Below are 57,671 nucleotides of genomic sequence, written 5' to 3'. Positions count from 1 at the left end.
CTGGCCCGTGACGAGCGGCCAGCCCTCACCGGCGGCGTAGCCGCTGCCCTCGAGCGCCTGCTGGATGCCGAGCGCGAGCGAGTCGTTGGGCGAGAGGACGACGTTCACCTTCTTGTCCGTGTAGAACGAGTTGAGGCGGTTCTCCATCTCTGACTGGGCCTTGGCGGACTCCCAGCCCTGGATGCCGATGGTGGTCCAGTCGTCGACCGTGGCGGGCGCCTTGCCCGAGGGCACGACGAGCTGGCCCGACTCGACGTAGGGGGTCAGGACGTCCCAGGCGCCCTTGAAGAAGAAGCGGGCGTTGTTGTCGTCGGGCGACCCGGCGAAGGGTTCGAGGTTGAACGGTCCGGCGCCGCCCTCGAGGCCGAGCTGCTCGGCGATGAACTCGCCCTGGAGCGTGCCGACCTTCTCGTTGTCGAACGTCGCGTAGTAGTCGACGTGCTCCGAGTCGTTGATGAGGCGGTCGTACGCGATGACCGGGATCTCCTCCTTGGCGGCCGCGTCGAGCACCGGGCCGAGGGCCGTGCCGTCGATCGAGGCGATGACGAGCACGTCGGCGCCCTGGTTGATCATGTTCTGGAGCTGGGTGATCTGCTGGTCGACCTTGTTGTCCGCGTACTGGAGCGTGGTCTCGTAGCCGGCGTCGCCGAGGAGCTCCTCGAGGTGGGCGCCGTCGTTGTTCCAGCGCTCGAGGCTGCGGGTCGGCATCGCGATGCCGATCAGGGGCGTGTCGCCTCCGCCGGTCTCGCCGCCGCCCGACTCGCCGCCCGCACGCTCGGAGCTGCATGCCGTGAGGGCACCGATCAGGAGAGTCATCCCAGCAGCGGCCGCGACCGCCTTGCGCATTGACGTCATCGTCATTCCCTTTCGTCGTCGAACCAGGGGCGAGCCTCGGCTGTGAGGCTCGCGTCGCCTCCGAGCCGCGGAGGGGGATCCGCGTTGCCTCGGTCGGCACTGCAGCGAAACTAGCCAGGCTTGAGTTAGAGCGTCAAGCGCAGTAACCAGTTCGTGACCTAATTGTGTTCGAGACTCAAACTCAGAGTGGAAGCGGTACCACCGCCGCGACCCCGGGAAACCCCCGTGTCGCCTCACTTCTCCGGCCCTCACCAGCGTGTACGCTGCTGCCTGTGAACAACGACCGGTCCACACCCGGCTCGCAGACCTCACTCCGAGAAGCGAACCGAACGCGCATCGTGGATGCGGTGAAGCGCTACGGCGGCCTCACCCAGGTCGAGCTCGCCGAGGCCACGGGGCTGTCCACGGCGACGGTCTCGACCATCGTCAAGGAGCTGACCCAGGCAGGGGTCGTCGACACCCGACCCACCTCGCGCTCGGGCCGCCGCGCGCTCAAGGTCACCCTCGCGCGCCAGCTCGGCCTCGTCGCGGGCATCCAGTTCGGCCACCGCCACCTCAAGGTCGCGCTCGGCGACTTCGGCCGCACGATCGTCGCCGAGCAGCAGATGCCCCTGCCCGTGGACCACCGCGTCGACACGGGGCTGGACCGCGCAGCCCTGCTCGTCATGGACCTCCTGGAGCGCGTCGGCGCCTCGACCGACGAGCTCCTGACGGTCGGCATGGCACTGCCCGCCCCGGTCGACATCTCGACGGGGATGATCTCGGTGCGAGGCATCATGCGCGGCTGGGACGACCTGCACGTCGGCCAGGTCATGTCCAAGCGCCTCGCACGCCCCGTGGTCGTCGACAACGACGCGAACCTCGCCGCGCTCGCCGAGGCCGAGCTCGGGGCCGCGCGCGCCTACCGCGACTCGGTGTTCGTCCGTGTCTCGTACGGGACCGGGGCGGGCGTCGTCATCGGCGGGCACGTCCACCGCGGCTACGCGGGGACGGCCGGGGAGATCGGTCACGTCCAGGTGGACCCGGCCGGCCCCATCTGCCGCTGCGGCAACCGCGGCTGCCTCGAGACCGTCGTGGGGTCGGGCGCGCTGCTCGACCTGCTCCGCTCGAGCCACGGCGACCTGACCCTGCGCGACGTCATCTCCCGGGCGCTCGAAGGCGACCCGGGGTGCCGTCGTGTCGTGGCCGACGCGGGCGACCGCATCGGCATCGCGGTCGCGACGCTCGCGAGCGCCATGAACCCGCAGGTCATCGTCGTCGGGGGCGAGCTCGCCGAGACCGGCGAGATCCTCGCCGGGCCCCTGCGCGACGCGGTCCGCAGGCACCTCGTGCCCAACACGATCGCCCCGGTCGAGGTCGTGCTAGGCGAGCTCGGTGCCCGCGCCGAGGTCATGGGCGCGCTCGCGCTCGCCCTCCAGTCGACCGACGTCACGAGCGACGTGCGCCTCGCCCCGGGGGCGCCCGGCCCCGTGGGGCTCGTCGCCGCAGGCGACTCCGGTCCCCCGACTCCGGGAGACCGACCATGACCGCGACCGCACGACCGTCTCGCCACGACGACGTGGCGGGCACGACGGCGCCCCAGGGCGCCCGAGCACGAACAGGTGACAGAACGTGAGCAGCTCCGCCCTCCCCGCACTGTCGTTGCACGGCATCGACAAGTCCTTCGGCGCGGTCCGCGCGCTCGAGGGCATCGACCTCGAGGTGCACCGCGGCGAGGTCGTCGCGCTCGTCGGCGACAACGCCGCGGGCAAGTCGACGCTCGCCAAGGTCGTCGCGGGCGTCCTCGTCCCGGACGCGGGCATCATCGAGTCCGACGGCGTCCCGGTCACCATCCCGAACCCGGCGGCAGCGCACGCGCTCGGGATCGCGACGGTCTTCCAGGACCTCGCACTGTGCGACAACCTCGACGTCGTGTCCAACCTCTACCTCGGGCGCGAGCTGCGCCACGGCCCGCGGCTCGACGAGGCCGCGATGGAGGACAACGCGCGCCGGATCCTGCGCGACCTCACGTCCCGCATCCCGTCGGTCCGCACGCTCGTCTCCGACCTGTCGGGCGGCCAGCGTCAGAGCGTGGCGATCGCGCGCACGCTGCTGGGCGACCCGCGCGTCGTCGTGCTCGACGAACCGACGGCCTCGCTGTCCGTGTCGCAGACCGCCGAGGTCCTGACCCACATCGAGCGCCTGCGCGACCTGGGGCACGCGGTCATCCTCATCAGCCACAACATGACCGACGTGCGCGCGGTCGCGGACCGGATCGAGGTCCTGCGCCACGGCCGCAACAACGGCTCGTTCTCCGGGCCCGGCACGAGCTACGAGGAGATCATCGCGGCGATCACGGGCGCCGTCGCCGCTCCGCGCCGGACGGCACGCCTGGCCTGACGCAGGGTCCGACCTGCCGGCCTCGCCGTCGGCGCCCCGACGTGTCGTCGCGGTGAACAGGACGGGCGCCCGCACGACCCGGCGTTACCGCCGGGTTGCCGGCCTGTGGAGATGTGGACACAGACCGGACGAACCTCGCAGACCGCCCCGCGCACCGCTTTCCCTGCGAACTTCACCCGCTCTACATTCGAGGCACGACACCACCGGGGGTCCCGCTCGACCGGACCGCCCGTCGTCGTGACCGGCACGCAGGGGTGTCGCTGCCCGTCCCGACGTCATCGCCGCCGCCGCTCTCGAGCCGCCGCGCGCCGACCTTCTCGCCGCTCGACGTCCCGGTCCCGACGTGCCGTCTCTCGTCGTCCGACGGAGGAGAACGCATGGGTAGCAGCAGACTGGCCGTGGTACGGCTCCTGGCCGTGGTCGCGGTGGCTTTCGGCCTCGTGTACATCGGGTGGCGATGGACGGGGACAGTCGCGTGGGACGCCTGGTGGATCGCGGTCCCCCTGGTCCTGGCCGAGACGTACAGCCTGGGCGAGACCGTCCTGTACTCGCTGACCATGTGGAACGCGAGGCGCCGGCCCCCGGCTCCCCCGGCCCCGGAGGGGCTGAGCGTCGACGTGTTCGTCACGACGTACAACGAGCCCGTGGACCTGGTCCTGCGGACCGCGATCGCGGCGCGCGACATGACCTACCCGCACGCGACGTGGATCCTCGACGACGGCGACCGGCCCGAGCTCGAGGTCGCGGCGTCCCGCGTGGGCGTCGGGTACATCACGCGCGGTCCGGAGTGGGAGGGGCGGCCCCGGTTCGCGAAGGCGGGCAACGTCAACAACGCGCTGTTCCGCACGAGCGGCGACCTCGTCGCGATCCTCGACGCCGACCAGGTCCCGGAGCCGCGCTTCCTGGACCGGGTCCTGGGCTACTTCGAGGACGAGGAGGTCGCGTTCGTCCAGACGCCGCAGCACTTCTGGAACGTGCCGCCGAGCGACCCGCTGGGCACGCAGGCCGAGCTGTTCTACGGCCCGATCCAGCAGGGCAAGGACGGCTGGGGCGCGGCGTTCTTCTGCGGGTCGAACGCGGTGCTGCGGCGCGAGGCGCTCATGGCGCTCGGGCTGACCCGGTTCTCCCGGGACGCGCGCGGGGCGATGCGCGCCGCGCTCCGGGCCGGCCGGTCACGGCTCCAGGACCTCCTGAGCCAGCTCGCGGTGCGCGAGCCCGCGGCGATGCCCGTGGCCGAGCAGGCGCTGGCAGCCGTCCGCCGGGCCGAGGGGCAGTTCCGGCGCGGCGACGTGCTCGCCGAGATCACCTCGGAGCTGCGGTCGGCCTTCGCCGCGGCGCTCGTCCGGGCGCCCGCGGGTCCTGGGCCTGCGCTGGCCCAGGCGTCCCCGGAGGCCCACGTGCCCCACGAGACCACGCCCCTGCCCGAGGACGTCGCGGGCGAGCTGCTCGCCGAGCTCGACGGGGTCCTCGAGCGGGTCGACGTGGCCCGCACGGACCAGGCCCTGACGATCAACCCGCTCGACACGACCACGATCACCGAGGACATGGCCACGGCGATGCACCTGCACGCGATGGGGTGGACGAGCGTCTACCACCGCGAGGTCCTGGTGCACGGGCTCGCGCCCGAGGACGTCGGCACGGCGCTCTCGCAGCGCCTGCGCTGGGCCACGGGGTCGATGCAGGTCTTCTTCCGGGACAACCCGCTCCTGGTCCGCGGGCTCTCGCTCGCCCAGCGGCTCATGTACCTGGGCACCATGACGAGCTACCTGAGCGGGTTCGCCGCCCTGGTCTACCTCGCCGCGCCCGTGCTCTTCCTGACGCTCGGCGTCTTCCCGCTGCACGCGGACCCGGCGCTGTTCTTCCTGCACTTCCTGCCGTTCTTCGTGGCCTGCCAGCTCCTCTTCCAGGTGTCCGGCACGGGCAGCCGCGGGCTGTGGCGCGGGCAGCAGATGTCGTTCGCGCTGTTCCCCACGTGGATCGCGGCCACGCTCTCGGGGGCGTCGGCGGTGTTCCTCGGCCGGCACGTCGCGTTCTCGGTCACGTCCAAGACCAAGCAGGCCACGGGCGCGGGCTACCGGCACGTGCTGCCGCAGGTCGTCGTGACCGTGGTCCTGCTCGTGGCCTCGGCGGTCGGGGTGGCCCGCATGCTCGCGGGCGAGGCCTCGGCGCCGGCCACGTTCCTGACCCTGGGCTGGGTCGCGGTCGACCTGGCCCTCCTGTCCGCCGCGCTGCGCGCAGCGCGGTACACGGGCCCCGGTGACTCGGTCACGGATCCCACTCCCCCGTCCGTCGCACTCCTCGCGGCCCAGGCCGTGGGCGACGTGCTCGACGGTGACGACGCTCTCCCGACCACGTTCGACCCGACGGAAGTCCCGCTCGACCTCACCGTCCGCCACGTCCCCAGGAGCTCGCCATGGCCGCCTTCGTCAGTGCACCCGACCTCACCCTGACCCACCCCGTCACGAGCATCGACCTCCCGGCCGGGGGGCGGCTCGACGCCGCTGCCGTCCTGTCCCTCCGCGAGCCCGTGTCGTCGGCCGTGTCCGACGGTCCTGTCCTCGTCCTGCTCGACGTCTCGGGGGTCGACGGCGTGTCGCCGTCGGGCGTCGCGGGTCTGCTCGACCTGTTGCGCGTGGCCCGTTCGCGCGGCGGGGACCTGCGGATCTTCGGCGCCTCGGCTGCGCTGCAGCACGCGTTCACGGCGCTGCGGCTCGACGCGGTCACCCGCATCTACGGCGGCCACGACGAGGCGCGCGGTCTCCCCGCGTCCCGGGCCTCCTGATGGCGTTCTACCTCCCGGGCGGCCGGCGCCGCCGGCCCGGCCTCGTGACGCCGCTCGTGGTCATGATGCTGGGGGTCGGCGCGGTGGGCGCGGGGTTCGCCGTGGCCGGTCCGCCCGCGACCCCGGAGGCGCCCGTGGTCGCGGCGTGCACCGCGGACGCGGCGAGCATCGTGCCCGACGACGGCACGCTGCTCGGCGTCAACCTCGACTGGGCGTCGGAGACCCTCGAGGAGCACCGGACCTACCTCGATCACGCCCCGGCGGTCGCGGTCCAGTTCTCGGACGTCCCCTACGACCGCGAGACCTGGGAGCACACGGTCAGCGCGGTCACGCAGATGAAGGCCAACGGGGGCGTGCTGCTCCTGACGCTCGAACCGCACGCGGGCCTCGCGGCCATGTCGGACGAGGTGGTCGCGACGCTCGCCGACGACCTGCGGGACGTCAACGAGCAGGGCGTCGCGGTCGTGCTGCGGTTCGCGCACGAGATGAACGGGTCCTGGTACGCGTGGGGCCAGCAGCCGACGGCCTACGTCGAGACGTTCCGTCGGGTCGCGGCCGCGGTCCACGCCGAGGCCCCGGGCACGGCCATGATGTGGGCGCCCAACTACGGCGGCGGGTACCCGTTCACGGGAGGCCAGTTCGCGGCGCTGCCGGGGTCCGCCGACTACGCGGCTCTCGACACCGACGGCGACGGCACGCTCACCATGACCGACGACAGCTACCTGCCGTACTTCCCGGGGGACGACGCCGTGGACTGGGTCGGGGTCTCGCTGTACCACTGGGGCAACCAGCGCCCGTGGGGCAACAACGAGGTCCCCGAGGACGGCAAGTTCCTCGCGATGCTCACGGGCACGTACGTGGGCACGGCCGGGGACGACGCCGCGGTGCCGGACTTCTACACGGTGTACGGCGTCGAGCACGGGCACCCGGTCGCCGTCCCGGAGACCGCCGCGATCTACACACCCGCGCGTGGCGGGGCCGCCGAGCTCGACATCAAGCGGGCCTGGTGGCGGCAGGTGTTCTCGTCCGAGACCCACGAGCGGTTCCCGCAGCTCAAGATGGTCAACTGGTTCGAGTGGGACAAGTACGAGATCGAGATCGACGACGACGTCGACTGGCGGGCCGCGGGCGCGTCCGACGTCCGCGACGCGTTCGTCGCCGACCTCCCGTCGTGGCTGCGCTACGCCGAGGACGTCTCGACCTGCGAGGAGTGACATGCGATCGACCCTGCGCAGGTCCCGGCGCGCACCTCGCCCGGGTGTCCTCGCCGCCGCCGTGATCGTCGTGGTGAGCCTGTGCACTCTGGCGGCCGCCGCCGTCGGGCCGCCTGCGTCCGGGCCCGGGGCGCCCCGCATAGGGCCCCCGCCCGGGCCGCTGACCTGGGCCGACGAGTTCGACGGCGCGGCCGGCGCCCCGCCCGACCCCTCGCACTGGCGCGTCGAGACGGGCGGCAGCGGGTGGGGCAACGGCGAGCTGCAGTACTACACCGACAGCCCGAGCAACGCCTCGACGGACGGCGAGGGCCACCTCGTCATCACGGCCCGCCGCGAGAACCCCGGCGACCTGTGGTGCCACTACGGGCGCTGCGAGTACACCTCCGCGCGGCTCATCACCGCGGACCGTTTCGCCCAGCAGCACGGACGCTTCGAGGCGCGCATCAAGGTCCCGGGCGGGCAGGGCACCTGGCCCGCGTTCTGGATGCTCGGTCAGGACATCTTCACCACCGAGCCGTGGCCCGCGAGCGGCGAGATCGACGTCATGGAGAACGTCGGCCAGGAGCCGGGCACGGTGTGGGGCAGCCTGCACGGCCCCGGGTACTCGGGCGCGGACGCGGTCCACGCGTCCTTCACGCTCCCCGGCGGGGAGGAGGTCGCCGACGACTTCCACACCTTCACGGTCGACTGGGCCCCGGACGCGATCACCTGGTACGTCGACGGCGTCGAGTACTCGCGCAGGACGCCCGCCGACACCGGCGGTGACCCGTGGGTCTTCGACGACCCGTTCTTCCTGCTGCTCAACCTCGCGGTGGGCGGCGACTGGCCCGGACCGCCCGACGAGAGCACGCCCCTGCCCGCGCGCATGCTCGTCGACCACGTCCGGGCGTACGCGTGGGACGAGCCGTAGACGCGAGCGAGGCGCGTCCCCGTGCGGGGGACGCGCCTCGCTCTCACGCGGAAGGACTCAGTCCTGCCCGACGGCGTCGCTCGCGTTGCGTGCCTCGGCCTCGCCCAGGATGCGGCGCAGGTACGTGTAGGTGAGATCGCCCGCGGCCTTGTCGTACTGCTCCTCGTAGCCGTGACGCGTGTACAGCTCGAGGTTCTGCTTGGAGTCCTTGCCCGTGAAGACCCAGATCTCCGTGGTCTCCTCAGGAAGGTGCGGCAGGACCGCGAACAGCATCTGCGTGCCGATCCCGCGGCCCTGGAGGTCCGGGGCCACCGCGAGCCGACCGAGCGTGGCCTTGCCGCCCTCGATCTCCACGCGCACCGACCCCACCAGGCGCGGCCCCTGCCACGCACCGAGCGTGATGACGCCCGGGGTCGCGAGGTCCGTCTTGAGCTCCGCGAGCGTCTGGGTCAGCGGGGGGATGTTGGGGTCCCCGTAGAGCTGCGCCTCGGTGACGAACGCTGCCCGGCGGAGCGTGAGGAGCTCCCCCGCGTGCTCGTCCGTGACGAGGTCCATGGTCATCGGCGTGTCGGTCATGGTCCCATCGTGTCAGAAACGGACCGCCCCGCGGTGCGCGTCCGCGGGTGGAACGGTGACCGTCTCACCTAGCCCTTCACCACCACCCCTGACGGACGGAGCCCCTGGACGCGTGGCGGCGCGGCTACCCTGGGACCGTGTCCAGCACCTCTCTCCCGAACGTTCCCGCCTCCGGCGCGCCCGACGCGTCCACGCCGACCCACTGGGTCCTCACGCTGTCCTGCCCGGACGGTCCGGGGATCGTGCACGCCGTCACGGGGACGCTCGCCGAGCACGGCGGCAACATCACCGAGTCGCAGCAGTTCGGCGACCCGCTGTCCGGGCTGTTCTTCATGCGAGTCCAGGTCGAGTCGGCTGCGTCGCGCGACGAGCTCGAGGACGCCCTGGCCCCTGTGATCGAGGCGTTCGACATGACGTGGAACCTCGACGTGGTCGGGCGGCGCGTGCGCACGCTCGTCATGGTCTCCAAGGCCGCGCACTGCCTCGTCGACCTGCTCTACCGCGAGCGCTCGCAGGGCATGCCGATCGAGGTCGTGGGCGTCGTTGGCAACCACCGCGACCTCGAGGACATCGCCACGTTCTACGGCAAGCCGTTCCACCACGTGCCCGTCACCCGCGACACCAAGGCCACCGCCGAGGACCGCCTGCGCGGGCTCGTGGCCGAGCTCGACGTCGAGCTCGTCGTCCTCGCGCGCTACATGCAGATCCTCTCGGACGACCTGTGCCGGGACCTGTCGGGTCAGGTCATCAACATCCACCACTCGTTCCTGCCGAGCTTCAAGGGTGCCCGCCCCTACGCGCAGGCGCACGACCGCGGCGTCAAGCTCATCGGCGCCACGTCGCACTACGTCACGGGCGACCTGGACGAAGGACCGATCATCGAGCAGGACGTCGAGCGCGTCGACCACTCGCGCGCCGTCGAGGACCTGGTCGCGCTGGGCGAGGACGTCGAGCGCCGCACGCTCGCGCGGGCCGTGCGCTGGCACGCCGAGCACCGCGTGCTGCTCGACGGTCACCGGACGATCGTCTTCCGCTGACCCCTCCTGCGCTGAGTGCGGACCACGCGCGGGTCTTGCCGGGCGTTCCCCGCAAGAGCCCCGCACTCAGTGAGGAGTGGACCGCACCGCCGCCGCGAGCCGCGCCACGGCTTCCTCGACGCGCGCGTCGGCGAGGTTGCCGTAGCCGACGACCAGCCGGTCGCGCTCGCCCTCGCGTGCGGGCGCGGCCGTCGCCCGGTATCGCTCGATCGCCGCGACGTTGACCTCGCGCAGCGCCGCCTCGCGCACCACGTCCGTGGCCGCGACGCCGGGCGGGAGCGCGACCACGGCGTGCATGCCTGCGGCGATCCCCGTGACGACCGTCCCGGGCAGCTCCGACTCGAGCGCCTCGACGAGCACCTCCCGGCGCCGTCGGAACCGCCCCCGCGCCGCGCGCAGGTGCCGTTCGTACGCTCCTGACGTCACGAACCGCGCGAGCGCGAGCTGGTCGAGCGTCGACGGTCCCGCCCCGCCCCGGTCGACCACGGTGTCCCGCCATCCGGGCGGCAGCACCGCCCAGCCGAGCCCGAACGCGGGCGACAGCGTCTTGCTCAGCGAGCCCAGCAGCACCACGCGGTCGGGCGCGAGTCCCTGCATCGCGGCCACGGGCCGGCGGTCGTAGCGGAACTCGGCGTCGTAGTCGTCCTCGACGACCAGCCCGTCGACGTCGCGCGCCCACCGGACGAGTGCCTCACGCCGCGCGGGCGAGAGGGCCGCGCCTGTGGGGAACTGGTGGGCAGGGGTCACGAGCACGGCGCGCGCACCGGTCCGGCCTGCCGTGGCGAGGAGCGCGTCGACGTCGATCCCGTCGCCGTCGACCGGGACCGGGACGGGCGTGAGCCCGGCGGCCGCTGCGGTCTCGCGCAGGCGCGGCCAGCTCGGGTCCTCGACGAGCAGGGCCCGGTGCCCGGCCCGGTGGAGCGCCGCCGCGACGCGCCGCATGGCGTCGTCGGCGCCGTGCGTCACGACGACGTCGCTCCCGCCCGCACGCACGTGCCGGGCGCGGGCGAGGTAGTCCGCGAGCGCCGCCCGCGTCGCGGGATGGCCGGTGGGGTCGGGGGCCGCGAGGTCCGCGTCGGGCGCCTCGGCGAGGGCTTCGCGCAGCGCGCGGACCCAGGCGGCGCGCGGTACGTGCCGCAGGTCGGGCACGCCGGGCCCCAGGTCGTAGCGCGCCCGCGGGGCGGGCGGTCCTCCCCTGCCCGACGGCGTCGCTCCCGTCCGGGTGCGGGTCGCCCGGGCGCCGGTCCGGGCCGTGAGCGGCACCCGGGTCCCCGACCCTGTCCGGGACTCGAGGAACCCCTCGGCGACGAGCTGCCCGTAGGCCTCGGTCACGACCCAGCGCGAGACGCCCAGGGTGTCGGCGAGCACGCGGCTCGGGGGCAACGCGGCCCCCGGTGGCACCCGGCCCGCGAGGACGGCCTCGCGCACCGCGTCCTCGAGCCGCCTGTGGAGCGGTCCGGGCCCCGCGCCCAGGTCGAGGACCGTCTCCCAGGCGAGTGCCGCCGTCGGGCCCGGGGCGGGCAGCGCGCGCCCGCGCGACGAATTGGTCTGGTCAGGTGCCATGTCAATGGACCGTACACCCAGGCCGCTCGACTCCTAGCGTGGAGACCGTCAACCAGCAGCACTCTTCGCAGGAGACCACCATGCGCTACCGCACCCTCGGCGACGGCCGGACGTCGTTCGACGTCAGCACGCTGTGCCTCGGCACCATGAACATGGGCACGCTGACGGACGAGGAGACGTCGTTCGCGATCCTCGACCGCTACGTCGAGGCCGGAGGGACGTTCCTCGACACGGCCAACAACTACAGCTACTGGGCGGGCGGCCACGGCCGCGACAGCGAGGACCTGATCAACCGCTGGCTCACGAGCCGCGGCGCGCGCGGGGACGTGCGCATCGCGACCAAGCTCGGCGCGGCCAAGAAGGACCCCGCCCTGCCGCTGTCCAACACTCCCCCGACCAACTTCCAGGGTCTGGGCGCGGAGACCGTCGCGTGGGAGGCGTACGAGAGCCTGCGGCACCTGGGCGTCGACCGGCTCGACGTCCTCTACGGGCACGTCGACGACCTCGACACCCCGCTCGCGGAGACCGTCGGGGCGTTCGGCAAGCTCCAGGCCGAGGGCGCCGTCGGGATCTCGGGGATCTCGAACGTCGCGCTGTGGCGCGTGGTCGAGGCGCGCGAGGAGGCGCTGCGCCAGGGGGTCGCGCCCTACGGGCTGGTTCAGGAGCAGCTCAGCTACCTCTACCCGACCCCCGACCCGGACCGGCACAACTGGGCGTCGCCCGAGCTGCTCGACTATGCGCGCTCGACGGGGACCGACGAGCGCCCGCCCCTCGCGGTCACGGCCTACTCCCCGCTGCTGCAGGGTGCCATGGTGCGTGACGACAAGGAGCTGTGGGACGGCTACGGGCACCCGACGTCGCTCGAGCGACGACGCGTGCTGCACGACGTCGCGCGGCAGATCGGCGCGACGCCCAACCAGGTCGCGCTCGCGTGGCTGCTCGGCGGGCCCGTGCCGGTCGTCCCGGTGATCGGGCCGAGCAGCGTCGCGCAGCTCGACGAGCTGCTCGGGGCGGCGGACCTGGACCTCGACGAGGAGGTACGGACCCGTCTGGACGCAGCCTGACCTGAGCGACACCGCTGAGTGCGGAGTCCTTGCGAGACACGCCCGGCGTGTCTCGCAAGAACTCCGCACTCAGCGGATCTGTGGGGAGGCTAGGAGCAGTCGCGGGCCGCGTACTCGGCGGCGTACGGCGTCCGGACCTCCTTGCCGTCGATCGTCGCCGTGCCCGTGACCGTGGCCGTCGCGGCGGGGACCTGCGCCTGGCGGGTCGCGAACGTCTGCTGGGCGGACCTGCCCGGCAGCACCCCGGTGAAGGTCTTGGCGCCGAACGGCGTCTCGACCCTGACCGTCGCGGGGACCGCGCCCGCGTTGACGGCGACGACCGTGACGGTCGCCCGGCCCGCGGCACACTGGGTGCGCGCCGTGGCGGTGAGCTCGACCTTCGCGGCGCGGGGCTCGACGAGCACCGCGACCGTGCGTGCCGGGACCGTGACGGTACCGGTCGCGGCGTCCCACGTCGTCGCCTTGACCACGTCGTCGTGACCGTCGGCCTGGACCGGCGAGAGCGCGAACTCGCGGCCCACCAGGCCCGCGACCGTCTGCGTGACCGGCTCGGGCGAGGCGTTGAAGACGACGAGCGCGCCGTCGAGCTCCTCGTCCACGTCCGTGCCGACCGTGTCGTCGATGCTCATGACGATCACCCCGGGCGCCTGGCCGGTCCCCGCGTCGGGGAACGTGACCTTCTTGTTGATGAGCTCGGCGCTGCCCAGGCGGAACAGGTCCGTCGAGGAGCGCAGCCGCAGCAGGTCGGTCGCGTTGCCGGACGCCGTCTCGATGTCCTGCGCGGTCGGCTTGAGCGCAGGGTTCGCGAGCAGCGGCGCCATGAGCGGCCACTTGTCCTCGTTGTCGGCGGCCAGCGGCAGGCCCTTGCCGAACCCGTTGTCGGTCCCGGTCCAGTCGATCGCGTTGAACCAGTCGCCCGAGTCGTAGCTGTTGCGGTCGAGCGACTTGGAACGGAGCAGGTCGGTGCCCGCGTGCCACAGCGACGGTGTCTGCGACAGGGCCGTCGTAGCGAGCGAGACGTTGTTCATGCGCACCCGGTCGGCCATCGACGTGTCCGCCGGCAGCTTGAGGGTCAGCAGGTCGAACAGCGTCTCGTTGTCGTGCGCGTCGACATAGCTGATGATCTCCTCGGGCGAGTCCGCGTAGCCCGCGGGCGCACCCCGGTAGTCGATCTCGTCGCCCCGCCGGGTCTCGCCCGTCGAGGTCGTGAACGTGAAGCTGCGCAGGTTGCCCGCGAGGCCCAGGCGGACCAGGTCCGTCTCGTGGCCCAGCGCTGCGAGCTCGTCGGGAGACCCGTCGTTCACGCTCCCCGGCTCCCCCGCTCGGGCGGGCTGCCCGTTCGGGTCGGTCGCGAGGCCCGTGCCGAAGCCCTGCGTGAACGTCGAGGCGCCGTCGACGGGAGACCCGCCGTGGACCGCGTCGCGCAGGCGGTCGGAGAACGTCCCGATGCCCGTGCCGCCGAGCTGACCCTGCGTGGCCTGCTCGAACAGGGCGTTGTCCGCGACCTCGCCGAAGTTCCAGCCCTCGCCGTACAGGTACACGGCCTTGCCGTCCACGCCGTCCTTCGTCAGCGTGAGCTCGTCGAGCGCGGCCCGGACGTCGAGCATGTTCTGCTTCGAGTGGTGCCCCATGAGGTCGAAGCGGAAGCCGTCGACCTTGTAGTCGCGGGCCCATGTGACGACCGAGTCGACCATGAGCTTGCCCGTCATGGCGTGCTCGGTCGCGAGGTTCTGGCAGCATGTGCTGGTCTCGACCGCGCCGGTGGTCGTGTTCTGGCGGTGGTAGTAGCCGGGCACGACCTTGTCGAGCACGCTCTGGGGGTCCTGGCCGCTGGCTGCGGTGTGGTTGAACACCTGGTCGAGGACGACCTGGAGACCGGTCTGGTGCAGCGCCCCGACCATGGTGCGGAACTCCGCGACCCGCGCGGCCCCCTCGGCGTCGACGGCGTAGGAACCCTCGGGCGTGGAGAAGTGCAGCGGGTCGTAGCCCCAGTTGAAGCCGTCCGTGCCCTGGATCGCGGACACGGCCGCCTGCTGCTCTGTGCCGTCGGGCGCGAAGCCGCTCAGGTCTCCTGTTGTGGCCCGGTCCGCAGGGTCTTCAGGGATCGTCGCGATGTCGAACGTCGGCAGCAGGTGCACCGTCGTCAGGCCCGCGTCGGCGAGCTCTCCGAGGTGCTTCATGCCGGCCGAGGCCTTCTCACCGAACGCGAGGTAGGTGCCGCGCTTGGCGGCCGGCACCGTGGTGTCGGCGATCGAGAAGTCCCGGACGTGCAGCTCGTAGATCGTCTGGTCGACGGCCCGCTCCACGACGGGAGCCTTGGTCTCCTTCCACACCTTCGGTTGCGTGCTCTTCGCGCCGAGGTCCACCACGACCGAGTGCGTCGAGTTGAGCGTGAGCCCCAGCGAGTACGGGTCGGTCACGACGTTGGTCTCGACCGTGCCCGTCGACGGGACGAAGACCTCGACCTCGTAGAGGTACCGGGCACCGACCCAGCCGAACTTCTTGTCGGCGTCCTTGCCGTCGACCGTCCACGTCCCGTCCGACTGACGCTCGGCGGGGAACCGCCGGGCGTCCTCGTTCTTCAGGTCCGCGGCGTCCCCCGTGCCGGGCCACGCGAGGAGCGTGACGCTCTTCGCCGTGGGGGCCCACAGCGCGAACGACGCCCACTTGCCGTTGGTGTAGATGCTCGCGCCGAGCGTGCGGTCCGCGGCGTCCTGCGCGAACAGGTCGTCCAGGACGCCGGGGAGCTGGACGCCGGTCGCCGCGGTGAGCGGAGCGTCCGCCGCGGTGCCGCCCCGCTGGGCGACGAGGAGCTGACCCGTGAGCGCAGTGGTCGCCGCGTCGACGGAGATCGGCGCACCGTCGGCGCCCGTGACCCGCAGGGCCACCGCGTCGGCGAGGGCCGGGAAGTCGGCCGCGACGTCGTCGGGCAGGCCTGCCGGGTCCAGGACCAGGGAGTACGACGACGCCCCCTCCGGAGCGACGACCGCGCCGTCGGCGACGCTCAGGCCGCCCGTCGGCGCCGCGTGGAGCGTCCAGCCCGGCGTCGCCGGGTCCGCCCCGGCGAGGAGCTCGCGCGGCCACGCGACCAGGTCCTTGCTCACCCAGTGCGCGGCCTGCTGGCCTGTGCCGGGCAGCGGCGGGTCCGCGACCTCGATCGTCAGGACGTGCGTCGCCAGGACGTAGGAGAACGTCACGGCCTTGCCCTCGGACGCGCTGAACGAGTAGTTCTGGCCGTCCTTGACGCCACCGACGCCGTAGTTCTCGGCCCAGCTCATGCCGTGCGTGACCTTGCCCTCGTAGGCGCCCGTGGCGAGCGCGGACGTCGTGAACGTGTAGACGCCGTCACCGTCCGGGTCGCGCAGCCACGAGCCCAGGCAGTCCGGGGACCACGCGGCCGAGCAGCCGAGCTGGTCCTGGAACGATCCCGCGACCGTGACGATCGGTCCCTGCGCGGTGCTCGAGAAGTCGTGCGAGACCGGGTCCCAGTAGAAGGTCACGGGGCCGCCCGCCGTCGTGTAGGTCGCGTTGGAGCCGTCCTTCGCACCGCCCACGCCGTAGTTGAGGTCCCACGAACCGTTGATCGCGACCTTGTACTCGTACGTCCCGGCCGGGACGTCGAACGTGCCCGCGTAGACGCCGTCGGCGCGCTGGGTGAGCTTGGCGGCCTCGCAGCCGGGAGCCCAGTCGCCCGCGCAGCCCATCTCGGAGTTGTGGCTGCCGGGGACGGTCACGAGGTCGATGTCCGTCGGGGGCTCGACCTCCTCGTTCCCGCTGACCGAGTTCCCCACGCTCGCGAACGTCGAGGCCGCGGCGCGGTCGCCGTCGGCGTCGACCGTCACGGCGCGGTACTCGACGAGCGTGCCCTTCGCCAGGTCGCTCACGTCGTGGAAGACGCGCGGCGAGGTGTCCTCGGCCGTGCCGAGACCTTGCCACTCGTCCGACCCGACGACGCGCCACGCGAAGCTGGTCTCGGACCACGCGGCGTCGTCGACGTCGGCGCTGACCGGGGCGACCCCGGTGAGGCCCGCCCCCGCGGACGGGACCGTGACCGACACGTCACCCGAGGACTCGACGCCGACCGTGCGGTCGGCCTTCAGGACGACCGAGCCCAGGGCCGGGACCGTGAGCGAGACCGTGCCGTCGGCTCCCGCCGTGACGGGCTCGCCGCCACGGAGCGGCGCGTAGGTCGCGCCCGGCGTGAGCGTCGTGAGGCTGACCGTCCTGGCCGCGGTCGAGTTGTTGAGCCCCACGAGGTGCTCGACCTTCTCGGACCGGTCCACGCGCGAGAACGCGTAGACGCCCGCGCCCGAGTCGGTGTAGCGCTCGATCTGGGCGCCCGTGGCGAGGGCCGGGTTCTCGGCGCGCAGCGCGGCGAGCTCGGCGATGTGCGTGTAGAGCGGCGACGTCGTGTCGTAGCGGTCCTGGCTGCCCGCGGTCTCGCCCGTGACGAGCTGCTGGTCCGCGTACTCGCCGACCTGGGTCGCGAACAGCGACTGCCGTGCGTTCTTGTCCTTGCCGTCGCCCACGCCCGCGAAGCCCTGCTCGTCGCCGTAGTAGACGACCGGCTGGCCGCGCGTGAGGTACATGAGGTCGTGCGCGAGCTCGTCACGACGCTGCGCGTCGCCCGTGGTCTGGAGCAGGTACCCGATGCGGCCCATGTCGTGGTTGCCGAGGAAGGTCGGCAGCGCCGAGGCCGAGGAGTCGGGCGTCGTGTACATGTCGTCGCTCGCGAAGAGCTGGGACAGTCCCTTGGCGCTGTTGCCGCTCGCGAAGCTCGCGGCCGAGGACTGGAACGCGAAGTCCAGGACCGAGCTCATGTCGGTCCTGCGGACGTACGGCGAGAGCTTGGCGGCGTCGGCGTCGTAGATCTCGCCGAACATGAAGAAGTCGTCCTTGCCCTTCGAGTGGGCGTAGTCGAGGACCTCGGTGGTCCAGGTCTCCCAGAACTCGAAGTTCACGTGCTTGACCGTATCGATGCGGAAGCCGTCGATGCCGAGGTCGACCCAGCCCTGGTAGACGTCGACGAACCCGTCGACGACGCGCGGGTTCTCGGTCATGAGGTCGTCCAGGCCGTCGAAGTCGCCGTAGGTCACGGACTCGCCGGACCACGTCGAGTTCCCGCGATTGTGGTAGAGCGTCGTGTCGTTGAGCCACGCGGGGACCTTGGCGTCCTTCGCGTCCTCGGCGACCACGGGCGTGTAGGGGAACGACGTCGCGGCGTCCGTCGCGGGGAAGGTGTCCTTGCCCGCGTGGTCGGCCGGGTCGAACGGGTTGCCCGCCGCATCCTTGTAGGGCGTGGTCGCCTGGTCGACGTACGAGTACTGCTTCTGCTCGTTGTCGATGATGTCGGCCGTGTGGTTGGTGATGATGTCGAAGTAGACCTTGATGCCCTTGGCGTGCGCCTCGTCGATGAGCGCCTCGAGCTCGGCGTTGGTCCCCAGGTGCGGGTCGATCTGCGTGAAGTCCGTGACCCAGTAGCCGTGATAGCCCGCCGAGGCGTTCTCGCCCTCGCCCTGGACCGGGTTGTTCTTGAACGACGGCGTGAGCCAGATCGCGGTGGTCCCGAGCCCCTCGATGTAGTCGAGCTGGTCGCGCAGGCCCTGGATGTCGCCACCCTGGTAGAAGCCCTTGTTCGTGGGGTCGTAGCCCGAGTGCAGCGCACCGCCCTCGATGCCGGCCTCGTTGTTGGTCGGGTCCCCGTCCGCGAAGCGGTCCGTCATGACGAAGTAGAACTGCTCGTCCGAGCCCGGCTGGCGCACGGGCGGGGTCACGATCGGCGCGTCGATCGCCTCGTAGGCTCCCCCGAGCCCGACGGGCGCGAGCGAGACGTGCTTGGCGACGTCGTCGAACGTGAAGCGCAGGGTCGTGGGGCCGCCGACGACGAGCGGGATGTCGTCCGCGCCACCGTTCAGGCCGTACGCCTCGTCCCACGAGTCGTTCACGGCGACCTTGTACTCGTAGGTGCCCGCGGGCACCGTGAGGTCGGCCGCGTAGACGCCGTCGGCACCGGTCGGGGCGAGCTCGGTCGCGGCGCAGGCCGGGTCCCAGTCGGCCGCGCAGCCGGCCTCGTCCTGGAGGCTGCCGACGAGCGCGAACGTGCGTGCCGCAGCGGCGGTCGCCGCCGTTCCTGTCGCCGCGTTGGCGACGGCCGTGAATCCGGTCAGCCCGGTCAGTGCGACCGATATCGCCGCGACGGAGGCTGTGGTGCGGCGCGGTCCGGAGGACCGCCTGGGGGCAGGTGCTGGCATGAGGACTCCCTTGTCGCCGGGGAGTCGGACGTGCGAAGGCACCGCCGGGTGACCGAGCCTCTGTGCTCCGCGTGGTCTCCCGAGCCGGGCGCTCCCCGCCGCCGGCTGACCCAGACTGTAGCCCTTGCAGAAAGTTGCAGCAAGAGTTTGTTGCCTGGAGGCGCGGAACGAGGCCGGTCGGACAGCGCGTCTGGCTGCCTGACCGGCCTCGGGTGCGGTGTGCGACGTATCGACGCTGCGGGTCAGCCCGCGAGGTGCCCCCACCGCGGCGCCAGGTCGCTCCAGGGGCCGACCTCCGCGATCGCGCCGTCGTGGAGCACGACGACCCGGTCCGCCCGAGCGAGGGCCGCACGCTTCGACGTCGAACCGATCACCGTGGTCCCCCGCTCGCGCAACGACGACCACAGCTCGATCTCCGTCGCGGCGTCGAGAGCGCTCGACACGTCGTCGGCCAGGAGGAGCTCGGCGTCGGTCGCGAGCGCCCGGGCCAGCGCGAGCCGCTGCACCTGACCGCCCGAGAGCCGGACACCGCGGTGTCCCACGAGCGCCTCGTGCCCACCCGCCTCGACCACGTCCCGCTCCATGCGCGCAGCCGCGACCGGACCCGTGACCTCACGCTCGTGCCCGAGCCGCACGTTGTCCGCGAACGTCCCGGACAGCACGCGCGGGACCTGCGCGACGTGCGCGACCTGCCCCGGACGCAGGAAGGTCTGCGCGTCCTCGACGTCGGTCCCGTTCCAGCGGATGTGGCCCGTGTGCTCCATGAGTCCCGCAAGAGCTGCGAGCAGGCTCGACTTGCCCGCCCCCACCTGACCGAGGAGGAGCACGAGCTCGCCGCGCTCGACCGTCAGGTCGACCCCCTGCACGCCGATCGTGCCGTCGTCGTGCAGCGCGCTCATGCCCGCCAGCTCCAGGAGCTCGAGCGCCTGCCGTGCGCCCGGGACGGGCGTGGGAGCCTCGCCCGAGAGGAGGTCGACGCCCGGAGGCAGGTCCATGAGGTCCGCCCCGGCGGCGAGCCGACTCGTCGCACGCTGCCACGACCGCGTGCCCGGCGCCTCGGTCACGACCGCCCCCGCGACCACGCCGAACCACCCGAACCCGTTGACCGCGTTCGCGACCAGGAGCGCCGTCGCGAGGTCCCACGTGCCCGTCAGGAGCCCGGCCCACGCGGCGACGACGCCGAGCTGGATCATGACGAGCGGCACCCCGTCGAGCGCGGCCTGCACCCGGTGCTCGAAGATCGCGGCCCGCACGCGGCCTGCGTCGACCTCGTGCAGGTGCGCGTGCACCTGCGGGGTCCGGGCCGCGAGCTTGACCGAGCGCGCCGAGTCGAGCGCCGACACCAGGGCACGCCCGAACCGGGCGCGGGCGGCCGAGGACCGCGTGGCCGACCGGCCCGCGATCGGGCGGCCGAGCGCCGACGCGGCCGCCGAGACGACCATGACCGCGAGCAGCACGGCCCCCGCCAGCCACGACCTGCTGAGCAGGGCCGTGACCCCCGCGATGACGAGCCCGTTGACGAAGTCGACCCAGCGGTCCGCGTACCGCACGAAGCGGTCGGCGTCCATGGCCCGGGCCACGACCTCGCCCGGCGGCGTGGACGTGAGCCGGTGCTGGCGCGTCTGGCCCGCCATGACGGACATGCGTACGCGCAGCAGGACCTCGATCCACCACCGCGGGTAGACGTACAGGGCGCGCGCGAGGCACAGGGGCGCGACCACGAGGAGCACGACGAACGGGACGAGCAGCGCGACCGGGAAGCCCTCGTCGAGCCCCTGGACGGCGTGCCCCCACAGGAAGCCCGTGACGGCACCCTGCGCCGAGACCAGGCTCGCCACGAGGAACAGCCCGGCGCCCACGACACCCCACGCGGGACGCACGAACAGCGCGTGCAGCACGCCGCGCGCGAGGCTGGGCCCGTCGCCCGGGTCGGCGAGGGACGGCGGTTCACCGAGCCTGCGTCGGCCGCCGACCGCCTCCGTCGACGGGTCGCCGTCGGTGACGGCCACTGGCGCCGCGGTTCCCACAGAGAGCACCGATGCGCCCTCGGCCGGGCGCGCGCCGTCCAGGACCTGCTCGTTCCGCCTCCCGTCGACCAGCGCCGACGACGGCTCCCCGTCCTGCGCGACGCTCGCGTCGAGCAGGTCGCGGTAGGGACCGGCGACGCGAGCGAGCGCGGCCCGATCGCCCTGCTGGACGACGCTTCCCCGGTCGAGCACAGCGATCAGACCGGCGCGCTCGATCGTCGTGAGCCGGTGAGCGACGAGCACACCCGTGCGTCCCGTGAGCAGCCGCTCCGAGGCGGCCACGACCCGGGCCTCGGTCAGCGGGTCCATGCGTGCTGTGGCCTCGTCGAGGACGACGACCTGGACGTCGCGCACCAGGAGGCGCGCGAACGCGACGAGCTGCTCCTCCCCCGCCGACAGGGACGTCCCGCCCGGACCGAGCAGGGTGTCGAGCCCGTCGGGCAGGCCCGCCACCCAGTCGTCGAGGCGCAGCTCGCGCACCGCGTCCTCGATCGACGAGCGCGGGACGTCGGCGAACAGCGCGACGTTCTCCGCGAGCGTGCCGGCGAGGATCTCGGTCCGCTGGGTCACGACGCCGACCGCGGCGCGCAACGCCTGCAGGTCGAGGTCGCGCACGTCGACGCCGCCGAGGAACACCGCACCGTGCGGCGGCTCGACCGCCCGGGACAGCAGCGACGCGAGCGTCGACTTGCCCGAGCCGGTGCGCCCCACGAGCGCGACCGTCGCACCGGCGGGCACGTGCAGGCTCACGCCGTCGAGGGCGAACGTGCCCTCGGCGTAGGAGAAGTGGACGTCCCGGAGCTCGATGCCGACCGGCCCGGCGGGCACGTCGCGCCCACCGACCGGCTCGGGGGCGACCGAGAGCATCTGCCGGATGCGTGTGAGCGCCCCGAGCCCCTCCTGGATGTCGGGCAGGTGGTGCACGAGGTTGTCGGTCTGCCCCACGAACATCGAGGTGACGAGGAACAGCGTGACGAGGCGGTCGACGCCCAGCTGGCCGTCGGCGGCGAGCGCGGCTCCCGAGACCGCGACGCCCGCGAGGAGCGACGCGAGCACGAGCCCGGCCCGCCGGAGCATGCGCGACTCGACCGACAGCACTGCCTCGAAGCGCCGGTGGACCTGCGCCGACCGTTCGGCGAGCCGCCGCACCGCGAACGACTGGCCCAGGCTCGTGCGCAGGTCGTCGCGCGCCGCCACGGCCTCCTCGAAGACGGCCGCGTGGTCCGTCCAGGCCGCTTCCTCGATCACCTTCCGGCGAGCGATCTCACCGAGCATGGGGCGCACGACGAGCCCGGCGACCAGGCCGAGCACGGGGAACAGGATCCACGCGGGCCACCACGTCAGCCCGGCCACGACCCACATGGGGATCACTCCGACGAGCGTGCGCCCCGCACCCCAGGCCTGGCGGCGCACGAGCGTGCCGACGGCGTGGGTGTCGTCGTCGACGCGGTCCAGCACCTCGCCGACGGCCTGCTCGGTGAGCGTGGCCAGGGGCTGGTGCAGGGCTGCGGAGAGCAGGTCGCCGCGCAGGCGCCCCTCGGCCCGGTCGACGACCCCGGCCCAGACGACCTGCCCGACCGTGTCGAGCAGCGCCGCGCCCACGATGCACGCGGCGAGGAGCTGGAGCGTCGCCGTCGTCGGGTCGGCCGCGAGCCAGCCCGCGACGACCGTGCCGTACGCGGCGCCGACGGCACCGATCGTGAGCGCGACGAGCGCGACGACGGCCTGCGGTCCGCGCAGCCGCCGCCAGTCGAGGCGGCGTGCCGGGTCCGTCGAGGTGGCGGTCAAGGAGGAGGGGGCATGGTCTGGGCCGGTCGGAGAGCCGGTGGGTGCATCGGTCATGGCCCGTCGATCCTATGGCGGTGCTCCGGCGCGCACGCAGGGATTTTCCGCGCCCGAGACCACCCGGTCCGCGCCGGGCGCCGGACCTGAGGACGGTCGGGCGACCACGTCGAGCCGCCTGACGAGCCTCGGGTCCGACGCCCGGGACGAGGTCAGATCAGACCGAGTCCCCGCACCGCGTCGCGCTCCTCGACGAGCTCGGCGACCGAGGCGTCGATGCGCTCGCGCGAGAAGTCCGAGATCTCGAGCCCCTGGACGATCTCCCACGCCCCGCCGCGCGAGACCACGGGGAACGAGGCCATGAGGCCCTCGGGGACGCCGTACGACCCGTCGGACACGATGCCCGCGCTCGTCCAGTCGCCCTCGGGCGTGCCGTTGACCCAGTCGAACACGTGGTCGATCGCGGCGTTCGCGGCCGAGGCGGCCGACGAGGCGCCGCGCGCGTCGATGATCGCCGCGCCGCGCTTCGCGACGGTCGGGATGAACTCGCCCGTGAGCCAGGCCTGGTCCGCGGCGAGCTCGGCACCCGGGCGGCCGGCGACGTCGGCGTGGAAGACGTCCGGGTACTGGGTGGCCGAGTGGTTGCCCCAGATGCTGACCTTGCGGACCTCGGACACGGGCACGCCCGCTCGCTTGGCGACCTGCGTGAGCGCACGGTTGTGGTCGAGGCGTGTCATGGCGGTGAAGCGGTCCTTGGGCACGTCGGGCGCGTTCGACGCCGCGATGAGCGCGTTCGTGTTCGCCGGGTTCCCGACGACGAGCACGCGGATGTCGTCGGCCGCTCCGGCGTTGATCGCCTCGCCCTGCGGCTTGAAGATGCCGCCGTTGGCCTCGAGGAGGTCGCCGCGCTCCATGCCCGGGCCGCGGGGGCGCGCCCCGACGAGCAGGCCGACGTTGGCCCCCTCGAACCCGGCGCGCGGGTCGTCGAAGATGTCGATGCCCGCCAGCAGCGGGAAGGCGCAGTCGTCGAGCTCCATCGCGGTGCCTTCCGCCGCCTTCACCCCCTGGGGGATCTCGAGCAGTCGCAGGCGGACGGGCACGTCCGGTCCGAGGAGCTGACCTGCGGCGATGCGGAACAGCAGGGCGTAACCGATCTGACCGGCGGCTCCGGTCACGGTCACGTTCACGGGAGTTGTCATGGCCACACTCTGTCACAACGGCCCCGTTCCCCACCCCACGGAACGCCCGACGGCGCCGCCCACCTCGGGAGGTGAGCGGCGCCGTCGGGCGTGCGGAGGCGAGGGTCAGGCGGCCAGGCGGGCGGCCAGGTTCTCGTCGAGCGCCGCGAGGAAGTCCTCGGTCGTCAGCCACTCCTGCTCCGGGCCGACCAGGAGCGCGAGGTCCTTGGTCATCTTGCCGGACTCGACCGTCGTGATGACGACGTCCTCGAGCGTCTCGGCGAACGCCGTGACCTCGGGGGTGCCGTCGATCTTGCCGCGGTGCATGAGGCCACGGGTCCAGGCGAAGATCGACGCGATCGGGTTGGTCGACGTCGGCTTGCCCTGCTGGTGCTGGCGGTAGTGACGCGTCACGGTGCCGTGCGCGGCCTCGGCCTCGACGGTCTTGCCGTCCGGGGTCATGAGGACCGACGTCATGAGGCCGAGCGAGCCGAAGCCCTGCGCGACGGTGTCGGACTGGACGTCGCCGTCGTAGTTCTTGCAGGCCCAGACGTAGCCGCCCTCCCACTTCATGGCCGAGGCGACCATGTCGTCGATGAGGCGGTGCTCGTAGGTGAGGCCCTTCTCAGCGAACGCCGCCGCGAACTCCTGATCGAAGATCTCCTGGAACAGGTCCTTGAACTGGCCGTCGTAGGCCTTGAGGATCGTGTTCTTGGTCGACAGGTACACCGGGTAGTTCCGCTGCAGGCCGTAAGCGAACGAGGCGCGCGCGAAGTCCTTGATGGACTCGTTGAAGTTGTACATGCCCATCGCGACGCCGCCCTCCTCGGGCATGGTCACGACGTCGAACTGCATGGGCTCGCCACCGTCGGACGGCTCGAACGTCATGGTGACCTTGCCGGGGCCGGGCACCTTGAAGTTCGTCGACTTGTACTGGTCGCCGTGCGCGTGACGGCCGATGATGATCGGCTTGTTCCAGCCCGGCACCAGGCGCGGGATGTTGGAGATGATGATGGGCTCGCGGAAGACGACGCCGCCGAGGATGTTGCGGATGGTCCCGTTCGGGGAGACCCACATCTTCTTCAGGCCGAACTCCTCGACGCGTGCCTCGTCGGGGGTGATGGTCGCGCACTTGACGCCCACGTTGTACTGCTTGATCGCGTTCGCCGCGTCGATCGTCACCTGGTCGTCGGTGGCGTCGCGGTTCTCGATCGACAGGTCGTAGTACTTGAGGTCGATGTCGAGGTAGGGGTGGATGAGGCGGTCCTTGATGAACTGCCAGATGATGCGCGTCATCTCGTCACCGTCGAGCTCGACGACCGGGTTGACGACCTTGATCTTGCCCATGCGGGGGTAACTCCAACTCTGCGAGGGGAACCTGCGGCCGCCCGGGGGCTACCGGCGGGTGCCGGAACTCGCGCGCGCGAACCGTTGATGCTGACCGCCGCCCAGGGTACTCGACTTCTCGACATCAAGATACTTTCTGTCCGGTCCGCACCGCGGACGCCCCCGCCCGACGGCGCCGCCCGCCCCCGCGGGCCTGGTCGCCCCCTGGCGCGGGCGCCCGCAGAGAGTGAGACTGGTCACGAACCGATCAGCGAACTCCCAGACATCGGTGGCAGGATGCCTCCGAGATGCCGGTTCTGCACCGACCTCGCATGTTCATCCCGAACGTCCGGCCTTCCCGGACCCCACACAGACACCAGACAGGAACACCATGTCCCAGGACACTTCAGCACCTGACGCAGTCGTCGTCGAAGAGACGACCGTCGTGGTCGGGCCCAGCCTGCTCGCCCGGCTCGGCGCCGAAGCCTTCGGCACGTTCTTCCTCGTGCTCGCGATCCTCGGCGTGGCGCTCTACAGCGTCGGCGGCCTCGGCGCCGGCACGGTCGGCGTGGCCCTCGCGGGCGGTATCGCGCTGCTCGGTGGGATCGCCGCGGTCGGCCACGTCTCCGGCGGGCACTTCAACCCGGCGGTGACGCTCGGCGCAGCCATCGGCGGGCGCACCGCCTGGGCCGACGTCCTGCCCTACTGGCTCGCACAGCTCGTCGGTGGCGTCGTCGCCTCGGCCGTGCTGTTCGCGACCATCCCGGCCTCCGCACTGCCCGTCCTGCAGCAGAGCGGGCTGATCTCGGACGCGACGCAGCAGGCCTTCCTGTCCGCGACCGCCAACGGCTTCGAGGAGCACTCGCCGCTCGCCGTCGCCACCAACGGGGCGTTCTCGTTCAGCATCTGGTCGGCGCTCATCATCGAGATCGTCGCGGCCGCCATCCTCGTCGGCGTGATCCTCGGGGTCACCGACAAGCGCTCGAACTCGAAGCTCGCACCCGTCGCGATCGGCCTGACGCTCACGGTCCTGCTGCTCGTCGCCACGCCGTTCACGAACGCGGGCCTCAATCCCGCCCGCTCGTTCGCCGCCGCGGTCTTCGCCGGCGGATGGACCTGGAGCCAGCTCTGGCTCTTCGTCGTCGCCCCGCTCGCGGGTGCCGCGATCGCCGCGCTGTTCTACCGCGCGTTCGCGTTCGCTCCCGTCCAGGACGACCTCCTGGCCGAGGACGAGGTCTTCGTGGTCGACGAGGCCGCGGTCGTGTCCGAGGGCACGGGGGCCGCGCCCGCTTCGGCCGCTGCCGGCGCCGCGACGGCCGCCACGGTCGCCGAGGAGGCGGCGACCCCCGCCGCCGAGGTCCCGGCGGCCGTCGAGACGGTCGAGGTGACCGAGACCATGGAGACGGTCGAGGTCGTCGAGGCCGCCGAGCCCGACGCCCCCGGTGCCAACGGACCCGACGTGTCGGACGCCGAGCCGACGGACGGCACCGCCCCCAAGGCCTGACGCCACCGCTGCACAGGACGACGAGGCCCGGTCCGCCGCCGCGGACCGGGCCTCGTGCTGTCCGTGGCCGTGGTGTCAGATGTTGGGGACCGTGACGGCGAGCGTGCCCATGGCACCGGCCATCGCGAGGTACATGACGACGTCGGTCCACCGCGTGCGGACCGTGAGCCCGACGGGTCCCGGCCCCGGCAGGAAGGCACGGACGCCCGCCCCGGCGACGAGGATCCCGACGAGGACCAGCACTCCGGCGCGCGCCCCGACGACCAGCGTCACCGCGACCGCGAGCAGCACCCCAGCGAAGACGAGCCACATCGCGAGGTTGCTCTGCGGGGCGGGCACGACCACCGTGGCCCGTCGGTCGAGCGGCTCGGTCCCCCCGTCACCGCCGGAGACCCGGGGGATCCCGGACGGCGGGGCGACGGGCGCGAGCGGACCCCCGGTCGCCGCCTGTCCGTCGGCGGTCCCCTGAGTCTCCGACGCGCCGTCGAGCCGGTGCCACGAGGGCGCCGCCGGCGGTCGGTGCTGCGTCGGGGTGCCGTTGTGCGGGCCGCGCCCGGGCGCGGTGACGTCGCTCACGCTTCCCACCAGTTCACGAGTCCGAGCCTACCGCCGACTACCGTAGGGATCGTGCCCTCACCAGTCACCACAGCTGTCCTACCGCACTCGCGGCGCCCTGCGGCCGGGTCGGTCGTCGTCGTGGGCGCGGGGCTCGCCGGCGCCCAGACCGTGGCGGCCCTGCGGGCGCACGGCTTCACGGGTCGCGTGACGATCCTCGGGGCGGAGGGCGTGCCGCCCTACGACCGCCCGCCGCTCTCCAAGGAGCTCTTCACGCGCACGGGCCCGGCCTGGCTGACCGACGAGATCGGGGTCGACGTCACCGTCCTGGCCGACGAGGCGCTGCTCGACGACCCCGCGGTCGACCTGGAGCCCGGCACCGGTTCCGTCACGGTCACGACCCGCTCGGGCCGACGCGTCACGGCCGACGTCGCGGTCCTCGCACTGGGCTCCGAGCCGGTGCGCCCACCCGGCTGGGAGGCCGCGCTCACCCTGCACACCGCCGACGACGCCTCTCACCTGCGCGCGCGGCTCACCCCCGGGACGCGCCTCGTCTCGATCGGCGCCGGCTGGATCGGTGCGGAGGTCGCCGGGGTCGCCTCGCAGGCAGGGTGCGACGTCACGGTGCTCGAGGCGGCCCGGACACCGCTCGAGCGTCAGCTCGGCGCCGAGGTCGGCGCCCACCTGGTCCGCTGGTACGCCGACGCGGGTGTGCGCCTGCTCACCGGGGCGCAGGTCACCGAGGTGGGCGACCGGTACGCGGTGCTCTCGGACGGGCGCACGATCGAGGGCGACCTGGTCCTGGCCGCGGTCGGCGCACGGCCCGCGACCGCGTGGCTCAAGGGCACTCTCCCCCTCGACCCGCGGGGCTCGATCCGGGTCAACAGCGCAGGGCGAGTGGCTCCCCCAACCGTCGCGGCGCCGTCGGGCACCTCGGGGCACCTGCCCCTCAAGGCGCTGCGCCGCCTGTACGCCGTGGGTGACTGCGCGACGCGCGACAGCGCGGTGTTCGGGCCCGTGCCCGGCGGGCACTGGTCCGCGGCGCTGCACGACCCCGAGCCGACCGTGCGGGCCGTCCTCGGCATCGACGAGATGTCCGCCGAGCCGCAGCCCGTGCGCGCGCTGCTCGGGCTCGCGCCCGTCCCCCAGCACGCGCCCTACGTGTTCTCGCAGCAGCTCGGGCACGACATCGCGCTGTTCGGCACGCCCTCGCCGTTCCACGAGGTCGTCTACCGCGGCGACCCGAGCGGCGGGGCCACCGGCCACGAGGGCTGGACCGCGCTGTACCTCGAGACCGTCGCGGGGGCGCACCGCACCAACGCCGAGGGGCACCGGCTCGCGACCGTGCGCGCGATCCTCGTGGTCGACGCGCCGCGCGAGGTCGGTCAGGTGCGCAAGCTCATGAACCGCGACGTGGCGCTGCACGTGGACGTCGAGGTCGCGACCGACCCGGGACGCAGGCTGCGCGAAGCGGTCGTCTGAGGCCCCCGCCGCCGGGCAGTCCTGCTGCCGAGCATGCGGTTGTCGTCCGCATCCGGGTGAATCCGGACGACAACCGCATGCTCGACCGACGGCAACCGCATGGTCGGCACCCGGTCCGGTGCCGACAGCCGGCCCTGCGGACGGTTCAGTGCGCGAAGTGGCGCGTGCCCGTCAGGTACAGCGTGACGCCGGCGGCCTGCGCGGCCGCGACGACCTCGTCGTCGCGGACCGACCCACCGGGCTGCACGACGGCCTTGACGCCCGCGTCGAGCAGGACCTGCAGGCCGTCGGCGAAGGGGAAGAACGCGTCGGACGCGGCGACCGAGCCGCGTGCGCGCTCCTCGCCCTCGGCGCCGAGGGTGTTGGCGCGCTCGACCGACAGGCGGCACGAGTCGACGCGGTTGACCTGGCCCATGCCGATGCCGACCGCGGCCCCGCCCTTGGCGAGCAGGATCGCGTTCGACTTCGCGGCGCGCACGGCCCGCCACGCGAACTCGAGGTCCGCGAGCGTCTCGGCGTCGGCGGCCTCGCCCGTCGCGAGCGTCCAGGACGCGGGGCTGTCGCCGCCGGTCTCGGACGCGGCGTCGAGCCGGTCGACCTGCTGCATGAGCAGGCCACCCGAGATGGGGCGGATCTCGACGCCCGCGCTCGGGGCGCCGTCGACCTGGAGCAGGCGGATGTTCTTCTTGCGCGAAAGGACCTCAAGCGCTTCCGGCTCGTAGCCCGGGGCCACGACGACCTCGGTGAAGACGCCTGCGATCTGCTCGGCCGCGGCCGCGGTCACCACGGCGTTGGTCGCGATGACGCCGCCGAACGCGGAGACGGGGTCGGTCGCGTGGGCCTTGGCGTGCGCGTCGGCCACGTCGGCGCCGACCGCGACGCCGCACGGGTTGGCGTGCTTGATGATCGCGACCGTCGGGGCGTCGCCGTGGTCGTGCGCGGCGCGCCACGCGGCGTCGGCGTCGACGTAGTTGTTGTAGCTCATGGCCTTGCCGTGGAGCTGGGTCGCCTGCGCGAGGCCCGTGGCGCCGTGGCCGGTGGTGTAGAGCGCGGCGCGCTGGTGCGGGTTCTCGCCGTAGCGCAGCACGTCGGAGCGGTCCCAGGTGGCACCGACCCAGGCGGGGAAGCCGGTGGAGACCGGGCCGTCCTCGCCCTGCACCTCGTCGGTGGGAGCGACGACGCTGCTCATCCACGAGGCCACGGCGACGTCGTAGGTCGCGGTGTGCACGAACGCCTGCGCGGCGAGCGCCTTGCGCTGCGCGTACGTGAAGCCGCCCGCCTGCACCGCGGCGACCACGTCGCCGTAGGCGGCCGGGTCGACGACGACGGCCACGCTCGGGTGGTTCTTCGCCGCGGCGCGGACCATCGACGGGCCGCCGATGTCGATCTGCTCGATCACCGCGTCCGGACCGGCGCCCGACGCGACGGTGTCCGCGAACGGGTAGAGGTTGACGACGACGAGCTCGAACGGCGCGATCTCGAGCTGCGCCAGCTGGTCGAGGTGGTCCTGCTTGCGCGTGTCCGCGAGGATCCCGGCGTGCACGCGCGGGTGCAGCGTCTTGACGCGCCCCTCGAGGCACTCGGGGAAGCCCGTGAGGTCCTCGACCTTGGTCACGGGGACACCGGCCGCAGCGATCGTGGACGCGGTCGAGCCCGTCGAGACGAGCTCGACGCCCGCGGCGTGCAGGGCCGTGGCGAGCTCGACGAGGCCGGTCTTGTCGTAGACGCTCAGCAGGGCGCGGCGCACGGGGCGCTGGGCGTCGTCGGCGATCTGGGTCTCGGGAGTGGTGGGGGCTGCGGACACGAGGGGCTCCTGTGGGTCGGCGGGTCGCGGAATTCCGGTCACCAGGCGCCCAGGCGGACGACGCACCAACAGGTCGATCGGACGCTCCCCGGTGGTCGTTCCCACCCTCGCCAGTCGCGGCCGCCTCCGATCCTACCGCGCCGGGTTCGCAGCGGACCTCGCCAGGTTCCGCTCCCTGCCCGACGGCGCCTCGCACCCGGGGTGAGCGGCTCCCCCGGGGCGCGTGGCGCCGTCGGGCCGCATGCACGTCGTGCGAGCAGCCGGGCGCGAGCGCTCCCGGGCCTCGCCCACGCTGCGCCGCTGCACGCGAGATGCGGCTGTCCGGGGTCGGGGGGACGCACCGGCCCCAGATGGCCGCATCTCGGCGGAGGGCGCCGCGGACCTCGGCGGCGCGCCGCCGTCAGGCGACGACGTCCGAGGCCAGCAGCTCGTCGAGGCGGTCGTAGCCCTCGCTCATGCCGTCGGCCATGCCCGAGCCGACCATGGCGTCCCGTGCCTCGACCGACTGATGGACCGAGCGCGTGAGGATCCTGGTCCTGCCGCCCGGCAGGTCCTCGAACGTGACCTCGTCGAGGTTCACGTGCCCGGGGGCACCTGCGAACTCGAAGGTCTGGACGGCCCGGGTGTCCGGCACGACCGAGTGGAAGGTGCCGAAGAACCCGTACTCCTCCTCGCCCGCGCGGTGCGCGTAGGCCCACGAGCCAGGAGCCTGGCCGCGTCGATGTCCACGGTCGCGCCGTCGTAGCAGCCCTCGAGGCGTGGCCCGAAGAGCCGAGCGAGGACGCTCCCCGGGTCGGCTTCTGGGGCGTCCGCAATGTTGCGCCGCGTGTCCACGACCTCGATGTCGCGCGGCGAGTTGTCAGAACGAGCGTGACCTCGAGCTCACGCTCGTTCTGACAACTTCGCTCGCGGGTGGTTCCGCGCAGGCTCAGCCCAGCAGCGCCCGGCGACCCTCGACCCTCAGGCCCTCGCGCGCAGCCCGACCGACCGTCTCGACCAGCAGGGCCCGCTCCGCGACCTTGATGCGCTCGTGCAGCACCCGCTCGTCGTCGGAGTCCTCGACGGCCACGGCCGCCTGGGCGATGATCGGTCCCGTGTCCACGCCGTTGTCGACCACGTGGACCGTGCACCCCGTGACCTTGACGCCGTACGCGAGCGCGTCGCGGACCCCGTGCGCGCCCGGGAAGGACGGCAGCAGCGCAGGGTGCGTGTTGATCGTCCGGCCCGCGAACCGGTCGACGAACGCGGGGCTCAGGATGCGCATGAACCCCGCGAGGACCACCAGGTCCGGCGAGAAGACCGCCACGGCCTCCGCGACGCCGTCGTTCCACGCGTCGCGGTCCGCGAAGTCGCCCGGTGCGACGACGACCGACGCGACCCCCGCCTCACGCGCCAGGTCGAGAGCCCCCGCACCCGGCTTGTCCGTCACGACGCCCACGACCCGTGCCCCGTAGGCGGGATCCTCGTGCGCCGCGAGCAGCGCGGCGAGGTTGCTGCCCGCCCCCGAGACCAGGACGACGACCCGCGCCGCGCTCGTCGTGTCGATGGGCTGACCGGAAGGTGTGCGCACGGTGCTCCTCGGAGGCGTCGGCAGTGGTGGAGAATGGGGGAGAAAAGCCAGGTACCACCCTAGTCCGCGCCGGACAGGTGCCGGTCTGCTCCCCACCCCCTGGGCGGAGGGCTCCCGCCGGTCCGCCCGGTGCCACCCGCGAAGCACCGAGGAGCTGCCGATGGGCAACCCGTACGCGCCCCCACGTCCCGGCGCCCAGAAGCCGACCGACGAGGCGCGCAGGCCCAGCCCTCCCCCGGTGCAGGGGCCGCCCGCTCCCCCCGCCCACGACGTCCCGCCCGGTCAGGTCGGCCCGGGCCGCCCCGGCGGCGGTCCTCCCGCGCCGGGCGAGCCGCCCGTGCCCGTCGACCCCGACACGCTGCGCGCGACCACGCGACAGGTGCTGCACTTCGGGTTGCTCATGCTCGTCACGCTCGTCACGAGCTCGCTCGCGTTCCCGTGGCGGGTCTCGAGCCTCTTCTTCGCGGTCGTGACCATCGTGTTCGGGGTCCGGGCGATGCGGGCGGTGTGGCGTGCCCGCCTGGGCGGGGCGCTGCTGCCCGCGGTGGCCGTCGGCCTGGGCCTGACCGCGACCATGTCGCTGTCGATGCTCGGAGGGCTCGCGATGTGGGACGTCGAGCTCGACAACCAGCAGTGCCTCGACGGCGCCATCACGGTCGCCGCGCAGCAGGAGTGCGCGGTGCAGTACGAGCAGGCGCGCGAGCAGTGGACCAAGGACCGGCTGGGGCAGTAGGTCCGTCCAGCCCCGGGACCGGTCCCCCACCCCCGGCGAGGTCAGTCGACGGGGGCGGCCTCGTCGTCGGGCGCGGCAGCGTCAGGCGCGGTGTCGTCGTGACGGTGACGCACCCGCTCGGTGACGGCGGCCTTGCCCCACGCCAGCGCGAGCGCCGCGCCTCCCGCGATCTCCGCGGCCACGACGCCGCCGGCGAGCAGCGGCGGCGCGCCCACCTGGGCCATGCGTCCCGGTCCGACGGCGCCGCCCGCCAGGACCTGCAGCACCACCACGAGCAGGCCCACCGTCAGGGCGACGCCCACGAGCGCGAGGCCCAGGTCCACCCAGCGGGCGTCGTGCCGCCCGCACCGGCGCCACACGAACACCCCGGCCACGATGCCCATGACCACGACGAGCACGGGGGCGAACGAGGCCAGGACGGTCGTCCACTCGGGCCCGGGCAGGGCGCCGAGGATCGGGACGGCGGGCAGCGCGCCGGGCTCGGAGGCGCTCGTCGTGAAGCTGCTCCCCTCGCCCACCACGAAGCCGGGCCCCGCGATCCAGGAGCCCACCCAGAGCACCAGGTTCGGGACGACCGCGAGCTGCGAGACCGCGAGGATCAGGCCCCCGAGCGCACCAGGGGCGAGACCGACGACGATGTCGCCCGACGTCGCCCGACCGGCGACGACCCAGGCGCCGACCACGACGCTCGACAGCCCGACCAGCAGCGCCAGGCCCAGCAGGCCCGCGCGGGCACCGAGCCGCACGACGGGCGGGACGTACGGGTCGAGGACCGCGGTCAGGTCGGCGACCCTCGGCGCGTCGGGACGCGTCAGGATCCCGGCCCCGAGGCCGATCCCCGCGACGGCCGCGCCACCCAGGAGCGCGAGCAGGACGTCCCACCCCGGCGCCGACCCCGCGAGCAGCGCGATGACGAGCGTGGCGAGCGCGTAGACCCCGACACCGACGGCCCACGACGACGTCGCGGTGTGCGCGGAGCGGCGGGCCGACGCGAAGCACGTGAAGACCATCAGCACCGTGAGCCCGAGCGGCACCATCGTGATCGAGGTGCCTGCGGCCGCGAGCGGGACCCCGTGCGCCAGGAGCCAGAACCCGGCGGCGACCGACACCGACTGGCCCCAGCCCCCGGTGTCACCGTCGCCCGGCCCCGCGGAGGACGCGAGGAACGCTGCGACGGCCGGCAGGATCACCACGGCCAGCGAGAGGGCGAGCGCCTGGAGCGCGGCGACCACGCCGGAGATCCAGCGCCGTGGGGCTTCGAGGGGGCGGCGAGGACCGCGGGCGGGCTCCTCGACCGTGCGGGGTGCCCGTCGCCCGGCGACGGACTGGGTGGGCGTGGTCATGGTCTCCATCGTCGTCGATCGGTCGGCCCTGGCGGTGCAGGTCGGGCGGCGCGCCCGCGATCGGCGCACGTCCCGGGCACCTGCCCGACGCCTGCCCGGGAAGAACAGGGTACGCCGACGGCGCCCGGCCGTTGGATGGCCGGGCGCCGTCGGACGCTGCTGAGCGTTGCTCAGCGGGGCGTGATCAGGAGAGGATCTCGCGCATGAGAGCGGCGGTCTCGGACGGCGTCTTGCCGACCTTGACGCCCGCGGCCTCGAGGGCCTCCTTCTTGGCCTGCGCGGTGCCCGACGAGCCGGAGACGATGGCGCCGGCGTGGCCCATGGTCTTGCCCTCGGGAGCCGTGAAGCCCGCGACGTAGCCGACGACCGGCTTGGTCACGTGCGCCTGGATGTACGCCGCGGCACGCTCCTCGGCGTCGCCACCGATCTCGCCGATCATGACGATCGCCTCGGTGTCGGGGTCTGCCTCGAACGCCGCGAGGGCGTCGATGTGCGTGGTGCCGATGATCGGGTCGCCGCCGATGCCGATCGCGGTCGAGAAGCCGAAGTCACGCAGCTCGTACATCATCTGGTAGGTCAGCGTGCCGGACTTCGAGACGAGCCCGATCTTGCCGGGGCCCGTGATGTCGGCCGGGATGATCCCGACGTTCGACTTCCCGGGGCTGATGATGCCCGGGCAGTTGGGGCCGATGAGGCGGACGCCCTTGGCCTCGGCCAGGGTGAAGAACTCCGCGGAGTCCGCGACGGGGACGCCCTCGGTGATGATGACGGTCAGCGGCATGCCGGCCTCGATGGACTCGACGACCGCGGACTTGGTGAACGCCGGGGGCACGAAGATCACGGAGACGTCGGCGCCCGTGGCGGCCATCGCGTCGGCGACGGACCCGAACACGGGGACGTCGACCGTTCCGTCACCCTTCGGGAAGGAGACCGAGGTGCCGGCCTTGCGCGGGTTCACGCCGCCCACGATGTTGGTGCCGGAGGCCAGCATGCGCGTGGTGTGCTTCTGGCCCTCCGAACCCGTCATGCCCTGGACGATGACCTTGGAGTCCTCGTTGATGAAGATTGCCATGTCTGTCTGTTTTCTCTCTCGGGTCTCGGGTCAGGAAGCGGCGTTGGCCAGCTCGGCAGCCTTGCTGGCGCCGCCGTCCATCGTCTCGGCCAGGGTGACGAGCGGGTGGTTCGCCTGGGCGAGGATCGCGCGCCCCTCTTCGACGTTGTTGCCGTCGAGGCGGACGACGAGCGGCTTGTTCGCCTCGTCGCCGAGGATCGCGAGCGCCTGGACGATGCCGTTGGCGACCTCGTCGCACGCGGTGATGCCGCCGAAGACGTTCACGAACACGCTCTTGACCTGCTCGTCGCCCAGGATGACGTCCAGGCCCGCGGCCATGACGGCTGCGGACGCGCCGCCGCCGATGTCGAGGAAGTTGGCGGGCTTGACGCCGCCGTGCTGCTCACCGGCGTAGGCGACGACGTCGAGCGTGCTCATGACGAGCCCCGCGCCGTTGCCGATGATGCCGACCTGGCCGTCGAGCTTGACGTAGTTGAGGTCGTTCTCCTTGGCCTTGGCCTCGAGAGGGTCGGCCGCGTCCTTGTCCTCGAGCTCGGCGTGGTCCGCGTGGCGGAAGCCGGCGTTCTCGTCGAGGGTCACCTTGCCGTCGAGCGCGACGATCGAGCCGTCCTCGGTGCGGACCAGGGGGTTGACCTCGACCAGTGTCGCGTCCTCCTCCTTGTAGACGGTCCACAGCTTCTGGATGACGTCGGCGACCTGCGTCTTGATGTCGTCGGCGAACCCGGCGGCGGCGACGATCTCGTCGGCCTTCGCCTGGTCGATGCCGACGGTCGGGTCCACGGCGACCTTGGCGAGGGCCTCGGGGCGCTCGACCGCGAGGACCTCGATCTCCATGCCGCCCTCGACGCTCGCCATGGCGAGGTACGAGCGGTTGGCCCGGTCGAGGAGCACGGAGAAGTAGAACTCCTCGGCGATCTTCGCGCCGGCCGCGATCATGACGCGGTGGACCGTGTGGCCCTTGATGTCCATGCCGAGGATCTCGGACGCCTTCTCGGCGGCCTCCTCGGGCGAGTGGGCGAGCTTGACGCCGCCCGCCTTGCCACGTCCTCCGGTCTTGACCTGGGCCTTGACGACCACGGTCCCGCCACCGAGCTTCTCAGCGCCCTCGCGAGCCTCTTCGGGGGTCGTGGCGACCACGCCGCCCAGCACGGGAACCCCGTGCTTCTCGAAGATGTCGCGCGCCTGGTATTCGAACAGGTCCACCCTGTGTCGTCCTTCCATCTGACTGCCTGACCGGCCTACCGATGTCTCGACATCGAGACATCCCGTCACAGGGTAGCCCGGCAGCACGCCGAGACCTACCCGGAGCGGCCCGCCGCCCGGGCCCGGCGCTGTCTCGTTGGCCACACCCCGGGGGCGTCCGTGGGCGGCACGGCACCCGTCGCGGCACGCGCGGTGAGGGTCGGGTCGCGGCCGGGAGAGGGGCCCTGGCCCGCCCGACGGCGCCGCTCGCCACGGGCGGGCGGGTGCCGTCGGGCAGGCCGGAGGACCTACGCCCCGCCGGTCCCGGCAGCGAGGAGCGCGGCGTCCTCCTGCGCGTTGCGCTCGGACTGCTCGTGCGCGCTCGGCATGAGCTCACGACGGGCGGCCTCGGGGTCCTCGGCCCGCAGGCGCCGGATGTACCGCTCGTACCAGGCGAGGGCCGCCCCGAGGAAGACCACCACACCGCCCACGTTGTAGACGAGCGTGAGCCACAGCGCCTGGTCCTCGGGGAACGTCGCTGCCACGAAGCACACCGTGAACAGCAGGACGAGGAACGTGGCGACGCCCAGCCCGAGGCCGCGACGACCCATCATGAAGCTGCGGCTCGCGGAGTCGTAGGACTTCCGCAGCTTCCAGTAGGCGACCAGGATGAGCGCCGGAGGGAGCAGCGCGGTCGCGGCCGTCATGTTGATGACGATCTTGAGCAGCGCGTCGATCGACGAGCCGGCTCCCAGCGTCGGGATGACGAGCAGCGGGACCACGATCGCGAACTGGATCCATGCCCCCCGCACGGGCACCCCCTGCTCGTTGAGGGCTACGACCTTGGGGCCGAAGATCCCCTGCGGGATCTCGGAGAAGAAGATCTTGACGGGCGCCGAGGTCCAGATCATCAGCCCGCCCAGCGTCGCGGCGAGCATGATGACCCCGACGATGCGGATCGTGACGTCACCGGACATCCCGAAGTGCTCCGCGGCAGCCGCCATCGTCACGAAGACGCCGTTCTCGTAGCCGACCTCGCTCTTGTCGACGAACACGGCCATGAGCCACGTCCCGACCGTGTAGACGAGACCGATCGTGAGCCCGGCGATCACGATCGTGCGGACGAACGCCTTGGCGCCACCCCGCAGGTCGTTGAGGTAGACCCCGATGGACTCGGCCCCACCGACCCCCTGGATGATCCAGGCCAGGGTGCCGAGGAACGCCCACGTCGTCAGGCCCGACCCGGGGTCGAGCTTCATCCCGGCGATCGACAGGTCGTTCGCGGGCGTGATCCCGCCGAGCAGCGCGACGACGGCTCCCACGATGAAGATCAGCGCCATCCCCAGCATGAGGGTCGCACCGAACGAGGTGACCTTGCCGATCCACTTCGCCCCTCGCGTGGAGACCCACGTGGCGAGGAAGAAGACGGTGATCGAGAAGACGGCGATCGCCCAGGCCTCCACCTGGACGCCTCGTCCCAGGATCATGTAGACCGCGTAGACGAGCACCAGCGGCAGCAGCGAGATGAAGTAGAACAGGTTGACGAACCAGTAGCAGAAGGCGGTGAAGAACGCCCAGCGCCCGCCGAGCGAGGAGCGCACCCACTGGTAGACGCCGGACTCCGAGTTGCGGTTGAGGCTGACGAACTCGGCGATGATCAGCGTGAACGGGATGAAGTACACGATCGTGGCGACGAAGAAGGCCGGGGCCGCGAGCGTGCCGATCGAGACGTAGTTGTTGATGACGTTGCGGAAGTTGAACACTGCCGCGATGACCATGGTGAACAGGATGAATCCACCGATGTTCTTGCGATCGTTCATGGCTCGTGCTTTCTCTCGAGAGGAAGACAGGGGAAGGCGACGGTCGCCTACTTGTTGTGGAAGGTCGCGCCCTCGACGGTGAGGCGGACGACCAGGAGGTCGGCGGTCGTGGTCGGCTCGTGCCGCCACGCGTGATCGATCGGCACCGCGAGGATCTGCCCGGCAGACACGGTCACGACGTCCCCGCCACCGGCGACCGGTGCGAACGTCTCGCGGTCCGACACGTCGCTGTAGGGCGTGAGAGGGGTGAGCCCTGCGCGGGGCACGAGCTCGACCCGGACCTCGCCGTCGAGCACGGCCAGCACGGTCTGGTACCGCCGGTGCGCCACGAGCGCGCCGTCACCGAGGGCGGTGGCGCTCTCGCGCCAGTAGGTCAGCGAGTCGCCGACCGAGTGCGCGACGCCGGGCCGGACGGAGTGCGCGTTGTCCAGCGCCGAGAGCAGCCGTACCCACTTGGTCACGCCCGAGTGCCCTGCGGCGAGGTCCTCCTTCGAGGCGAAGAGCGTCATGACCGGGACTCCCTCGTCGTGGTGCCGAGGGGCGAGACCTCGGGCACGGGATGGGCGGTCTCGGGCGCCGGGTGGGCGGCCCGCAGACCGCGGGTGGCGAGCCCCGGGTCGACGTCACCCGCGTTGAGCGGAGACATCAGCAGGGAGTAGGTGAAGGGCTCGAACCGCACGCGGTACCCGTCCAGGACCTCCGAACCCCACGAGTTGGACCCGAGGCCGAGCACGGCATGGTCGAGGTTGACCGTGACGACGTCGGGGTCCGGGACGAGGTCGGTCACGTGCCGGGCGGCGTCGATCTGCTCGCCCGAGTACGGCCACGACGACCAGCTCAGCGGAGACCGTTCGGCACCGACCAGCAGACCGCGGCCGTGCCGGTCGCGGTGCATGACCCAGCGCACGTCCTCGTGGTTCGCGCAGTCCTGCGGGACGACGTAGGGCGTGAACATGTCTGCGACGGTCGTGGCGTACCGACCCACCACCTGGGACGTGCGCGAGTCCGGGTAGTTCTCGCCCGGGCCGCGTCCGTAGAACTCGACCTGGTCGCAGTCCGACGGGACCCCGAGCTCGAGGCCGATCCTGGGGACGACGTCGGTGTAGTCGCCGTAGGGGTCCCCGGACAGGGTGAGCCGTGCTGCGCCGTCGTCGAACAGCTCCCAGCGGTACGTCACCCGCATGCCGAGGTCGAGCGCGGGGGGCGCGAGCGTCGTCCGGATCACGACGGTGACACGGTCGTCGCCGCGCTCGACCTGGACGCCTCGGGTCGACTCCTGCATGATCTGCAGGTGCCGCGGGTGCCACAGCGCGTCGTTCTCCTGCTGGTGGTTGTCGATGAGCGGCTTCCACAGCATGAGCCGGGGGGATCGCACCACGAGGTCACGGCCTGCGCCCTGCCACCGCAGGAGCCGCCCCGTGAGCGTGTCGAAGGTCCAGGCGGACGAGCCCGCGCGGACCTCGACCGTGTGCGCGTCCTCGGTCACCGTGAGCGGACGACGCCGCAGGAGCGGGGACGCCGACCCTCCGGGCGTGGTGGGTGCGGCCAGCGCCCCCAGCCCGTCCCCGGACACCGGGAGCTGGAACACGCCGAGGCGGGCGTGCGGTTCGGACCACGCCGTAGCGGCCCGGCGCAGCACGGACACCGTCCGCAGCACCTCCTGGCCGTGTCCGTCGACCGGGGAGGGGAGCTCGACGACAGCGCTCTCGCGCGGCGCGACCGGGCCGGCAGGGACCGTCAGCGAGCGCCGCACGACGCCGTCCACCCGGTCCTCGACGACGAGGTCGATGTCCTCGAGCGAGCTGAAGTAGAACCCGTTGCGGACCAGCAGGCCGCGGTCGGCGGCCTCGACCTTCACGGGGCACACGACCTGTGCGTACTCGGTCAGGCCGGGGCTCGGCTGCTGCCAGGGGAGCACGAGACCGTCGATGCAGAAGGTCCCGTTGTTCGGGTAGTCGCCGTGGTCGCCCCCGTAGGTGTGCCGGACACCGCCGTCGGCGGTGACGTCCCGCAGGCCGTGGTCGCACCACTCCCAGACGAAGTGGCCCTGGATCGAGTCCCAGCGGTCGAAGACCTGCTGGTACTCCGAGAGGCCGCCGGGCCCGTTGCCCATCGCGTGCCCGTACTCGCACAGGATGCGGGGCTTGGGGTGCGGATGCTCACCGAAGTCGTTCATCTGGGAGACGCGTGAGTACATGGTCGAGATGACGTCGACGTCCCGGCCGTCGCGGTCCTCCTCGTAGTGCACGGGGCGCGTGGGGTCGAGCTCCTTGCACCGGTGGTACATCGCGGTGATGTTGCACCCGTCGCCGGACTCGTTGCCGAGCGACCACAGGACGATGCTCGGGTGGTTGCGCTGCGCCAGCACGTGCCGTTCGATGCGGTCGACGTACGTGGCCCGCCACCCAGGGTCGTCGGTGAGTCTGCCGATGTCGCCGACGTTGGCGAAGCCGTGCGACTCGAGGTCCGTCTCGGCGACCACCAGCAGGCCGATCTCGTCGCACAGGCCGTAGAAGCGCGGGTCGTTCGGGTAGTGCGCGGTGCGGACGGCGTTGATGTTGTGCCGCTTCATCATCTCCAGGTCGCGACGTACTCGGTCCATCCCGACGGCGCGTCCGGTCCGGTCGTCGTGGTCGTGCCGGTTGACGCCGTGCATCGCGACGTACGAGCCGTTGAGCAGGAGCAGGCCGTCGCGGATCGTCAGGTCGCGGAACCCGAACCGGACGCTGACGTGCTGGGTCGTGCGTCCAGCGCCGTCTCGGACGTCGAGGTCGAGCCGGTACAGGACGGGCTGCTCGGGGTTCCACCACGCGACGTCGTCGAGGAGGGCGTCGATGTCGGCGTCGCCGCGTGGTGCCTCGGACCGGCCCGACGCCAGGACGCGCTCACCGTCGAGGGTGCGCACCGCCCAGGCGACGCTCCCCGCTCCCGCGCCGGGCGCGGTCACGAGATCGAGGCCGACCGTCAGGTGCGCGGCGCCGTCGGGCAGCAGGTCGGTCCGGACGACGTAGTCACCGAGGTGCGTCGCCGGGCGGGTATAGACGTAGAGGTCGCGGAAGATGCCGGAGGCCCACCACATGTCCTGGTCCTCGACGTAGGTCGAGTCGGCGAACTGCAGCACCGTCAGCGTCACGAGGTTGCGACCGTCGTGCGCGGCGTCGGTGATGTCGAACTCGGCACACAGGCGCGATCCTTTGGACCACCCGATCTCGATGCCGTTGACGTGCACCTCGACGTAGGCCTCGACGCCGTCGAGGCGCAGGATGCGCCGTGCACCGTCGGGCTGGGGGTCGAGGTCGACGTCGAACTGGTAGACACCGGTCGGATTGTCCGCCGGGACGTGCGGGACGTCGATCGGGAACGGGTATCCCTCGTCGGTGTACTGGAGCTGCCCGAACCCGTCGATCTGCCACAGGTGCGGTACCGACAGGACGGTCCATCCGTCCAGGGTCTCGCCCTGAGGGGTCCGCGCCGGTTCTGCGCGGTCGGCGGGCGTCACGCGCCCCGGGTGGTCGTGGTAGCGGAAGCGGCACGTCCCCGACAGGGACGTGAAGCCCTGGGAGAGACCCCGTTGCCCGGTGGCCGCGGCCGCCGAGGAGTCGTAGCCGAAGAAGTAGGCATGGCCGGGAAGCCGACCGGAGCCCGTCGTGGTGGGGTCCTCCCACCGGAGCGTCGTCATGCGTGACTCCTCGTTCTCGTCGTCGAGAGCGTGCCGGTCATCTGCCGGCACGGCCGGCACGTCTGGTGGTCCGACGTCGGGCCATCAGGTGGTGTTACCGGTAACGCGACGTTGACGTTACCGGTAACACGTCGTGTCCGCAAACGGCTCCACCGGCCGCCCCGGCGGTAGACTCACGGCCAGACAGGCCCGGGGTCACCCGACTCGGCGGCCGTGATCGAGGAGGTGTCGATGGCGGTCGCCCGCCCCAGGAAGGCCACCATCAGGGACGTCGCCGCCCGCGCCGGCGTCTCGCACATGACGGTGTCCCGCGTCCTGAACGGTTCGACGACCGTCGGGGCCGAGCGCGAACGCGCCGTGCGAGAGGCCATCGAGTCGACCGGCTTCATCGCGTCCGCCCGGGCACGTCAGCTCGCCACGGGAACCGCCGAGGCGTACGCCGTGGCCCTGACCGAGCCCCTCGACGAGCTGCTGACCGACCCGACCTACACCGCCGTGCTGAAGGGCATCACCGACGCCCTGACACCGACACCCGTCGTCCCCGTGCTCTTCACCATGGCCACGAGCGAGGAGCGGGCGAAGGGGATGCGCCTGTTCAGACGCGGGGCGGTCGATGCGGTCATCCACCTCTCGCCGTACGTCGACGACGGGATGCTCGACGAGCTGCGGGACGCCCACGTGCCCGTGGTGCTGTGCGGTCAGCTCGGCGACCTGGACCAGGACGCCTTCGCCTCGGTCTACTCCGACGACGTCCTGGGCGCGACGCTGGCGGCCGAGCACCTGCTGGCGAGGGGGGCGACCGGCGTTGCCGCCGTCATGGGACCAGCGGGCAACCCGGCCACTCCCGATCGTGTCGAGGGGCTGCGTCGGGCACTGGGCGACCGGCTCCTGCCGACGGTCGCGTACGCGGGGTGGGACACGCCTGCAGGCCATCGGGCGGGGGTCGAGCTGCTGCGCTCGGGCGTTCCGTTCGACGCGGTCGCCTGCGGCAACGACCGGATCGCGGTCGGCGTCCTGCAGGCGCTCCGCGACCACGGCCTGCGCGTGCCGGAGGACGTCCTGGTCATCGGCTTCGACGACCACCCCGTGGCGTCCTCGTCCACGCCCCACCTCACCACGGTGCACCAGCCCTTCGACCGCCAGGGTGCGGTAGCGGTCGAGCTGGCCGCCGAGATGGTGGCGGGCGCCTCCCCGCGCACCGTGGTGCTCACGCCCAACGTCGTCGAGCGCGAGAGCACGCGTGCGACGACGGTCGGGGCGGGGTCGCCGCCCACCACGGACCCCGCACCCGTCGACTAGAGCTTGGTGACCGGAGAGAAGCGCAGCAGGAGGCGCTTGGTGCCGTCCGCCCCGAAGTCGATCTTGGCGACCGCGTTGGGGCCCGCCCCCTCGACCGCGACGACCGTGCCGAGCCCGTAGGCGTCGTGCGTGACCTTGTCGCCGATCGCGAGCGAGGGGATGTCCCCCTCCTTGCGCGGCGTCGCCGAGCCGAACTTGGGTCCGTCCGGGTGGGGGGCGACCGACCGCGTGCGGACCTGGCCGTTGCGCGAGCCCGCTCCCCCGGCCCCGTAGCCGCTCCCCGTCCCGCCGCGTGAGCCGCCCGACGACGAGCCCCACCCGCCCGTGTAGCCGCCGGGACCGCGCAGGGTCGCCATGGAGGACTCCTTGCGTCGCCAGTCCCACAGGTCCTCGGGGATCTCGTCGAGGAACCGGCTGGGCGGGAACTCGTTGGCCATGCCCCACGCCGAGCGCACCGCGGAGCGCGAGATGTAGAGCCGCTCCCGGGCACGCGTGATGCCGACGTACGCGAGGCGTCGCTCCTCGGCGAGCTCGCTCTCGTCGTGCAGCGAGCGCATGTGCGGGAACGTGCCGTCCTCCATGCCGCTGAGGAACACCACCGGGAACTCGAGGCCCTTGGCCGTGTGCAGCGTCATGAGCGTCACGACGCCGGGGTCGACGACGGGCCTGCCCTCGTGCCCCTCGTCGTCGCTCGACGGGATCTGGTCCGAGTCCGCGACGAGCGAGACGCGCTCCAGGAAGTCCGTGAGCGTGCCCTCGGGCTCGAGCTCGGTGAACTCGCTCGCGACCGCGTGCAGCTCGGCGAGGTTCTCGACGCGCGAACCGTCCTGCGGGTCGTCGCTGGCCCGCAGCTCGGCGAGGTAGCCCGAGCGGTCGAGGACGGCACCGAGGATCTCCGCGGGCGTGGCACCCGTCGCGTACAGGTCGAGCAGCCCGTGGAACAGCTCGCGGAACGCACGCAGCGGGTTCAGGGTCCGCGTCGTCATGCCCGGGATCTCCTCGGCCCGGTCGAGCGACGCAGCGAACGAGATGCGCTCGCGCTCGGCGAACGCCGCGACCAGGGCCTCGGCACGGTCCCCGAGACCTCGCTTGGGCACGTTGAGGATGCGGCGCAGGTTCACGTCGTCGTCCGGGTTCGCGACGGCCCGCAGGTAGGCGATCGCATCCTTGATCTCACGGCGCTCGTAGAAGCGCGTGCCGCCCACGACCTTGTACGGCAGGCCGACGCGGATCAGCACCTCCTCCAGGGCACGGGACTGGGCGTTGGTCCGGTAGAAGATCGCGACGTCGCCCGGGCGCACGCCGTCCGAGTCGCCGAGGCGGTCGATCTCCTCGGCGATGAAGCGCGCCTCCTCGTGCTCGTTGTCCGCGACGTAGCCGATGATCTTGACGCCGGCCCCCGCGTCCGTCCACAGGCGCTTGGGCTTGCGGTCGACGTTGCGCGAGATCACCGCGTTCGCGGCCGAGAGGATGTTCTGCGTCGAACGGTAGTTCTGCTCGAGCAGGATGGTGCGGGCGTTCGGGTAGTCGGCCTCGAACTCGAGGATGTTGCGGATCGTCGCGCCACGGAAGGCGTAGATCGACTGGTCGGCGTCACCGACGACCGTCAGCTCGCCGGGCGGGATGACGCCCGGTGCCCACGTGCCCTCGCCGCCCTCCGGCGCGGGTGCCGAGGCCCCCGCGAGCTCGCGCACCAGGACGTACTGCGCGTGGTTGGTGTCCTGGTACTCGTCGACCAGCACGTGCCGGAACCGGCGCCGGTAGTGCTCCGCGACGGCGGGGAAGGCCTGCAGGAGGTTGACCGTGGTCATGATGATGTCGTCGAAGTCGAGCGCGTGGGCCTGCGCGAGGCGGGCCTGGTAGCGCGTGTAGACGTCCGAGAGGACCTGGTCGAACGCGTTCGCGGGTCCCGCGGCCGCGCCGTCCACCGTCGCGTTCGCGCCGCTCTCCCGCGCATAGCGCTCGGGGTCGATCAGCTCGTTCTTGAGGTCCGAGATCTTGTTGGACAACGTCCGGGCCGGGTACTTCTTCACGTCGAGGTCGAGCTCGCGGCTGACCAGCGTGATGAGGCGCTGGGAGTCCGCCGCGTCGTAGATCGAGAAGCTCGACTTGAGCCCGAGCGCCGAGGCCTCCTTGCGCAGGATCCGCACGCACGCCGAGTGGAACGTCGAGACCCACATGGACCGGGCCGCGGGGCCGATGAGCGCCTCGACGCGCTCGCGCATCTCCGCCGCGGCCTTGTTGGTGAACGTGATCGCGAGGATCTCGCCCGGCCGGGCCCGGCCCGTCGCGAGCAGGTACGCGATGCGGTGCGTCAGGACCCGCGTCTTGCCCGAGCCCGCACCCGCGACGATGAGCAGCGGGCTGCCCGCGTGCACGACGGCCTCGCGCTGCTGCGGGTTCATGCCGTCGAGCAGCGAGTCAGCGTCGATGTGCGAGAACCCGCCCGCTCGGTGCCCGTCCTCGTCGTGGCCCGCGGCGGCGCGCTCGGCCGCACCGCGCCCCGGCCGAGCGGACGTCCGGGCGGAGGCTCCGCCGTCGGGCGCCTCGTCCCACCGCGGCGCGGTGGTCGGCAGGCGCGACGAGTCCCCGAGGGACGCGAGGTCGAATCCGGGCAGCGGCAGGTTCTCGAAGAGCGATGTCATAGCCCTCCCAGCGTAGGCGTGCACACCGACACTCCCCGCATCGGCGCGCGCCCCACGAGCGCGCGACGCGCACGTCCCGCCCGGCGACCACGATCAGGGCTCCCAGGACCCACCGGCCACGCGCCGGATAGGCTCCTGCCCGTGAACGCCTTCGCCGACCCCGTGACCCTGACCGGACCGCTCGTGCGCCTCGTCCCGTTGCACCCCGACCACCACGACGCCCTCGTCGAGGCCGTGCGCGACGGCGAGCTGTGGAACGCCTGGTACACCTCGGTGCCCGCCCCCGAAGAGATGGCGCAGTACATCCGCGACAAGATCGCGGCCCGCGAGGCCGGGACCGCCAACCCGTGGGTCGTGATCCGCAACGCCGACGACCAGGTCGTCGGCGTCACGACGTTCCTCGGGATCGACCCGCTCAACCGGCACGTCGAGATCGGCTTCACCTGGACCCGGGTCAGCGCCCAGGGAACGGGCGTGAACCCTGCCGCGAAGCTGCTGCTGCTGGGGCACGCGTTCGACGACCTCGACGCGATCGCGGTCGAGCTGCGCACGCACTTCCACAACCGGCAGTCGCGCGCGGCGATCGAACGCCTGGGCGCCAAGCTCGACGGGGTGCTGCGCAGCCAGAGGATCGGGTACGACGGCACGCTGCGCGACACCGCCGTCTACTCGATCACGGCCGCCGAGTGGCCGACCGTCCGCGTAGGCCTGGAGCACCGCCTGCGGCCACGCCTCGGCGCCTGACTCCCCGTCGCCGGGCCCACCGGGTCGGCCGAGGCGGTCGAGAAAGGGGTTGCGGTCGTCCTGCCGCTCGGAACGACCTCGAGCCCGTTCTCGACGACTGCCTCGACGACTCGCTCACCGCCTGCTCACGTCAGCCCGAGGCCCACGCCCCACGTCGCGGCCGCGAGCAGCCCGCCCAGCAGCTGGACCACGATCGTGATGCCCGTGGCCTGCAGCGCGGCGACGGTCGCCCGCCAGGCGGTACGCCGGTCGCGCCTGCGGAGCAGCTCGGCCACGAACACCGCGGCCACGAAACCGATGAACAGCCCGACCACGGGGACGACGAAGAAGCCGACGACGCCCGCCAGCCCGCCCCACGCGAGCGTCGACCACGGGACCTCGGCTCGGCGCATGTGCCTGCCGGCGAGCAGGAGCTGACCGCCCTCGGCCGCGACGATGAACGTGGCGGCCACCGCGAACACGACCCAGGCGGCCGTGCCGCCCGTCATGATCGCCCAGACGAGGATCGCCCCGCCGACGAGCGTGTTTCCCGGCAGGACCTGCACGACGATCCCGGCCAGCCCGACCAGGATCACCAGGCCGACGACGATCTCTCCCACGATGCTCACGGGTGACACCTTCGCACGACGAAGGCCTCCGACGGTCGATCCGCCGGAGGCCTGGTCACGAGCTGGTCACGAGCTGGCGCGCCGTGCACGACGCGCGACCTGTCAGACGAAGACCGCCACGATGATGTTGACCAGTGTGAGAGCGCCGATCGAGTGCTTGAGCGCGGGCGAGATCTTGTCGCCCTGGCGCACACCGACGAACGCGAGGACGGCGATGATCACGGCGATGGCGAGCTTGATGCCGATCTTCATCATGCTGGGACCGCCGTCGTCCCACATGCCGCTCATCTCGGCCACACCGACCATGAGGATGCCCGCGACGGCAGCCGTCGCGGCACCGTGGAAGACGCCCTTGTTGAGCGCGGCGGACTTGAGCGACACGAAGTAGCCGCCGAGGACGATGGCCCAGCCGACGAAGTGCAGGACCGCGAACACGTTGTAGACGATTTCCATGGCGACATCCTAGTTTGCTGACGCGACTGTCGGAAAAATATCGGCGTGGCGCTGCTCACCCCCGCCGCCCCTTCGCATCAGGGACCTCGCCGGGGTCGCTCCGCGGACGCCGAATTCTGAGACCCCCATCCACCATGCGGACAGGGGCTGTTCATTCACCCGCTGCCTCTGTAGATTTCCCGCCATGACCACGGCAGCGCACCTCCTCCTCGTGACGGCACGTCACGAGTCGACGGCCTGCGCCCGCAACAGCTTCTGCTGTTGTTGTTGACCCGCGCCTGACTCAGCCCGAGCCGTCCTCGCCGACCGCTCGCCATCTTCCTGAGCCAAGGGCGCGCGTGGTCGGCCCTCAGCCCTGTCCTCCCCTGCTGAGTCCTTCGGTCCGCGTGCCCACGTCCCCCCACGAGGAGCACGATGACGCCGCCGAACACCGCCACTGACGCGACCCCCGTCGCCGGTCAGCCGGCAGGCAGCAGCACCACCGCACCGGTCGGCACGCCCGCCGGCACCCCGCCCACCACGCACGTGCCCGACGCCGCCGCTCGCCCCGAGCGCCCGGCCCGCCCCGCGCGCGTCGCCCGTCCCCACGGCCAGTGGGCCGTCGACGGCAAGGAGCCGCTCAACGGCAACGAGAAGTGGAAGCAGGAGGACGGCGGCCTCTCGGTGCGCCAACGCATCGAGGACGTCTACTCCCGCGAGGGCTTCGACTCGATCACGGGCGACGACCTGCACGGTCGCTTCCGCTGGTGGGGCCTGTACACGCAGCGCAAGCCCGGGATCGACGGCGGGCGCACCGCGGCGCTCGAGCCGCACGAGCTCGAGGACAAGTACTTCATGCTCCGCGTGCGCATCGACGGCGGTGCGGTCACGACCGAGCAGCTGCGCGTCATCGCGGACATCTCGCGCGACTTCGGCCGCGACAGCGCCGACATCACGGACCGGCAGAACATCCAGCTCCACTGGGTCGAGGTCGAGGACGTGCCCGAGATCTGGCGCCGGCTCGAGGCGGTGGGCCTGCAGACGACCGAGGCGTGCGGCGACGTCCCGCGCGTGGTCCTGGGCAGCCCGGTCGCCGGGATCGCGGCGGACGAGCTGATCGACCCCGCCCGGGTCATCAAGGAGATCACCGACAAGTACATCGGGGTCCCCGAGCTCGCGAACCTGCCCCGCAAGTTCAAGACCGCAGTGACGGGCCACCCCTCCCAGGACGTGGTCCACGAGATCAACGACGTGGGCTTCGTCGCGCTCGATCACCCCGAGCTCGGTGTCGGCTTCGACGTGTGGGTCGGCGGCGGCCTGTCCGCGAACCCCCGGCTCGGCGAGCGCCTCGGCGCGTTCGTCACCGAGGAGCAGGTGGCCGACGTGTGGCACGGGGTCGTCCAGATCTTCCGCGACTACGGCTACCGGCGGTTGCGCAACAAGGCCCGCCTGAAGTTCCTGCTCGCCGACTGGGGGCCGGCGAAGTTCCGCGAGGTCCTCGAGACCGAGTACCTGGGCTACGCGCTGCCCGACGGCCCGCCCGCCCCGCAGCCCTCCCAGCCGGGCGACCACGTCGGCGTGCACAAGCAGAAGGACGGCCTCAACTACATCGGCGCCGCTCCCTACGTCGGCCGTGTCTCGGGGAGCATCCTCGCGGCCGTCGCGGACCTCGCCGAGTCGGCCGGGTCGCACCGCGTGCGCTTCACCCCGCACCAGAAGCTGCTCGTGCTCGACGTCCCCGACGAGCACCTCGAACGCGTCGTGTCCGGGCTCAAGGAGCAGGGCCTCGACGCGAACCCTAGCCCGTTCCGCCGCAGCACCATCGCGTGCACGGGCATCGAGTACTGCAAGCTCGCGATCGTCGAGACCAAGGGCGCCGCGACACGCGCGATCGACGACCTCGAGAAGCGCCTCGGCGACCTCTCCACGATGAAGCCGCTCTCGCTGCACATCAACGGCTGCCCCAACTCGTGCGCCCGCATCCAGACCGCGGACATCGGCCTCAAGGGCCAGCTCGTGCTGGACGACGACGGCAACCAGGTCCCCGGCTTCCAGGTCCACCTCGGCGGCGGCCTCGCCTCCGACGACCGCGCCGAGGCGGGCATGGGCCGTACCGTCCGCGGCCTCAAGGTCACCAACGACGACCTGCCCGAGTACGTCGAGCGTGTCGTGCGCCAGTTCGAGAAGGAGAAGGACGGCGCCGAGACCTTCGCCGAGTGGGCGCACCGAGCGGACGAGGAGTCGCTGCGATGAACCGGGAGACCACGACCACGGGCGGAGCCGAGACCCCGGCCGGCGCGGCACCGTCGGGCAGCACGAGCACGACGACCGGCGGCGACCTGCTGGCCGCGCTGCGCGCGGCCGCCAGGGCACGCACCGAGGCGCGCGCCGCGTCCCAGGCCGCGCACGCGGCGCGGCGCACCGAGAATGCCCGCCCCAAGCGGTCCGCCGACGAGCTGCGCGCGATCGTCGAGCGGGGTCAGGCCGAGCTGCACGGCTCGGGCCTGGGGGCTCCTGACGAGGCGACCGCCGAGCAGGTCGTCGCGTGGGCCGTGCGCGAGTTCGGCGACTCGATCGCCGTCGCGTGCTCGATGGCCGACGCGGTCCTGCCGCACGTCGTCGCACGCCAGGCCCCCTGGGTCGACGTCCTGTTCCTCGAGACCGGCTACCACTTCCCCGAGACCTCGGGCACGCGCGACGCCGTCGAGCAGCAGATGGAGGTCACGATCGTCGACGTCCTGCCGCAGCTCACCGTGGCCCAGCAGGACGAGGCCCACGGCAAGGACCTCTGGTCGCGCGACCCCGCCGCGTGCTGCGCCATGCGCAAGGTCGAGCCCCTGACCCGCACGCTCGGCGGGTACGAGGTCTGGGTCACGGGCGTGCGCCGCGACGAGGCCCCGACCCGCACGGGCACCCCGCTCGTGACCTGGGACGAGAAGAACGGGCTGGTCAAGATCAACCCGCTCGCCGCCTGGTCCTTCGACGACCTGCTCGGCTACGCCGCCGACCACCAGGTCATCCTCAACCCGCTCCTCAACGACGGCTACCCCTCGATCGGCTGCGCGCCCTGCACGCGCCGCGTCGCCCCCGGCGAGGACCCGCGCGCAGGCCGCTGGGCCGGGCTCGACAAGACCGAGTGCGGGCTCCACGTATGAGCGCCGCGACCACGCAGCACCAGACGGCGCCCACCGACGTGCCGACCGATCACCCCACGCACCCCGACGAGAAGAGCGACGCCTTGACCGCCCCCCTCGCCCCACCGGCCTCCCCCACCGGAACCACCGGAACCGCTGAGCCCCCCTCCACCTACCGCCTCACGCAGCTCGAGTCCCTCGAGTCCGAGGCCGTCCACATCATCCGCGAGGTCGTCGCGGAGTTCGAGCGACCCGTGCTGCTCTTCAGCGGCGGCAAGGACTCGGTCGTCATGCTGCACCTGGCGACCAAGGCGTTCTGGCCCGCACCCGTGCCGTTCCCGCTGCTGCACGTCGACACCGGGCACAACTTCCCCGAGGTCCTCGCGTACCGCGACGCGACCGTGGCCCGCCTCGGTGCCCGCCTCGAGGTCGCGAGCGTCCAGGACTACCTCGACGACGGCCGCCTCCTGGAGCGCGCCGACGGCACGCGCAACCCGCTCCAGACCCAGCCGCTGCTCGACGCGATCACGGGCCACAAGTTCGACGCCGTGTTCGGCGGCGGCCGCCGCGACGAGGAGAAGGCCCGCGCCAAGGAGCGCGTCATCTCGCTGCGCGACGAGTTCGGCCAGTGGGACCCGCGCAACCAGCGCCCCGAGCTGTGGAACCTGTACAACGGCCGCCACCGCCCGGGCGAGCACGTCCGCGCGTTCCCGTTGAGCAACTGGACCGAGCTCGACATCTGGCGCTACATCGCGGCCGAGAAGATCGACCTGCCCAGCCTCTACTACGCGCACGAGCGCGAGGTCTTCGAGCGGGACGGCATGCTGCTCGCCGTCGGGCCGTACTCCCAGCCCCGCAGCGACGCCGAGGCCGCGAACGTGCGCACCGAGACCGTGCGCTACCGGACCGTGGGCGACATGTCGTGCACGGGCGCTGTCGAAAGCACGTCCTACACGGTCGACGACGTCATCACCGAGGTCGCCGCGACCCGCATCACCGAGCGCGGCGCCACGCGCGCCGACGACCGGATCTCCGAAGCCGCCATGGAAGACCGCAAGAAGGAGGGGTACTTCTAGTGAGCGCCGCCACCACGCACCCGCTGCCCACGAGCACCCTGCTGCGCCTCGCGACGGCCGGGTCCGTCGACGACGGGAAGTCGACCCTCGTCGGCCGCCTGCTGTTCGACTCCAAGTCCGTCCTCGCAGACCAGCTCGACGCCGTCGAACGCGTCTCGCGCGACCGCGGCCTCGCGACGGCCGACCTCGCGCTGCTGACCGACGGCCTGCGCGCCGAGCGCGAGCAGGGCATCACGATCGACGTCGCCTACCGCTACTTCGCGACCGCCAGGCGCTCGTTCATCCTGGCCGACTGCCCCGGGCACGTGCAGTACACGCGCAACACCGTCACGGGCGCCTCGACGGCCGACGTCGTCGTGCTGCTCATCGACGCCCGCAAGGGGCTCCTGGAACAGACGAGGCGCCACCTCGCGGTCGCGAGCCTCCTGCGCGTCCCGCACGTGATCGTCGCCGTCAACAAGATCGACCTCGTCGACTACAGCCAGGAACGCTACGAGGAGCTCGCCGACCAGATCCGCGAGGCCGCGGCGTCGCTCGGCGTCGCCCACATCCTCACGCTGCCCGTCTCGGCGCTCGAGGGCGTCAACGTCGTCGACCGCTCGGGCGGCCCCGAGGGCAAGACGCCCTGGTACGACGGGCCGAGCCTGCTCGACCTGCTCGAAGAGCTCCCGGCAGCCGAGACGCCCGACACCGAGGCCTTCCGCTTCCCTGTCCAGGTCGTCCTGCGCCCCCAGGGCGCAGCGCTCGAGGAGCGGTTCCGCGACTACCGCGGGTACGCGGGCCAGATCGCCTCGGGCGTGGTCCGCGTGGGCGACGAGGTCGTGGTGCTGCCCAGCGGGAAGAAGAGCACAGTCGAGGGCATCGACACGGCCGACGGCACGCTCGCCGAGGCCTTCGCCCCGCAGTCCGTCACGATCCGCCTCACGGACGAGATCGACATCGCGCGCGGCGACCTCCTCGCGGCCGCGGCCGACGCGCCGCAGGTCACGCAGGACGTCGAGGGCACCGTCGCGTGGCTGAGCGACAAGACGCTGCGCCCCGGCACCCGCGTGCTGCTCAAGCACACGACCCGCACCGTGCAGGCCGTGGTGCGCGACGTCGTCGGACGCCTGGACCTCGACACCGCCGAGCTCGAGCCCGCGGAGACCCTCGAGCTCAACGACATCGGGCGCGTCACCCTGCGCCTCGCCTCCCCCGTCGCGGCCGAGGAGTACGTCACCTCACGTCGCACCGGTGCCTTCCTCCTGATCGACGGTCAGGACGGCGGCACCCTCGCAGCAGGAATGGTCGGAGACGCCCTGGCGGCCGTGCGATGTCCTTCGCAGCGTCCCGTGCAGTACGCGATCTGAGGCCCACCCGACCACCGTCGGGGCCCGGACCACCGGGCCCTCGGATCGCGTGCTGCACGGATCGGCGCCGCCGGGACTCGACACGTCCACCCCCAGGCCACCACCGACCAGCCAGAAGGATCCACCATGAACCCGTCGCCCCGACCACCCCGGGCAGGCACGTCACGACGCCGCGCCGCCCGAACCCGCTCCGTGGTCACCGCGCTCGCCGTCGCGCCGCTGCTCCTGCTCTCCGCCTGCACCACGGGAACGTCCGACGCCGCCGACGGGCCGGGCCGGGCCGGCCCGGCCGACGAGCTGCGCCTCGGGTACTTCGCGAACGTCACGCACGCCCCGGCCCTCGTCGGGGTCGCGGGCGGTCAGTTCGAGGAGGCCCTGGGCGAGACCGCCCTCACGACACAGGTCTTCAACGCCGGCCCCGCCGCGATCGAGGCCCTCAACGCGGGCGCCATCGACGCCACGTTCATCGGTCCCAACCCCGCGATCAACAACTTCGTGAAGTCGAACGGCGAGGCCGTGCGCATCATCGCGGGCTCGACGTCGGGCGGGGCCCAGCTCGTCGTGCGCGACGGGATCGACACGGCCGCCGACCTCGAGGGCACCACGATCGCCTCGCCCCAGCTCGGCGGGACCCAGGACGTCGCGCTGCGCGCCTGGCTCACCGAGAACGGCCTGGAGAACGACCTCCAGGGCGGCGGCGACGTCGCGGTCACCCCGACCGAGAACGCCCAGACCCTCACGCTGTTCCAGAACGGCGACCTCGACGGCGGCTGGCTGCCCGAGCCCTGGGCATCACGCCTCGTGCTCGACGCAGGCGCCCACGTCCTGGTCGACGAGAAGGACCTCTGGGACGACGGCCAGTTCCTCACGACGCACCTGATCGTCCGCACCGACTTCCTCGAGCAGCACCCCGAGACCGTCGAGGCCCTCCTGCGCGGTGAGGTCGCGGCGATCGACTGGCTCGACGCCAACCCCGACGAGGCCAGGACGCTCGTCAACGGCGAGATCGAGAAGATCGCCGGCAAGGCCCTGCCGGACGCGGTCCTCGACCGCGCCTTCACCAACATCACCTTCACGACCGACCCGCTCGCGGGCACGCTCGAGACGTTGCTCGAGGACGGCGTGACCGCCGGGACCACCACCGAGGCGGACCTCGACGGCATCTACGACCTGAGCCTCCTCAACAAGGTGCTGACGGAGGCCGGTCGCCCGACCGTCTCCGCCGCAGGTCTCGGCAAGGAGTAGCACGATGACCCCCACGTCCCCCGTCGGCACGGGTACCACGACCGGCCCCACGACCGGCGGCTCCGGCACAGCCACGCACGAGGCCGAGCGCCCCACGACCGGCGTCCGCCTGCGCGGCGTGTCCAAGCGGTTCTCCCCGACGGGCGCCCCGGTGCTCGACGGGATCGACCTGGACATCGCGCAGGGCGAGTTCGTCTGCCTGCTCGGAGCCTCCGGCTGCGGCAAGTCGACGCTGCTCAACATCGTCGCGGGCCTCGAGCGCCCGACCACGGGGGACGTGGAGGTCGCCGGGGACGGCGCGGCCCTGATGTTCCAGGAGTCCGCGCTGTTCCCCTGGCTCACCGCGAGCCGCAACATCGAGCTCGCCCTGAAGTTCCGGGGCGTGCCCCGCTCCGAGCGCCGTGACCGGGCCGCCGAGCTGCTCTCGCTCGTGCGGCTCGACGGCTCGGGCGACAAGCGCGTCCACGAGCTCTCGGGCGGCATGCGCCAGCGCGTCGCGCTGGCCCGCTCGCTCGCCCAGGAGCGGGACGTCCTGCTCATGGACGAGCCGTTCGCGGCGCTCGACGCGATCACGCGCGACCTGCTGCACGACGAGCTCGAACGCGTCTGGGAGCAGACCGGGCGCACGATCGTGTTCATCACGCACAACGTCCGCGAGGCCGTGCGGCTCGGGCAGCGCGTGCTGCTCATGTCGTCACGCCCCGGGCGCATCGTGCGCGAGTGGGACGTCGACGTGTACGGGGCCGACGAGCAGCGCAGCATCGAGGCGGCCGCCGCGTCCCGCCTCGCGACCGAGATCACCAACGACCTCCGTGAGGAGATCCGCCGCCATGCCGTCTGAGACGTCGAAGAGCACCGAGACCCTGGCCCCGCTCGACGAGGCCCTGCCCGGTCCGGACGCGTCCGGACCCTCGCACGAGACGCCCGACGCCGTCGCGACCGGTCCGCGCGAGGCGGGCGCCGTCGTCGGGCACGCCAAGGACGTGGGCGACATCGAGGCGGGCCTCGACGCCCTCCAGACGACCGTCGCGCCCACCGCGAGCCGGTGGTCCACGGCGTTCCACGCCGTGTACCCGCCCGTGCTCGCGATCACGATCCTCCTCGCCGTCTGGCAGAGCGTCGTGTGGCTCGAGGTCCAGCCCATCTACAACCTGCCCGGCCCGGCCCAGGTCTGGGAGGCCGTGACCCGGGCCGCCGCGAGCGGCGCGCTGTGGCAGGCCCTCGGGACGAGCCTCTCGCGCGGCATCCTGGGCTTCCTCGCGGCCGTGGCGATCGGCACGCCGCTCGGCATCCTCGTGGCGCGCGTGCGCTGGGTGCGCGTGTCGTTCGGGCCCATCATCACGGGCCTGCAGGTCCTGCCGTCGGTCGCCTGGGTGCCCGCGGGCATCATCTGGTTCGGGCTGTCCGACGCCACGGTGTACTTCGTGATCCTCATGGGCGCGGTGCCCTCGATCATCAACGGGATCGTGTCGGGCGTGGACCAGGTGCCGCCGCTGTACCGGCGCGTGGGGCAGGTCCTGGGCGCGGGCCGGTTCCAGATGATCAAGGACGTCATCCTGCCCGCGGCCCTCCCGGGCTACCTCGCGGGTCTCAAGCAGGGCTGGGCGTTCTCGTGGCGCTCGCTCATGGCCGCCGAGATCATCGCGGTGGGCGGCGGGATCGGCTTCGGCCTGGGCGCGTTCCTCCAGCAGGGGCGCGAGCTGTCCGACATGGCGCTCGTCTTCACCGCGATCCTGCTGATCCTCGTGGTCGGCATGGTCGTCGAGCTGCTGTTCTTCGCCCCGGTCGAGAAGTCGATGCTGCGTCGCCGCGGCCTGGCCCCCGAGACCTCGACGAGCAAGGGCCCGGGGTGGCTGCTGCGCCGGCGTGAGCTGGCCGCGGCTGCTTTCGGGCGATGATGGGCGCATGAACCCTGAGCTCTACCCCCTCGGTCTGCGGATCGCGGGCCGTCCCGTGGTGGTCGTGGGCGGCGGCCCGGTCGCCGCGCGGCGCACCCGGTCGCTCGTCCTCGCGGGCGCGCACGTGCGTGTCGTGGCCCCGGAGGTCTGCGAGGACCTCGCCGCGCTGATCGCTCCCCCGCCCGACGGCGCAGCTCGCCCGGACGGGTCAGGCCCGGCCGGGAGCGTGGCCTGGGAGGCGCGCTCGTACCGTCCCGGGGACGTCGCGGGCGCGTGGCTCGTGCACACCGCGACCGGCTCGCCCGAGGTCGACGCGGCCGTCGCGACCGAGGCCGAGGCGCTGCGCGTGTTCTGCGTGAGCGCGGGCGATGCCGAGGCCGGGACCGCCTGGGTACCGGCAGTGGCCCGGGTGACCGTGGCGGACGACACCACCTCCGCCACGTCGGCGCGCTCGACCGAGGTGGTCGTGGCCGTGAACGCGGGCCGCGACCCCCGCCGCGCCCAGCGCGTCCGGGACGCGATCGACGCCCTCCTGGCGACCGGCGGGCTCCCGCTGCGGCCGGTCCGGCCCTCTCCCGACGGGGGCGTCGGCTCGGTCGCGCTCGTGGGCGGCGGCCCTGGCGATCCCGGTCTCGTCACGGCCCGCGGGCGGCACCTGCTCGCGCAGGCCGAGGTCGTGGTGACCGACCGGCTGGGCCCGCGTGCCCTGCTCGACGAGCTCGCGGACGACGTCGTCGTGATCGACGTCGGCAAGACCCCGGGCTTCCACCCGGTCCCGCAGGAGGAGATCAACGCGCTGCTCGTCGAGCACGCGCTCGCCGGACGCCGCGTCGTCCGCCTCAAGGGCGGCGACCCGTACGTGTTCGGGCGCGGGGGCGAGGAGCTCATCGCGTGCGAGGAGCACGGCATCCCCGTCGAGGTCGTGCCCGGCGTGACGAGCGCGGTCTCCGTGCCCGCCGCGGTGGGTATCCCCGTGACGCACCGCGGCTGGTCGCGCGGCTTCACGGTCCTGACCGGGCACGAGGACATCGGCAAGGTGCCCGCGGCCTCCGACCACACCGTCGTCCTGCTCATGGGCGTCTCACGGCTCCGGGACTCCGCGGCCGCGCTCGTGGCCTCGGGCCGCTCGCCCGAGACCCCCGTCGCGGTCGTCGAGGACGGGTACGGCCCGCGGCAGCGGTCGACCGTCGGGACGCTCGCGACCATCGCCGACGTCGCGACCGCGGCCGGGGTCCGTGCCCCGGCCGTGACCGTGGTCGGCGACGTGGTGCGGGTGAGCCCGGCGTGGCGGGCGGCCGGGCTCGGCTGACCGTCTCGGCCGGTCGAGCTGGCTGCTGTCGGGCGCGCTCTCGGCAGGCGAGAACGGCTGAGAACGGCTGGGGGCCGTCATCCGGTGGATGACGGCCCCCAGCACGTTCTCGGCGACTCGCGTTCCTCAGGCCTGCGGGGCCAGGGCCGCGATCATCGGGTCGTCCTTGTCGATCATGCCCATCTTCGCCGCACCACCCGGCGACCCCAGATCATCGAAGAACTCCACGTTCGCCCGGTAGTAG

At 72.4% G+C, this 57,671-nt stretch carries 41 protein-coding genes, 1 pseudogene and 1 riboswitch (1 of these 43 running past the window's edge); of the genes and pseudogenes, 21 read left to right on the top strand and 21 right to left on the bottom strand.

The window, feature by feature from the left end; genetic code table 11:
* A protein-coding gene (gene chvE, locus IE95_RS0105840; RefSeq protein ID WP_030150700.1) for a multiple monosaccharide ABC transporter substrate-binding protein crosses the window boundary here: on the bottom strand, nucleotides 1-861 show its 5' portion. Its footprint begins 273 nt before the window's first position; the window shows 861 of its 1,134 coding nt (coding positions 1-861); the start codon lies at nucleotides 859-861; its stop codon lies off the left edge, out of view.
* Nucleotides 862-1,127: 266 nt separating this feature from the next.
* Between chvE and IE95_RS0105835 the strand changes: the two genes are divergently transcribed.
* The 6 genes from IE95_RS0105835 to IE95_RS0105810 all read left to right on the top strand — a co-directional run bounded on the left by IE95_RS0105835 (nucleotide 1,128) and on the right by IE95_RS0105810 (nucleotide 8,140).
* Nucleotides 1,128-2,381, top strand: coding sequence for an ROK family transcriptional regulator (locus IE95_RS0105835; RefSeq protein WP_030150699.1), 1,254 nt, complete (start codon nucleotides 1,128-1,130; stop codon nucleotides 2,379-2,381).
* Between the two features lie 85 nt (nucleotides 2,382-2,466).
* Complete coding sequence (locus tag IE95_RS0105830; RefSeq protein ID WP_030150698.1) at nucleotides 2,467-3,234, top strand: ATP-binding cassette domain-containing protein; 768 nt, start codon at nucleotides 2,467-2,469, stop codon at nucleotides 3,232-3,234.
* A gap of 377 nt (nucleotides 3,235-3,611) precedes the next feature.
* Complete coding sequence (locus IE95_RS0105825) at nucleotides 3,612-5,684, top strand: glycosyltransferase family 2 protein (protein ID WP_084689922.1); 2,073 nt, start codon at nucleotides 3,612-3,614, stop codon at nucleotides 5,682-5,684.
* On the top strand, nucleotides 5,648-6,016 hold the full coding sequence (locus IE95_RS0105820) for an STAS domain-containing protein (RefSeq protein WP_051702795.1): 369 nt from the start codon (nucleotides 5,648-5,650) through the stop codon (nucleotides 6,014-6,016). The genes IE95_RS0105825 and IE95_RS0105820 overlap by 37 nt, the downstream gene beginning before the upstream one ends.
* Complete coding sequence (locus IE95_RS0105815) at nucleotides 6,016-7,230, top strand: glycoside hydrolase family 26 protein (protein ID WP_206053362.1); 1,215 nt, start codon at nucleotides 6,016-6,018, stop codon at nucleotides 7,228-7,230. Before IE95_RS0105820 ends, IE95_RS0105815 begins: the two co-directional genes overlap by 1 nt.
* Nucleotide 7,231: 1 nt before the next feature.
* Nucleotides 7,232-8,140, top strand: a complete 909-nt coding sequence (locus IE95_RS0105810; RefSeq protein WP_051702794.1) for a glycoside hydrolase family 16 protein — start codon at nucleotides 7,232-7,234, stop codon at nucleotides 8,138-8,140.
* A gap of 57 nt (nucleotides 8,141-8,197) precedes the next feature.
* Here IE95_RS0105810 and IE95_RS0105805 read toward each other — a convergent pair whose 3' ends face one another.
* Nucleotides 8,198-8,716 carry a GNAT family N-acetyltransferase gene (locus tag IE95_RS0105805; protein WP_036571229.1) on the bottom strand — a complete coding sequence of 173 codons (519 nt, stop codon included), beginning with the start codon at nucleotides 8,714-8,716 and terminating at the stop codon, nucleotides 8,198-8,200.
* 137 nt (nucleotides 8,717-8,853) lie between these two features.
* On the opposite strand from IE95_RS0105805, the gene purU reads away from it, so the two are divergent.
* Entirely contained in the window at nucleotides 8,854-9,753 is a 900-nt protein-coding gene (gene purU, locus IE95_RS0105800; protein ID WP_030150692.1) for a formyltetrahydrofolate deformylase, read from the top strand.
* Nucleotides 9,754-9,819: 66 nt separating this feature from the next.
* Here the strand turns inward: purU and pdxR are convergent, their stop codons facing one another.
* Nucleotides 9,820-11,316: a MocR-like pyridoxine biosynthesis transcription factor PdxR gene (gene pdxR / locus IE95_RS0105795; RefSeq protein WP_030150691.1), complete on the bottom strand. Its 1,497-nt coding sequence runs from the start codon at nucleotides 11,314-11,316 to the stop codon at nucleotides 9,820-9,822.
* Nucleotides 11,317-11,354: 38 nt separating this feature from the next.
* Here pdxR and IE95_RS0105790 point away from each other — a divergent pair, with 38 nt between their 5' ends.
* The gene (locus IE95_RS0105790; RefSeq protein ID WP_240666425.1) at nucleotides 11,355-12,380 is read left to right on the top strand and encodes an aldo/keto reductase; all 1,026 of its coding nucleotides are present in this window, start codon (nucleotides 11,355-11,357) and stop codon (nucleotides 12,378-12,380) included.
* An 89-nt stretch (nucleotides 12,381-12,469) separates the two neighbouring features.
* Here IE95_RS0105790 and pulA read toward each other — a convergent pair whose 3' ends face one another.
* The 4 genes from pulA to IE95_RS0105770 all read right to left on the bottom strand — a co-directional run bounded on the left by pulA (nucleotide 12,470) and on the right by IE95_RS0105770 (nucleotide 24,965).
* Entirely contained in the window at nucleotides 12,470-18,631 is a 6,162-nt protein-coding gene (gene pulA / locus IE95_RS0105785; RefSeq protein ID WP_084689871.1) for a pullulanase-type alpha-1,6-glucosidase, read from the bottom strand.
* A gap of 242 nt (nucleotides 18,632-18,873) precedes the next feature.
* Complete coding sequence (locus tag IE95_RS0105780; protein WP_030150688.1) at nucleotides 18,874-22,500, bottom strand: ATP-binding cassette domain-containing protein; 3,627 nt, start codon at nucleotides 22,498-22,500, stop codon at nucleotides 18,874-18,876.
* 152 nt (nucleotides 22,501-22,652) lie between these two features.
* Nucleotides 22,653-23,639, bottom strand: a complete 987-nt coding sequence (locus IE95_RS0105775) for a malate dehydrogenase (protein WP_030150687.1) — start codon at nucleotides 23,637-23,639, stop codon at nucleotides 22,653-22,655.
* Between the two features lie 105 nt (nucleotides 23,640-23,744).
* Nucleotides 23,745-24,965 (bottom strand): NADP-dependent isocitrate dehydrogenase, encoded by a 1,221-nt coding sequence (locus IE95_RS0105770; protein ID WP_030150686.1) that lies wholly within the window; start codon nucleotides 24,963-24,965, stop codon nucleotides 23,745-23,747.
* 370 nt (nucleotides 24,966-25,335) lie between these two features.
* Here IE95_RS0105770 and IE95_RS18700 point away from each other — a divergent pair, with 370 nt between their 5' ends.
* A complete protein-coding gene (locus tag IE95_RS18700; RefSeq protein WP_051702793.1) occupies nucleotides 25,336-26,448 on the top strand; it encodes an aquaporin in 1,113 nt (370 codons plus the stop codon).
* A 75-nt stretch (nucleotides 26,449-26,523) separates the two neighbouring features.
* Here the strand turns inward: IE95_RS18700 and IE95_RS19490 are convergent, their stop codons facing one another.
* Complete coding sequence (locus IE95_RS19490) at nucleotides 26,524-27,024, bottom strand: DUF3017 domain-containing protein (RefSeq protein WP_051702792.1); 501 nt, start codon at nucleotides 27,022-27,024, stop codon at nucleotides 26,524-26,526.
* Between the two features lie 51 nt (nucleotides 27,025-27,075).
* Between IE95_RS19490 and IE95_RS0105755 the strand changes: the two genes are divergently transcribed.
* Entirely contained in the window at nucleotides 27,076-28,485 is a 1,410-nt protein-coding gene (locus IE95_RS0105755) for an NAD(P)/FAD-dependent oxidoreductase (RefSeq protein ID WP_051702791.1), read from the top strand.
* Between the two features lie 145 nt (nucleotides 28,486-28,630).
* Here the strand turns inward: IE95_RS0105755 and purH are convergent, their stop codons facing one another.
* From purH to purN, 3 genes are all read right to left on the bottom strand, one after another.
* The gene (purH, locus tag IE95_RS0105750) at nucleotides 28,631-30,289 is read right to left on the bottom strand and encodes a bifunctional phosphoribosylaminoimidazolecarboxamide formyltransferase/IMP cyclohydrolase (RefSeq protein WP_030150682.1); all 1,659 of its coding nucleotides are present in this window, start codon (nucleotides 30,287-30,289) and stop codon (nucleotides 28,631-28,633) included.
* 40 nt (nucleotides 30,290-30,329) lie between these two features.
* Nucleotides 30,330-30,417, bottom strand: a riboswitch (ZMP/ZTP riboswitch).
* A gap of 272 nt (nucleotides 30,418-30,689) precedes the next feature.
* Nucleotides 30,690-31,037, bottom strand: a complete 348-nt coding sequence (locus IE95_RS0105745; RefSeq protein ID WP_084689870.1) for an SRPBCC domain-containing protein — start codon at nucleotides 31,035-31,037, stop codon at nucleotides 30,690-30,692.
* A 180-nt stretch (nucleotides 31,038-31,217) separates the two neighbouring features.
* A complete protein-coding gene (purN, locus tag IE95_RS0105740; RefSeq protein ID WP_030150680.1) occupies nucleotides 31,218-31,859 on the bottom strand; it encodes a phosphoribosylglycinamide formyltransferase in 642 nt (213 codons plus the stop codon).
* A gap of 160 nt (nucleotides 31,860-32,019) precedes the next feature.
* Between purN and IE95_RS0105735 the strand changes: the two genes are divergently transcribed.
* Entirely contained in the window at nucleotides 32,020-32,592 is a 573-nt protein-coding gene (locus IE95_RS0105735; RefSeq protein WP_030150679.1) for a hypothetical protein, read from the top strand.
* A 41-nt stretch (nucleotides 32,593-32,633) separates the two neighbouring features.
* Here IE95_RS0105735 and IE95_RS0105730 read toward each other — a convergent pair whose 3' ends face one another.
* The 6 genes from IE95_RS0105730 to IE95_RS0105705 form a co-directional block, all read right to left on the bottom strand.
* Nucleotides 32,634-33,935, bottom strand: a complete 1,302-nt coding sequence (locus IE95_RS0105730; protein WP_030150678.1) for a cell division protein PerM — start codon at nucleotides 33,933-33,935, stop codon at nucleotides 32,634-32,636.
* A 184-nt stretch (nucleotides 33,936-34,119) separates the two neighbouring features.
* On the bottom strand, nucleotides 34,120-35,007 hold the full coding sequence (gene sucD, locus IE95_RS0105725; protein ID WP_030150677.1) for a succinate--CoA ligase subunit alpha: 888 nt from the start codon (nucleotides 35,005-35,007) through the stop codon (nucleotides 34,120-34,122).
* Between the two features lie 30 nt (nucleotides 35,008-35,037).
* Nucleotides 35,038-36,210 (bottom strand): ADP-forming succinate--CoA ligase subunit beta, encoded by a 1,173-nt coding sequence (sucC, locus tag IE95_RS0105720; protein ID WP_030150676.1) that lies wholly within the window; start codon nucleotides 36,208-36,210, stop codon nucleotides 35,038-35,040.
* Between the two features lie 287 nt (nucleotides 36,211-36,497).
* Nucleotides 36,498-38,009 (bottom strand): amino acid permease, encoded by a 1,512-nt coding sequence (locus IE95_RS0105715; RefSeq protein WP_084689869.1) that lies wholly within the window; start codon nucleotides 38,007-38,009, stop codon nucleotides 36,498-36,500.
* A gap of 47 nt (nucleotides 38,010-38,056) precedes the next feature.
* Nucleotides 38,057-38,518, bottom strand: coding sequence for a NanQ anomerase/TabA/YiaL family protein (locus tag IE95_RS0105710; protein ID WP_030150674.1), 462 nt, complete (start codon nucleotides 38,516-38,518; stop codon nucleotides 38,057-38,059).
* Nucleotides 38,515-41,688, bottom strand: coding sequence for a glycoside hydrolase family 2 TIM barrel-domain containing protein (locus tag IE95_RS0105705; protein WP_084689920.1), 3,174 nt, complete (start codon nucleotides 41,686-41,688; stop codon nucleotides 38,515-38,517). The genes IE95_RS0105710 and IE95_RS0105705 overlap by 4 nt, the downstream gene beginning before the upstream one ends.
* 231 nt (nucleotides 41,689-41,919) lie before the next feature.
* Between IE95_RS0105705 and IE95_RS0105700 the strand changes: the two genes are divergently transcribed.
* The gene (locus tag IE95_RS0105700) at nucleotides 41,920-42,987 is read left to right on the top strand and encodes a LacI family DNA-binding transcriptional regulator (protein WP_084689919.1); all 1,068 of its coding nucleotides are present in this window, start codon (nucleotides 41,920-41,922) and stop codon (nucleotides 42,985-42,987) included.
* Here IE95_RS0105700 and pcrA read toward each other — a convergent pair.
* Nucleotides 42,984-45,632 carry a DNA helicase PcrA gene (pcrA, locus tag IE95_RS0105695; protein ID WP_030150671.1) on the bottom strand — a complete coding sequence of 883 codons (2,649 nt, stop codon included), beginning with the start codon at nucleotides 45,630-45,632 and terminating at the stop codon, nucleotides 42,984-42,986. The genes IE95_RS0105700 and pcrA overlap by 4 nt on opposite strands.
* 141 nt (nucleotides 45,633-45,773) lie before the next feature.
* Between pcrA and IE95_RS0105690 the strand changes: the two genes are divergently transcribed.
* A complete protein-coding gene (locus IE95_RS0105690; RefSeq protein ID WP_030150670.1) occupies nucleotides 45,774-46,376 on the top strand; it encodes a GNAT family N-acetyltransferase in 603 nt (200 codons plus the stop codon).
* A gap of 125 nt (nucleotides 46,377-46,501) precedes the next feature.
* Here IE95_RS0105690 and IE95_RS0105685 read toward each other — a convergent pair whose 3' ends face one another.
* Both IE95_RS0105685 and IE95_RS0105680 read right to left on the bottom strand, forming a co-directional pair.
* On the bottom strand, nucleotides 46,502-46,984 hold the full coding sequence (locus tag IE95_RS0105685) for a DUF456 domain-containing protein (protein ID WP_030150669.1): 483 nt from the start codon (nucleotides 46,982-46,984) through the stop codon (nucleotides 46,502-46,504).
* A gap of 102 nt (nucleotides 46,985-47,086) precedes the next feature.
* Nucleotides 47,087-47,437, bottom strand: coding sequence for a hypothetical protein (locus tag IE95_RS0105680; RefSeq protein ID WP_030150668.1), 351 nt, complete (start codon nucleotides 47,435-47,437; stop codon nucleotides 47,087-47,089).
* Between the two features lie 414 nt (nucleotides 47,438-47,851).
* On the opposite strand from IE95_RS0105680, the gene IE95_RS0105675 reads away from it, so the two are divergent.
* The 8 genes from IE95_RS0105675 to cobA all read left to right on the top strand — a co-directional run bounded on the left by IE95_RS0105675 (nucleotide 47,852) and on the right by cobA (nucleotide 57,427).
* A complete protein-coding gene (locus IE95_RS0105675) occupies nucleotides 47,852-49,669 on the top strand; it encodes a nitrite/sulfite reductase (protein ID WP_084689868.1) in 1,818 nt (605 codons plus the stop codon).
* Complete coding sequence (locus tag IE95_RS0105670) at nucleotides 49,666-50,571, top strand: phosphoadenylyl-sulfate reductase (protein ID WP_084689867.1); 906 nt, start codon at nucleotides 49,666-49,668, stop codon at nucleotides 50,569-50,571. The genes IE95_RS0105675 and IE95_RS0105670 overlap by 4 nt, the downstream gene beginning before the upstream one ends.
* On the top strand, nucleotides 50,568-51,626 hold the full coding sequence (cysD, locus tag IE95_RS0105665; RefSeq protein ID WP_084689866.1) for a sulfate adenylyltransferase subunit CysD: 1,059 nt from the start codon (nucleotides 50,568-50,570) through the stop codon (nucleotides 51,624-51,626). The genes IE95_RS0105670 and cysD overlap by 4 nt, the downstream gene beginning before the upstream one ends.
* The gene (locus IE95_RS0105660) at nucleotides 51,626-52,975 is read left to right on the top strand and encodes a sulfate adenylyltransferase subunit 1 (RefSeq protein ID WP_030150664.1); all 1,350 of its coding nucleotides are present in this window, start codon (nucleotides 51,626-51,628) and stop codon (nucleotides 52,973-52,975) included. Before cysD ends, IE95_RS0105660 begins: the two co-directional genes overlap by 1 nt.
* Nucleotides 52,976-53,101: 126 nt before the next feature.
* Nucleotides 53,102-54,220 (top strand): ABC transporter substrate-binding protein, encoded by a 1,119-nt coding sequence (locus tag IE95_RS0105655; RefSeq protein WP_030150663.1) that lies wholly within the window; start codon nucleotides 53,102-53,104, stop codon nucleotides 54,218-54,220.
* Between the two features lie 4 nt (nucleotides 54,221-54,224).
* Nucleotides 54,225-55,061, top strand: coding sequence for an ABC transporter ATP-binding protein (locus IE95_RS0105650; RefSeq protein WP_084689865.1), 837 nt, complete (start codon nucleotides 54,225-54,227; stop codon nucleotides 55,059-55,061).
* On the top strand, nucleotides 55,051-56,118 hold the full coding sequence (locus IE95_RS0105645; RefSeq protein ID WP_084689864.1) for an ABC transporter permease: 1,068 nt from the start codon (nucleotides 55,051-55,053) through the stop codon (nucleotides 56,116-56,118). Before IE95_RS0105650 ends, IE95_RS0105645 begins: the two co-directional genes overlap by 11 nt.
* Before the next feature lie 7 nt (nucleotides 56,119-56,125).
* Nucleotides 56,126-57,427 (top strand): uroporphyrinogen-III C-methyltransferase, encoded by a 1,302-nt coding sequence (gene cobA, locus IE95_RS0105640; RefSeq protein WP_051702788.1) that lies wholly within the window; start codon nucleotides 56,126-56,128, stop codon nucleotides 57,425-57,427.
* 126 nt (nucleotides 57,428-57,553) lie between these two features.
* Here the strand turns inward: cobA and IE95_RS0105635 are convergent.
* Nucleotides 57,554-57,671 (bottom strand): annotated as a pseudogene (locus IE95_RS0105635) (ferredoxin); the annotation flags it as partial.

Origin of the sequence: Oerskovia turbata (assembly GCF_000718325.1) — a bacterium.
Lineage (GTDB): Bacteria > Actinomycetota > Actinomycetes > Actinomycetales > Cellulomonadaceae > Oerskovia > Oerskovia turbata.
The sequence above is the reverse complement of the archived record's forward strand: the minus strand, read 5'-3'. Positions and strand labels throughout refer to the sequence as shown.

What these genes read in the sequence shown, in the direction of transcription:
- IE95_RS0105825 (WP_084689922.1), top strand. Translation starts at nt 3,612, where the DNA reads ATGGGTAGCAGCAGACTGGCCGTGGTACGGCTCCTGGCCGTGGTCGCG.
- IE95_RS0105820 (WP_051702795.1), top strand. Translation starts at nt 5,648, where the DNA reads ATGGCCGCCTTCGTCAGTGCACCCGACCTCACCCTGACCCACCCCGTC.
- IE95_RS0105815 (WP_206053362.1), top strand. Translation starts at nt 6,016, where the DNA reads ATGGCGTTCTACCTCCCGGGCGGCCGGCGCCGCCGGCCCGGCCTCGTG.
- IE95_RS0105810 (WP_051702794.1), top strand. Translation starts at nt 7,232, where the DNA reads ATGCGATCGACCCTGCGCAGGTCCCGGCGCGCACCTCGCCCGGGTGTC.
- IE95_RS0105805 (WP_036571229.1), bottom strand. Translation starts at nt 8,716, where the DNA reads ATGACCGACACGCCGATGACCATGGACCTCGTCACGGACGAGCACGCG.
- pdxR (WP_030150691.1), bottom strand. Translation starts at nt 11,316, where the DNA reads ATGGCACCTGACCAGACCAATTCGTCGCGCGGGCGCGCGCTGCCCGCC.
- pulA (WP_084689871.1), bottom strand. Translation starts at nt 18,631, where the DNA reads ATGCCAGCACCTGCCCCCAGGCGGTCCTCCGGACCGCGCCGCACCACA.
- IE95_RS0105780 (WP_030150688.1), bottom strand. Translation starts at nt 22,500, where the DNA reads ATGACCGATGCACCCACCGGCTCTCCGACCGGCCCAGACCATGCCCCC.
- IE95_RS0105775 (WP_030150687.1), bottom strand. Translation starts at nt 23,639, where the DNA reads ATGACAACTCCCGTGAACGTGACCGTGACCGGAGCCGCCGGTCAGATC.
- IE95_RS0105770 (WP_030150686.1), bottom strand. Translation starts at nt 24,965, where the DNA reads ATGGGCAAGATCAAGGTCGTCAACCCGGTCGTCGAGCTCGACGGTGAC.
- IE95_RS18700 (WP_051702793.1), top strand. Translation starts at nt 25,336, where the DNA reads ATGTCCCAGGACACTTCAGCACCTGACGCAGTCGTCGTCGAAGAGACG.
- IE95_RS0105735 (WP_030150679.1), top strand. Translation starts at nt 32,020, where the DNA reads ATGGGCAACCCGTACGCGCCCCCACGTCCCGGCGCCCAGAAGCCGACC.
- IE95_RS0105730 (WP_030150678.1), bottom strand. Translation starts at nt 33,935, where the DNA reads ATGACCACGCCCACCCAGTCCGTCGCCGGGCGACGGGCACCCCGCACG.
- sucD (WP_030150677.1), bottom strand. Translation starts at nt 35,007, where the DNA reads ATGGCAATCTTCATCAACGAGGACTCCAAGGTCATCGTCCAGGGCATG.
- IE95_RS0105715 (WP_084689869.1), bottom strand. Translation starts at nt 38,009, where the DNA reads ATGAACGATCGCAAGAACATCGGTGGATTCATCCTGTTCACCATGGTC.
- IE95_RS0105710 (WP_030150674.1), bottom strand. Translation starts at nt 38,518, where the DNA reads ATGACGCTCTTCGCCTCGAAGGAGGACCTCGCCGCAGGGCACTCGGGC.
- IE95_RS0105705 (WP_084689920.1), bottom strand. Translation starts at nt 41,688, where the DNA reads ATGACGACGCTCCGGTGGGAGGACCCCACCACGACGGGCTCCGGTCGG.
- IE95_RS0105700 (WP_084689919.1), top strand. Translation starts at nt 41,920, where the DNA reads ATGGCGGTCGCCCGCCCCAGGAAGGCCACCATCAGGGACGTCGCCGCC.
- pcrA (WP_030150671.1), bottom strand. Translation starts at nt 45,632, where the DNA reads ATGACATCGCTCTTCGAGAACCTGCCGCTGCCCGGATTCGACCTCGCG.
- IE95_RS0105680 (WP_030150668.1), bottom strand. Translation starts at nt 47,437, where the DNA reads ATGGAAATCGTCTACAACGTGTTCGCGGTCCTGCACTTCGTCGGCTGG.
- IE95_RS0105675 (WP_084689868.1), top strand. Translation starts at nt 47,852, where the DNA reads ATGACGCCGCCGAACACCGCCACTGACGCGACCCCCGTCGCCGGTCAG.
- IE95_RS0105670 (WP_084689867.1), top strand. Translation starts at nt 49,666, where the DNA reads ATGAACCGGGAGACCACGACCACGGGCGGAGCCGAGACCCCGGCCGGC.
- cysD (WP_084689866.1), top strand. Translation starts at nt 50,568, where the DNA reads ATGAGCGCCGCGACCACGCAGCACCAGACGGCGCCCACCGACGTGCCG.
- IE95_RS0105655 (WP_030150663.1), top strand. Translation starts at nt 53,102, where the DNA reads ATGAACCCGTCGCCCCGACCACCCCGGGCAGGCACGTCACGACGCCGC.
- IE95_RS0105650 (WP_084689865.1), top strand. Translation starts at nt 54,225, where the DNA reads ATGACCCCCACGTCCCCCGTCGGCACGGGTACCACGACCGGCCCCACG.
- IE95_RS0105645 (WP_084689864.1), top strand. Translation starts at nt 55,051, where the DNA reads ATGCCGTCTGAGACGTCGAAGAGCACCGAGACCCTGGCCCCGCTCGAC.
- cobA (WP_051702788.1), top strand. Translation starts at nt 56,126, where the DNA reads ATGAACCCTGAGCTCTACCCCCTCGGTCTGCGGATCGCGGGCCGTCCC.